52 protein-coding genes and 1 tRNA gene (2 of these 53 running past the window's edge) are annotated in these 57523 nt (G+C 71.4%); 31 read left to right on the top strand and 22 right to left on the bottom strand.

Features of this window, described 5'->3' with window-relative positions; translation table 11 throughout:
- The 3 genes from M1L60_RS19650 to M1L60_RS19640 all read left to right on the top strand — a co-directional run.
- Positions 1-1061, top strand: partial view of an RICIN domain-containing protein gene (locus M1L60_RS19650; RefSeq protein WP_253238903.1) — the 3' portion only. It extends 379 nt beyond the left edge of the window; only the last 1061 of its 1440 coding nucleotides appear in the window; the start codon falls outside the window, past its left edge; it ends in the stop codon at positions 1059-1061.
- Positions 1062-1253: 192 nt separating this feature from the next.
- Positions 1254-3860 (top strand): CLIPPER-2 domain-containing protein, encoded by a 2607-nt coding sequence (locus M1L60_RS47880; RefSeq protein WP_253238902.1) that lies wholly within the window; start codon positions 1254-1256, stop codon positions 3858-3860.
- Entirely contained in the window at positions 3854-5425 is a 1572-nt protein-coding gene (locus M1L60_RS19640; protein ID WP_253238901.1) for a CLIPPER-2 domain-containing protein, read from the top strand. The genes M1L60_RS47880 and M1L60_RS19640 overlap by 7 nt, the downstream gene beginning before the upstream one ends.
- Before the next feature lie 6 nt (positions 5426-5431).
- On the opposite strand, the gene M1L60_RS19635 is transcribed toward M1L60_RS19640, so the two are convergent.
- From M1L60_RS19635 to M1L60_RS19620, 4 genes are all read right to left on the bottom strand, one after another.
- Positions 5432-6925: a hybrid sensor histidine kinase/response regulator gene (locus M1L60_RS19635; RefSeq protein WP_253238900.1), complete on the bottom strand. Its 1494-nt coding sequence runs from the start codon at positions 6923-6925 to the stop codon at positions 5432-5434.
- The gene (locus M1L60_RS19630) at positions 6922-7659 is read right to left on the bottom strand and encodes a sensor histidine kinase (protein ID WP_253238899.1); all 738 of its coding nucleotides are present in this window, start codon (positions 7657-7659) and stop codon (positions 6922-6924) included. Before M1L60_RS19630 ends, M1L60_RS19635 begins: the two co-directional genes overlap by 4 nt.
- An 83-nt stretch (positions 7660-7742) precedes the next feature.
- Positions 7743-9581: a CHAT domain-containing protein gene (locus M1L60_RS19625; protein ID WP_253238898.1), complete on the bottom strand. Its 1839-nt coding sequence runs from the start codon at positions 9579-9581 to the stop codon at positions 7743-7745.
- Position 9582: 1 nt separating this feature from the next.
- Positions 9583-10299, bottom strand: a complete 717-nt coding sequence (locus M1L60_RS19620) for a hypothetical protein (protein ID WP_253238897.1) — start codon at positions 10297-10299, stop codon at positions 9583-9585.
- Positions 10300-10409: 110 nt separating this feature from the next.
- Between M1L60_RS19620 and M1L60_RS19615 the strand changes: the two genes are divergently transcribed.
- A complete protein-coding gene (locus M1L60_RS19615; RefSeq protein ID WP_253238896.1) occupies positions 10410-11234 on the top strand; it encodes a S1 family peptidase in 825 nt (274 codons plus the stop codon).
- Between the two features lie 309 nt (positions 11235-11543).
- Here the strand turns inward: M1L60_RS19615 and M1L60_RS19610 are convergent, their stop codons facing one another.
- Positions 11544-11729: a hypothetical protein gene (locus tag M1L60_RS19610; RefSeq protein WP_253238895.1), complete on the bottom strand. Its 186-nt coding sequence runs from the start codon at positions 11727-11729 to the stop codon at positions 11544-11546.
- A 206-nt stretch (positions 11730-11935) separates the two neighbouring features.
- Here M1L60_RS19610 and M1L60_RS19605 point away from each other — a divergent pair, with 206 nt between their 5' ends.
- On the top strand, positions 11936-12787 hold the full coding sequence (locus M1L60_RS19605; protein ID WP_253238894.1) for a hypothetical protein: 852 nt from the start codon (positions 11936-11938) through the stop codon (positions 12785-12787).
- Here M1L60_RS19605 and M1L60_RS19600 read toward each other — a convergent pair.
- From M1L60_RS19600 to M1L60_RS19580, 5 genes are all read right to left on the bottom strand, one after another.
- The gene (locus M1L60_RS19600) at positions 12784-13167 is read right to left on the bottom strand and encodes a VOC family protein (RefSeq protein ID WP_253238893.1); all 384 of its coding nucleotides are present in this window, start codon (positions 13165-13167) and stop codon (positions 12784-12786) included. The two genes, M1L60_RS19605 and M1L60_RS19600, sit on opposite strands and share 4 nt — an antisense overlap.
- A 60-nt stretch (positions 13168-13227) precedes the next feature.
- A complete protein-coding gene (locus M1L60_RS19595) occupies positions 13228-14070 on the bottom strand; it encodes a hypothetical protein (protein WP_253238892.1) in 843 nt (280 codons plus the stop codon).
- Positions 14071-14174: 104 nt separating this feature from the next.
- Entirely contained in the window at positions 14175-14429 is a 255-nt protein-coding gene (locus M1L60_RS19590) for a hypothetical protein (protein WP_253238891.1), read from the bottom strand.
- Positions 14430-14527: 98 nt separating this feature from the next.
- Entirely contained in the window at positions 14528-15511 is a 984-nt protein-coding gene (locus M1L60_RS19585; protein ID WP_253238890.1) for a polysaccharide deacetylase family protein, read from the bottom strand.
- A gap of 176 nt (positions 15512-15687) precedes the next feature.
- A complete protein-coding gene (locus tag M1L60_RS19580) occupies positions 15688-16353 on the bottom strand; it encodes a YncE family protein (RefSeq protein ID WP_253238889.1) in 666 nt (221 codons plus the stop codon).
- A 71-nt stretch (positions 16354-16424) separates the two neighbouring features.
- Between M1L60_RS19580 and M1L60_RS19575 the strand changes: the two genes are divergently transcribed.
- The 4 genes from M1L60_RS19575 (at position 16425) to M1L60_RS19560 (ending at position 21976) form a co-directional block, all read left to right on the top strand.
- Positions 16425-16904: a hypothetical protein gene (locus M1L60_RS19575; protein ID WP_253238888.1), complete on the top strand. Its 480-nt coding sequence runs from the start codon at positions 16425-16427 to the stop codon at positions 16902-16904.
- A gap of 125 nt (positions 16905-17029) precedes the next feature.
- Positions 17030-17563 (top strand): RNA polymerase sigma factor, encoded by a 534-nt coding sequence (locus tag M1L60_RS19570; protein WP_253238887.1) that lies wholly within the window; start codon positions 17030-17032, stop codon positions 17561-17563.
- The gene (locus tag M1L60_RS19565) at positions 17556-18278 is read left to right on the top strand and encodes a hypothetical protein (protein ID WP_253238886.1); all 723 of its coding nucleotides are present in this window, start codon (positions 17556-17558) and stop codon (positions 18276-18278) included. The genes M1L60_RS19570 and M1L60_RS19565 overlap by 8 nt, the downstream gene beginning before the upstream one ends.
- Before the next feature lie 122 nt (positions 18279-18400).
- Positions 18401-21976, top strand: a complete 3576-nt coding sequence (locus tag M1L60_RS19560; protein ID WP_253238885.1) for a S8 family peptidase — start codon at positions 18401-18403, stop codon at positions 21974-21976.
- A gap of 28 nt (positions 21977-22004) precedes the next feature.
- Here the strand turns inward: M1L60_RS19560 and M1L60_RS19555 are convergent, their stop codons facing one another.
- Positions 22005-22943 carry a helix-turn-helix domain-containing protein gene (locus M1L60_RS19555; RefSeq protein ID WP_253238884.1) on the bottom strand — a complete coding sequence of 313 codons (939 nt, stop codon included), beginning with the start codon at positions 22941-22943 and terminating at the stop codon, positions 22005-22007.
- A 123-nt stretch (positions 22944-23066) separates the two neighbouring features.
- Here M1L60_RS19555 and M1L60_RS19550 point away from each other — a divergent pair, with 123 nt between their 5' ends.
- The 5 genes from M1L60_RS19550 to M1L60_RS19530 all read left to right on the top strand — a co-directional run bounded on the left by M1L60_RS19550 (position 23067) and on the right by M1L60_RS19530 (position 28939).
- Complete coding sequence (locus M1L60_RS19550; protein ID WP_253238883.1) at positions 23067-24206, top strand: type III PLP-dependent enzyme; 1140 nt, start codon at positions 23067-23069, stop codon at positions 24204-24206.
- A 40-nt stretch (positions 24207-24246) separates the two neighbouring features.
- On the top strand, positions 24247-25590 hold the full coding sequence (locus tag M1L60_RS19545; protein ID WP_253238882.1) for a DUF4832 domain-containing protein: 1344 nt from the start codon (positions 24247-24249) through the stop codon (positions 25588-25590).
- Positions 25591-25753: 163 nt separating this feature from the next.
- Positions 25754-26104 (top strand): nucleotide pyrophosphohydrolase, encoded by a 351-nt coding sequence (locus M1L60_RS19540; RefSeq protein ID WP_253238881.1) that lies wholly within the window; start codon positions 25754-25756, stop codon positions 26102-26104.
- A gap of 274 nt (positions 26105-26378) precedes the next feature.
- Positions 26379-27788 carry a polyprenol phosphomannose-dependent alpha 1,6 mannosyltransferase MptB gene (gene mptB / locus M1L60_RS19535; RefSeq protein ID WP_253238880.1) on the top strand — a complete coding sequence of 470 codons (1410 nt, stop codon included), beginning with the start codon at positions 26379-26381 and terminating at the stop codon, positions 27786-27788.
- On the top strand, positions 27785-28939 hold the full coding sequence (locus M1L60_RS19530; RefSeq protein ID WP_253238879.1) for a glycosyltransferase 87 family protein: 1155 nt from the start codon (positions 27785-27787) through the stop codon (positions 28937-28939). Before mptB ends, M1L60_RS19530 begins: the two co-directional genes overlap by 4 nt.
- A gap of 59 nt (positions 28940-28998) precedes the next feature.
- On the opposite strand, the gene M1L60_RS19525 is transcribed toward M1L60_RS19530, so the two are convergent.
- Positions 28999-29565 (bottom strand): SGNH/GDSL hydrolase family protein, encoded by a 567-nt coding sequence (locus M1L60_RS19525; RefSeq protein ID WP_253238878.1) that lies wholly within the window; start codon positions 29563-29565, stop codon positions 28999-29001.
- A 149-nt stretch (positions 29566-29714) separates the two neighbouring features.
- Here M1L60_RS19525 and M1L60_RS19520 point away from each other — a divergent pair, with 149 nt between their 5' ends.
- Positions 29715-30443, top strand: coding sequence for an ABC transporter ATP-binding protein (locus M1L60_RS19520; protein ID WP_253238877.1), 729 nt, complete (start codon positions 29715-29717; stop codon positions 30441-30443).
- 1 nt (position 30444) lies between these two features.
- Positions 30445-31755: an FtsX-like permease family protein gene (locus M1L60_RS19515; protein WP_253238876.1), complete on the top strand. Its 1311-nt coding sequence runs from the start codon at positions 30445-30447 to the stop codon at positions 31753-31755.
- Here M1L60_RS19515 and M1L60_RS19510 read toward each other — a convergent pair.
- Genes M1L60_RS19510 through M1L60_RS19490 form a run of 5 tightly spaced genes read right to left on the bottom strand, consistent with a single transcriptional unit; the run spans position 31722 to position 36435 of the window.
- A complete protein-coding gene (locus tag M1L60_RS19510; protein ID WP_253238875.1) occupies positions 31722-32795 on the bottom strand; it encodes a vWA domain-containing protein in 1074 nt (357 codons plus the stop codon). The two genes, M1L60_RS19515 and M1L60_RS19510, sit on opposite strands and share 34 nt — an antisense overlap.
- A complete protein-coding gene (locus M1L60_RS19505; RefSeq protein ID WP_253238874.1) occupies positions 32795-33751 on the bottom strand; it encodes a VWA domain-containing protein in 957 nt (318 codons plus the stop codon). The genes M1L60_RS19510 and M1L60_RS19505 overlap by 1 nt, the downstream gene beginning before the upstream one ends.
- Positions 33748-34635 carry a DUF58 domain-containing protein gene (locus tag M1L60_RS19500; RefSeq protein ID WP_253238873.1) on the bottom strand — a complete coding sequence of 296 codons (888 nt, stop codon included), beginning with the start codon at positions 34633-34635 and terminating at the stop codon, positions 33748-33750. The genes M1L60_RS19505 and M1L60_RS19500 overlap by 4 nt, the downstream gene beginning before the upstream one ends.
- A gap of 2 nt (positions 34636-34637) precedes the next feature.
- Positions 34638-35648: an AAA family ATPase gene (locus M1L60_RS19495; protein ID WP_253239076.1), complete on the bottom strand. Its 1011-nt coding sequence runs from the start codon at positions 35646-35648 to the stop codon at positions 34638-34640.
- A gap of 34 nt (positions 35649-35682) precedes the next feature.
- Complete coding sequence (locus M1L60_RS19490; protein ID WP_253238872.1) at positions 35683-36435, bottom strand: S1C family serine protease; 753 nt, start codon at positions 36433-36435, stop codon at positions 35683-35685.
- Positions 36436-36610: 175 nt separating this feature from the next.
- Here M1L60_RS19490 and M1L60_RS19485 point away from each other — a divergent pair, with 175 nt between their 5' ends.
- The 7 genes from M1L60_RS19485 to lpdA all read left to right on the top strand — a co-directional run bounded on the left by M1L60_RS19485 (position 36611) and on the right by lpdA (position 43683).
- Positions 36611-37105 carry a TspO/MBR family protein gene (locus M1L60_RS19485; protein ID WP_253238871.1) on the top strand — a complete coding sequence of 165 codons (495 nt, stop codon included), beginning with the start codon at positions 36611-36613 and terminating at the stop codon, positions 37103-37105.
- Positions 37106-37175: 70 nt separating this feature from the next.
- Entirely contained in the window at positions 37176-38942 is a 1767-nt protein-coding gene (locus M1L60_RS19480) for a YncE family protein (protein ID WP_253238870.1), read from the top strand.
- On the top strand, positions 38939-39382 hold the full coding sequence (locus tag M1L60_RS19475; RefSeq protein ID WP_253238869.1) for a sigma factor-like helix-turn-helix DNA-binding protein: 444 nt from the start codon (positions 38939-38941) through the stop codon (positions 39380-39382). Before M1L60_RS19480 ends, M1L60_RS19475 begins: the two co-directional genes overlap by 4 nt.
- The gene (locus M1L60_RS19470) at positions 39379-40053 is read left to right on the top strand and encodes a zf-HC2 domain-containing protein (RefSeq protein WP_253238868.1); all 675 of its coding nucleotides are present in this window, start codon (positions 39379-39381) and stop codon (positions 40051-40053) included. The genes M1L60_RS19475 and M1L60_RS19470 overlap by 4 nt, the downstream gene beginning before the upstream one ends.
- 73 nt (positions 40054-40126) lie before the next feature.
- Positions 40127-41215, top strand: a complete 1089-nt coding sequence (locus tag M1L60_RS19465) for a hypothetical protein (RefSeq protein WP_253239088.1) — start codon at positions 40127-40129, stop codon at positions 41213-41215.
- 198 nt (positions 41216-41413) lie between these two features.
- A complete protein-coding gene (locus tag M1L60_RS19460; protein WP_253238867.1) occupies positions 41414-42304 on the top strand; it encodes a hypothetical protein in 891 nt (296 codons plus the stop codon).
- On the top strand, positions 42301-43683 hold the full coding sequence (gene lpdA / locus M1L60_RS19455; protein ID WP_253238866.1) for a dihydrolipoyl dehydrogenase: 1383 nt from the start codon (positions 42301-42303) through the stop codon (positions 43681-43683). Before M1L60_RS19460 ends, lpdA begins: the two co-directional genes overlap by 4 nt.
- A 13-nt stretch (positions 43684-43696) precedes the next feature.
- Here the strand turns inward: lpdA and M1L60_RS19450 are convergent, their stop codons facing one another.
- Entirely contained in the window at positions 43697-44545 is an 849-nt protein-coding gene (locus tag M1L60_RS19450; protein WP_253239075.1) for a GDSL-type esterase/lipase family protein, read from the bottom strand.
- Positions 44546-44716: 171 nt separating this feature from the next.
- Positions 44717-48058 carry a CARDB domain-containing protein gene (locus M1L60_RS19445; protein ID WP_253238865.1) on the bottom strand — a complete coding sequence of 1114 codons (3342 nt, stop codon included), beginning with the start codon at positions 48056-48058 and terminating at the stop codon, positions 44717-44719.
- A gap of 210 nt (positions 48059-48268) precedes the next feature.
- Between M1L60_RS19445 and M1L60_RS19440 the strand changes: the two genes are divergently transcribed.
- On the top strand, positions 48269-49591 hold the full coding sequence (locus M1L60_RS19440; RefSeq protein WP_253238864.1) for an MFS transporter: 1323 nt from the start codon (positions 48269-48271) through the stop codon (positions 49589-49591).
- On the opposite strand, the gene M1L60_RS19435 is transcribed toward M1L60_RS19440, so the two are convergent.
- Positions 49542-50612 (bottom strand): sensor histidine kinase, encoded by a 1071-nt coding sequence (locus M1L60_RS19435; protein WP_253238863.1) that lies wholly within the window; start codon positions 50610-50612, stop codon positions 49542-49544. The genes M1L60_RS19440 and M1L60_RS19435 overlap by 50 nt on opposite strands.
- 86 nt (positions 50613-50698) lie before the next feature.
- On the opposite strand from M1L60_RS19435, the gene M1L60_RS19430 reads away from it, so the two are divergent.
- Both M1L60_RS19430 and M1L60_RS19425 read left to right on the top strand, forming a co-directional pair.
- Positions 50699-51604, top strand: a complete 906-nt coding sequence (locus M1L60_RS19430; RefSeq protein WP_253238862.1) for a S1 family peptidase — start codon at positions 50699-50701, stop codon at positions 51602-51604.
- Positions 51531-52256, top strand: a complete 726-nt coding sequence (locus M1L60_RS19425) for a DUF429 domain-containing protein (protein ID WP_253238861.1) — start codon at positions 51531-51533, stop codon at positions 52254-52256. The genes M1L60_RS19430 and M1L60_RS19425 overlap by 74 nt, the downstream gene beginning before the upstream one ends.
- Positions 52257-52274: 18 nt before the next feature.
- Here the strand turns inward: M1L60_RS19425 and M1L60_RS19420 are convergent, their stop codons facing one another.
- Entirely contained in the window at positions 52275-52802 is a 528-nt protein-coding gene (locus tag M1L60_RS19420) for a hypothetical protein (protein ID WP_253238860.1), read from the bottom strand.
- 299 nt (positions 52803-53101) lie between these two features.
- Here M1L60_RS19420 and M1L60_RS19415 point away from each other — a divergent pair, with 299 nt between their 5' ends.
- Complete coding sequence (locus M1L60_RS19415) at positions 53102-53614, top strand: hypothetical protein (protein ID WP_253238859.1); 513 nt, start codon at positions 53102-53104, stop codon at positions 53612-53614.
- 407 nt (positions 53615-54021) lie between these two features.
- Here M1L60_RS19415 and M1L60_RS19410 read toward each other — a convergent pair.
- Positions 54022-54094: transfer RNA gene (locus tag M1L60_RS19410), tRNA-Lys, on the bottom strand.
- Positions 54095-54263: 169 nt separating this feature from the next.
- On the opposite strand from M1L60_RS19410, the gene M1L60_RS19405 reads away from it, so the two are divergent.
- From M1L60_RS19405 to M1L60_RS19390, 4 genes are all read left to right on the top strand, one after another.
- Complete coding sequence (locus M1L60_RS19405) at positions 54264-55505, top strand: L,D-transpeptidase (protein WP_253238858.1); 1242 nt, start codon at positions 54264-54266, stop codon at positions 55503-55505.
- Between the two features lie 134 nt (positions 55506-55639).
- On the top strand, positions 55640-56857 hold the full coding sequence (locus M1L60_RS19400) for a L,D-transpeptidase (protein ID WP_253238857.1): 1218 nt from the start codon (positions 55640-55642) through the stop codon (positions 56855-56857).
- Between the two features lie 76 nt (positions 56858-56933).
- On the top strand, positions 56934-57338 hold the full coding sequence (locus M1L60_RS19395) for a hypothetical protein (RefSeq protein ID WP_253238856.1): 405 nt from the start codon (positions 56934-56936) through the stop codon (positions 57336-57338).
- A 162-nt stretch (positions 57339-57500) separates the two neighbouring features.
- Positions 57501-57523, top strand: partial view of an MHYT domain-containing protein gene (locus M1L60_RS19390; RefSeq protein ID WP_253238855.1) — the 5' portion only. 847 nt of this gene lie beyond the right edge of the window; only the first 23 of its 870 coding nucleotides appear in the window; its start codon is at positions 57501-57503; its stop codon lies beyond the right edge, outside the window.

The following is a 57523-nucleotide window of genomic DNA, read 5'->3' as shown; positions in this document are numbered from 1 at the left end:
GTGGGTCGGGCACCTTCCAGATCATCAATGTCGGCAACGGCCTGTGCATCAGCGACAAGGACGCGTCCACCGCGTCCGGCGCCGCGATCATCCAGGAGACGTGCAGCGCGAACAGCAACAAGCAGTGGGCGTTCAATGCGGTCAGCAGCACGCCCGGCGGACGCACCTGGCCATCCACACCGGACGGTTTTGCCGCCACCGGGGGCGGCACGACGGGTGGTGCCGCGGGCACGACGGTCACCGTGAGCAATCTGGCCGACCTGACGAAGTACGTCACGGCCACCGAGCCGTACGTCATCCGGGTCAACGGCGCCGTCACCGTGACCCCCAAGGGCACCGAGCTCAAGGTCAAGTCGAACAAGACGATCGTGGGCGTCGGCACCAGCGGTCACATCGTCGGCGGCGGGTTCTTCCTGGGCGAAGGCGTGCGCAACGTCATCATCCGGAACCTGACCATCCGGGACACCGCGATGGCCGACGACGACCCGGACGACAAGGTGTACGACTACGACGGCATCCAGATGGACACGGCCGACCACATCTGGATCGATCACAACACGATCACGCGGATGAACGACGGCTCGATCGACAGCCGCAAGGACACGTCGTACCTGACCGTGTCGTGGAACGTGCTGGCCAACAACAACAAGTCGTTCGGCATCGGCTGGACCGAGAACGTGACGGCGCGCATGACGATCCACCACAACTGGATCCACGACACGAACCAGCGCAACCCGAGCGTCGACAACGTCGCCTACGCCCACCTCTACAACAACTACCTGCAGAACATCACGTCGTACGGCAACCTCTCGCGCGGCAGCACGAAGCTGGTGCTCGAGAACAGCTACTTCGACAACGTGAAGAACCCGTACTACAACGACACCTCAGCCGCCCAGCTCAAGCAGAGCGGCAGCATCGTCGTCAACAGTTCGGGCAAGCAGCAGACGAACGGCTCCGCCTTCACACCGAGCAGTTTCTACTCGTACGCCGTGGACCCGGCGGCCAATGTGCCGAGCTTGCTCAAGACGTACGCCGGACCGCAGACCAACATCGGCCAGTAGCCCCGAGTCAGCCGGCCGGGGTTGGGGAGCCTCGGCCGGCCAGGGCTCGGTGAAGCGGGCAAGGGTGGTGGCAATCGGCCACCAAGTGAGCATCCGGCTCAGTAATACCCGCAAAAGTGACGTAAGCTCGACCCGGCGGGCACGGGCGCGATCAACAATGCGGTCTCGGTCAGCGCGGCCACCCCGGACCCGGTGATCGGCAACAACAACTACTCGGTGCAGTCGGCCGGCACCTCGGTGGCCGACGTGGGGGTGGCCCTGAGCCTGGCCGCGAACACGGCCGCGCCGGGGGACACCGTGCCGTTCACGCTGACCGTGACCAACAACGGCCCGTCGGCGGCGACCAACGTCTCGTTCAACACGGTGGTGCCGCCCGGCTTCACCATCGTGCGGCCGAGCAATCCGTACTGCACGCCGACCGCCTGCACGCTGCCGTCCCTGCCGGCCGGGGCGGTGATCAAGATCCAGGGCGACGCGGTGGTCGGGGCCGACGCGGCGGCCGGGGTGCAGCAGGCCGGCACGACGGTGATCTCGCCGACCACCGACAACCAGCCCGCCAACGACACCGACACGGTCACCTTCACGATCGTGCTCAACGCCGATCTGGCCGTCGCCCAGACTCTGACCAATGCCGGTGGCGGCGCCGTCCTGGTCGCCGGCCGGCCCGTACGCGGCACCGTGACCGTCACCAACGCCGGGCCGACCCGGGCCGACGGTGTCGCGCTGCGCCAGCCCGTCCCGGCCGGCCGGCGGATCCCGGTCGCCACCGCCTCGGCCGGCGGGTCGTGCGCGTTCCAGGGCGCGGGCAGCCCCGGCGGCACGACCCCGGACGGTGGCCTCTACCTGTGCACGCTGGCCTCGCTGGCCCGTTCGGCGACCTGGACCGTCACCTTCGGCGACGCGTTGTTGCCGCCGGACCACGCGGGCGCGAGCTTCGCCCGTACGGCCTCGGTGTCCTCGTCGGCGCCGGACCCGGCCACCGCCGACAACAGCGTGACCACCACCGCGACGGTCGAGCACCGGGCCGACCTGAAGGTCACCAAGACGACCTCGACGCCCACGGTCGTGCAGACCGACCCGGTCGCGTTCCGGGTGACCGTCGAGAACCTCGGCCCGTCCGACGCCGACACCGTCGTGCTGCACGAGGAGCCTTCGGCCGGGCTGATCCTGACCGCGGGCACGGCCACCTCGGGCTCGTACGACCCCGGGGCGACGACGTGGCGTCTCGGGACGCTCGCGGCCGGCGCCACCGAGCGGCTCGACCTGACCGGCGAGGCCGACGGGCCCGGCGCCCTGACCAACACCACCCGGATCCTGTCGTCGGCCAGCATCGACCCGGAACCGGCCAATGACAGCGACACGGCCACGGTCACCGCCGCCCCGGCCGCGCCCGCGCTCGACCTCGAGGTCACCACCACGGTCGCCCCCGGTCCGGCCTCGGGCGCCGGGGCGGGCGACACCATCACGTACGCCTACCGCGTCACCAACACCGGCAACCTGCCCATGACCGGCCTCGCCGTCACCGGCACCCGCGGCGGTCCCGGCGCGTGCGGCGCGACCAGCCTGGCTCCGGGGGCGGCCACCATCTGCCCGGCCGGTTCGTACGTGGTGACCTCCGCCGACGTGACCGCCGGACAGCCGATCGCCGACGTCGTGACCGCCACCGCCGAGAACGCGGCCACGACCGGCCCCACGCAGTACGCCGAGGAGACCACCGCGGTGCCGCTCGCCCTGGCCTGGCCGTCGCTGGTCGTCCTGGTGGCCCCCGTCGTCAGCGCCCCGGGCCGGCAGAACGCGGCCGCGGTCGGCGACACCATCGACTACCGGTACACGGTCGTCAACAACGGCAACGTGGCCATGGAGTTCCTCACGCTGACCGACACCCGGGGCGCCGGCGTCTCCTGCCCGGCGACCGTGCTGGCCATCGGCGACTCGATGACCTGCACGTCGGCGTCGGGTTACGTCGTCCGGCAGGCCGACCTCGACGCCGGCGGGGTGGTGTCCGACGCGGCCACCGTCACCGCGCGCCCGGCCGGGTCGCCGACACCCCGGTCGTACGGGCCGTTCGGCGCCGACGTCAAGGTGGCCGCGCCCGCCCCCGCCCTGAGCCTGCGGGTCACCGCGGCGCCGGCCGGGCCGGTCGTGGTCGGCGACCGCATCGCGTACCGGTACGAGATCACCAACCGTGGCAACGTCACGGTCGGCCACCTGGCCGTGACCGACGAGATGATCACGACCGTCACCTGCCCGGCGACCACGCTGGCGGTCGGCGCGACGGTGGTCTGCACCTCGGCCGGCGACTACGAGGTGACCCAGGACGACCTCGACGCGGGCGTGCTGATCATCAACGACGTGCTGGTCGAGGGGCAGGGCGTCGCGCCCGGCAGCCCCCTGGCCAAGGCCGAGCACTCCGCGCGGGTGCCGGTGGCGGCGGCCGTCACCGCCCTGACCGTGACGATCACCCCGTCCGGGCCGTCGGGCGCGCTCACGCTGGGCGACCGGGTCACGTACGCCTACGCGGTGCGCAACACCGGCAACGTGACCATGAGCCAGGTGACGGTGACCGATTCGCGGCTCGGCGGGGCGACCTGCCCGGCCGCGACCGTCGCGCCCGCGACCACCATGACGTGCGCGGGCGCCGCCGTGTACGCGGTCAGCCAGGCCGACGTGGACACCGGCGGCACGATCGACTCGACGGCCCGGGTGCTGGGGCGCGCGCCGGGGGAGGCCACGGCCCGGGCCTACGACACGGCGACCGCGAGCCTGGCGCTGGCCCCGCCGGCGGGTCGCTGGTGCTGACGGTGACGCCGGTGGTGGCGCCGGCCGCGCACGCCGCCGCGGTCGAGGCGGGTGACCGGATCGGCTGGTCCTACCGGGTCCGCAACACCGGCCGGGTCACCATGCGCGACATCACCGTCGACGACGACACTCTCGGCGCGGCCGACTGCGCCGCGAGCACCCTGGCCCCCGGCGCCGCGGCCACCTGCACCTCCCCGAGCAGCTACGAGGTGCGCCAGGAGGACGTCGACGCGGGTGAGGCGATCACCACCGAGGCGTCTGTGTCCGGTCGCCTGCCCGGCGGGGCCGAGGTCACCTTCGGCCCGGCCACGGCGGCGGTCGCCGTGCGGGCCGCGACCCTGTCCGTGTCCGCGCGGGGCATCGCGAAGGTCAGCCCGGCCTCCCGGCAGTTCGCGGCCCGCGCCGGCGACACCGTGGCGTACACGTTCGAGGTGGTGAACAACGGCACCCGCACGGTCACCGGCGTCGTGGTGACGGCGCCCCGCTCCGGGACGGCCCGTTGCCCGCAGACCACCCTGGCCGTGCGGGCCGCGATGACGTGCGCCGGTGGAGCCGAAGTCACCGTCAGCCAGTCCGATGTGGATAGGGGCGGGCCGCTGGTCGAGTCCGTGTCGGTCACCGGCAGCGGCAGCGGCTTCGGGCCGTTCACCGTCGCGGTGCCGCTCGCGGCGACGACACCTGATCTGCGGATCGTCGCCGCCGCAACGGTTTCCCCGCCCGGCCACCGTTCCGGAGTCGGGGCGGGGGACACCATCACCCCGTCCTACCGGCTGACCAACACCGGCAACGTGACCCTCACGGCGCTGACCGTCCCGTCGGCCACCTGCCCGGTCACGGCCCTGGTGCCCGGCGCCGGCACGACCTGCCCGGCCGCCGCCCGCGCCGTGACCCAGGCCGACGTCGACAAAGCCAAGCCCTTGACCTTCAGCGCCACGGCCACGGCGACGGCCGCCGGGCAGCGCCTGTCGTTCGGCCCGGCCTCGGTCTCCGTGCCGCCGGTGGCCCTGCGCCCGCGGGTGGCCGCGGTCCAGACGGCCACCTGGACCGACCGGGACGGCAACGGCGTCCTGAGCATCCGCGACGACGTCGTGTCGAAGTTCCGGGTCACCAACACCGGCAACGCCACCCTGGTCAACCTGCGGGTGTCCGGGATACCGGCCCGGGTCACCTGCACGCCGACCCGGCTGACCCCGGGCGCGCAGGCGACCTGTGTGTCCGAGCCGTACCACCTGACCGCCGAGGACATCGCCGAAGGTCAGCGCACGTACGACGGCCGGGTCAGCGGCGATGTCGAGTCGCGGTCCCGGCCCGCACAGACCCGTGCGTCGTCCACAGTGGTCATCCCGGCCGACGACGAGGCCGGCGCGCCCGGCCGGGTCCCGGTGACCGGCCCCGCCGCGGCCCGGCTGGCCCTGGCCGGGGCCGCGGTGCTGACCCTGGGCACGGCCCTCATGCTGCTGATGACCTACAACCCGCCGCCGGAGCGCACGTCGGTGCCGCTGTTCCGCGACACCAGCGGCCGCTGGTACCCGGCTGGGCGGGGGCGGCACCGGGCCGCGACCTGACCGGCGTCAGGGCAGCACGGCGTGCACGGCGTTGAGCAGGTTCTCGCTCTGGAACGGCTTGTGCAGCAACGGCGCGTCGGCCGGCAGCTCCTGGCCACCGGGCGCGGGACCGCTGGTGTAGCCGGACATGAACAGGACGGGCAGCGCGGGGCGGATCTTCCGCAGCTCGGCCGCCAGCTGGGTGCCCGACATGCCGGGCATGATGATGTCGGTCAGCAGGGCGTCCATCCGCAGACCGTCGTGGACCAGCCGGAGCGCCTCCGCGGGGTCGGCCGCCGCGTGCACCTCGTAACCGGCCCGGCGCAGGATGCGGGCCACGATGTCGCGTACGCCGTCCTCGTCCTCGACCACCAGGATGCTCCCGCTCGCCGCGGCGGGGCGCCGGACCAGTGTCGACACGGGCGCCGCGACCTCGGCCGGGGGCAGGCAGATCCGCAGCGTGGTGCCCTGCCCGGGATGGGAGTCGAGGCTGATCGTGCCGCCGGCGTCGACGATCACGCCGTACGCCGTGGCCAGGCCCAGCCCGGTGCCCCGGCCCCGGCCCTTGGTCGTGAAGAACGGCTCGAAGGCCCGCGCCGCCACCTCGGGCGGCATGCCGTGCCCGGTGTCGGTGACGGCCAGGCAGACGTGGCCGTTCTCGCGCACCACCTCGGTCGTGATCGTGACCCGGCCGCCGGACGGCAGGGCCGCCCGTGCGTTCATGGCCGCGTTCATGATGACCTGCTCCAGCTTGCTGCGGTCGATCGTGATCCGGGGCAGGTTGAGCGACAGCATGGTGCTCAGCTCGACGTCCTCGCCCAGCGTGCGGGACAGGACGCGCTGCATGTCGGTGGCCACGACGTTCAGGTCGAGCAGCTCGGGCCGGGAGGGTTCGAGACCGCTGAAGATGAGCAGCTGACGGGTCAGGCCGCTGCCCCGGGCGGCCGCCTGCTCGATGGCCAGCGCGTCCGCGTGCAGCGCGTGGCCGGGGCCCAGCTCCTCGGTCAGCATCGTGGCGTAGCCGGAGATCACCGCGAGGATGTTGTTGAAGTCGTGGGCGATGCCGCCGGCCAGCTGGCCCAGCGAGTCGAGCCGCTCGGACTGGCGCAGCTGCTCCTCGAGGCGGCGGTGGCGGCGGCGCTCGGCGGCCTCGTGCAGTTCCCGTTGCACGGCCGGGGCGAGCCGGGTCAGGCGGTCCTTGAGCACGAAGTCGCGGGCGCCGGCGCGCATCAGGTCGGCCGCCGTCTCCTCGCCGACCTGACCCGAGACGAGCACGAAAGGCAGGTCCGCGTCGTGCTCCCGGACCTGGACGAGCACCTCCTCGGCCCGTACGCCGGGAAGGTTGTAGTCACAGATGACCACGTCGACCCGGCGGCCGGTGAGCGCGGCCGTCACCTCGTCGGCGGTCTCGGCCCGGGTCACCCGCACCGGCAGACCGGCCCGCGTCAGCGAATGGCCGATCAGCACGGCGTCGTCGTCGTTGTCATCGACGACCAGCACGCCGATCTGATCCACGGTCACCGCAACTCCCAACCGGCCGGGCCGGGGGCCAGAGTGAAGCGCACCACCGCGCCCTCGTCCGGCGCGCCCGCGGCGGTGATCTGACCGCCGTGCCGGGTCACGACGCGCCGCACGATGGCCAGCCCGACCCCGGTGCCCTCGAACTCGCTGGCCAGGTGCAGGCGCTGGAACGGGTCGAACATGCGGTCGGCGTGCCCGGGCTCGAAGCCGGCGCCGTTGTCGCGCACGGTGTAGACGTCGACGCCGTCCTGCCGCTCGGTGTCGAACTCGATGAGCGCGTCGGCCCGTCTGCCGGTGAACTTGAACGCGTTGCCGAGCAGGTTCTGCAGCACCATCCGGATCAGGTGCGGGTCGCCCGGCGCGGACAGCCCGTCGGCGATGGCGAATCGTACCGAGCGGCCCGGATCGGTCGCGGTCAGCTCGGCCGCCACGTCGCGGGCGAGGGCGCTGAGGTCCGTCCGCTCCCGGTGCAACTGCGAGCGCGCGGCGCTCGACAGCTCCAGCAGGGCGTCCATCATCTCGGTCATCCGCTCGACGTTGGCCCGGATGCGCTCGAGGTAGCGGCGGCCCTCGTCGTCGAGGCCGGCCGCGTGCTCCTCGAGCAGGATCTGACTGAACCCGTCGAGGCTGCGCAGCGGGGCGCGCAGGTCGTGCGAGATCGAATACGCGAACGCGTCGAGCTCGTGTATCTGTTCCTCCAGCTCGTGGTGGAGGTCGCGGTGCCCGGTGGTCATCGTCGTCTCACCGCCCGTCTCGCCCGCCAGACCGGTTCTTCGACGATACTTCCGTCTTGACCGGAAAGTGAGCTATTTCCGCATCACGAGCTCGGCCGGCCCCGGAGCGTCTCCAGCAGCCGGGAGGCCTCGGCGGCCAGGTCGCCCCCGGCGTACCCGGGGAAGTAGCCGTGGCCACTGGTCCACCAGCGGACGTACCGGGTGAGCTGGCGGCGGGTGGAGTCGACCGGGACCGGACCGGCCAGGCCGGCCAGCTCGACCAGGTGCCGCTCGGCCTGGTCCAGGGCCGGGGGCAGGCCGGCCAGCGGGGCCAGCAGGTAGAGCTCGGCCAGCGAGCCGGGCGCGTAGACGTCGTCGTCATCGACCTCGGCCGCCTCGACCGCGGCGTACCACTGGCCCGGCCGTTCGATGCGGCCGGTGAGCGCCGCCTCGATCGACAGCGCCTGCACGCCGTGCCAGTGGAACGACAGGTTGCGGGTGAAACCCTGCCGATACCAGCGACGGGCCGCGCGCAACGCCTTCCGCGCCTCCTCGGGGTCGGCCCGGTGGAAACAGAGTTCGGCGTACCGCTTCTGGGCGCTCCCGAGCAGGCCGAGGTTCTCGAGCCGGGCCGCCTCGGCCGGTTCGGCGATCGGACCCTCCACGTACCGGGTCAGCGAGGCTATCCGCGACCGCAGCTGCTCGGCCACCGTCTCGAAGGCGGCCGCGTCGGTGATGCCCTCGTTGACCAGCCTGTCCGACCAGAGCTGGGCGGTGCGCAGCGAGGCCATCTCGGCCTGCATGGCCACCTCGTACAGCCTGTCCTGATAGTCCTCGGGCAATTGCACGTACGCGACCAGGCTGGCCCAGTCGTGCATGGTGTCCGCGCCCTCGGTGTGCAGGCGGCGGCGGGTCCCGTGCAGCGCGGCCCGCACGTCCCGGCCGGCCAGCAGCTCGCCGTAGAACTGCCGGGCGAACGTCGTCGAGCCGGCGAAGGTCAGCGGGAACTGCGAGGCCAGCACCACCGGTACGCCGGACTCGTGCAACTCGTGGGCCAGGCTCCCGCCCCCGGTCACGCTGTTGGACTCGTTGCCGCCGTCGCACACGGCCAGCGTCACCACGACCGGGCCCGGCTCGATCGACTGGATCACGGCCCGCAACTGGTCCGGCGTGACCTCGGCCGCGGACTTGTCGTCCTCGGCGAACAGGGCGACCCCGAACTCGGGCTCGAACTTGTCGCCGACGTTGCAGCCGTGGGCCAGCACGTGCAGATGGGTGTACGGCCGGCCCTCGGCCGCGGCGGTCAGCGCGGCCGCCCGGATCCGGCTCAGGCTGGCCCGCTCGATGGTGGTCAGCACCCGGCGGTTGTCCCGGACGGCGTCCTGCATGCCCTCGATCGGCAGCGGCTCGCTCCACGGCTTGAGCGCCTCGCGCAGCGCGGCCCGGTGCTCGTCGACCGGCACCGGCGGGCCCACCCCGGGCAGGGAGGCCGCGGCGAACAGCACCCGCGGCGTGGACCACCAGACGTGGCGGGCGCCGTGCGTGCCCGTGCGCACCCGGCGGGTCAGCACCAGCGGCGGGTCGGACACCGCGAACACCGGGCGGCCGTCACCGTCCTGGGCCAGCTCGAACGGCAGCGCGCTGAGCTCGGCGGCGTTGGTCACCAGGTCGATCTGCACCGGCTCGTCGGACGCGGTGCAGACCCCGAGCACCTGGGTCACCACCTCGGCCAGGTCTCGCAGGGCCTCGTTGCGGCGCTCGGGGTCGTTCTCGACCTCGTAGCGCAGATGGTCGAGCCGGCGCAGGAAGTCGCTGTGCTTGATCGGGACCGGCACCGCGGTGACCGGCTCGTTGCCCCGGGCGCGCAGATACCGGTCGCCCATCCGCAGCAGGCCCGAGTCCTGATTGTCGAAGCGGAAGAACTCGATCAGCTCGGACCGCATGTCAGAGGTCGTCCTCCGGGTCGCCCGCGGTCTCGTACTCGATCTCGTCGTCCGGCTCGTCGGTGCGCAGGATGTCGGTGCCCCCGGTGAACAGCCGCAGCTTGAACAGCCGCAACCCGACGACCCCGGTCGCGCCGATCACCTCGAGGCCGGCCGCCGACTCGCCGGACAGCGTGATGCCGCCGTTGGCCTGGCCCAGTTCGAGCAGGCGCAGCACGTCGGCGGTGGCGCTGAGCTCGAACGTCGAGTTGGCCTTGCGCGACGAGATGACCGTGCACCCCTGACCCGTGTACGTCGAGAACACCACCTTGTACTTGCGGCGCCACCCCTCGGCCTTGCGCAGGGCGGCGCCGACCCGGGCCACATCCTCGATCGACGCGACGGTCAGCACGGGGGCATCGACATAGAACGAATCCGACGTGGAGAACTCGATGCGGATCGAAGCCTCCAGGTCGACCTGCGGGATATTGGGCACCTCGGCCCCGGCGACGAACTTCGTCACGCGTACGCCGTCGGACCGGAACCGCAACCGGGCCGGCGCGCCCGCGGCGGTGGCGAACGTGACCCCGAACTCCGCGATGTTGCCCATCTTGACGAAGACGCCGTCGCTGAAGACGCCGTAGTCACCGAGCCCGAACGTATTGGTCACCGGCACCCACGCGGCGTGCACGTCGAGTTCCGAATGCAGGATCTTGTTGAACTTCCTGGCCGTCCCCATGGCGCTCATAGTGGCCCGCCCGCCGGGTGTGCACAACGGACTGAGCGGCGCGATATGACCCGAGCGCAATAGATTGACAGGTTTAAATGGGTGGTGCGAGGGTGCGGGCCATGCGCTTACGACGTGCTCTCGCCCTCGCCGCCGCCACTGCCGCCGCCATCACCGGCGTCGTGGCCGGACCGGCCCCCGCCCAGGCGGTCGCCGCCACCTCATTGGCGTCCACTATCGCGCTGAGCAACTGCTCGGCCTCGCTCGTGCGGTATCCGTCCTCGGTCAGCAGCGACCGGGCCATGATGCTGACCAACGGGCACTGCTACGAGGGCGGTTTCCTCAGTGCCGGTCAGGTGCTGCAGAACCGCACCTCGTCGCGGTCGGGCACGCTGCTCAACAGCGGCGGCGGGTCACTCGGCACGGTCCGGGCCGACCGGGTGCTGTACGCCACGATGACCGGCACCGATGTCGCGCTGTACCGGCTCACCAGCACCTACGCGACCCTCTCGAGCCGGTACGGGGTGACCGCGCTGACCATCGCCGGCAGCCGCCCCGCGGCCGGGGCAAGCATCAGCATCCCGTCCAGCTACTGGAAGCGCATCTGGAACTGCAAGATCGACAACTTCGTCCCCACCCTGCGCGAGGGCGAATGGACATGGCGCGACGCCATCCGCTACGACGTCAACTGCGACACCATCCACGGCACGTCCGGCTCCCCGATCGTCGACGCCACCACCAACCAGGTAGTAGGCATCAACAACACCGGCAACGACGACGGCGAGATGTGCACCCTGAACAACCCGTGCGAGGTAGCCGCGGACGGCACGACGCGGGCCTACCAGGGCCAGAGCTACGGCGAACAGACGTACTGGTTCACCACCTGCCTGACCGCAGCCCGCGTGATCGACCTCAACAAATCCGGCTGCCAACTGACCCGGCCCTGACAAATTGATCCGAGAATGGCCGGGACGTGGGTTCGCCTGCGGCCCGGCCGTTCGGTCAGTAGATTCGGCCTAACCGGTGATATCGCGCGCCCGAGGGCATTCGTTGAGAAGCCGGTAACCTTCCTTGTCGCCCGTGAGCGGTGGGAAGAAATTGAACCGGATCGAGCGAAGGATCTTCGTCATGGTGACCTTGACCGATGTCCGACGGGGCGGCGAAGGCGGCAACTTCCGCTGACCGCGCCCGTCCCCCGCACGTTGTCGAGCCGCCCGGTGGGCGGCTTCGATGCTTTCCGGGGGCGGCTGAAAGCCTTACCTGGCCGTGAATGCGGTCAGCAGGACCACCAGGACCAGCGACAGTGACAACGAGACGGTGAGCAGGCCGGCCGCCGTGAGCCGCTCGGACGTGACGCTCGGGGCGGCGAAGAGATTCTGGAACCGGCTGCCGCCCTCGCCGCCGTGGAACGGTTTGGAACGCCCGTTCGGTGAATGGCGCATGTGGATCTCTGCCCCCTCGATCCCCGCTGCCGGCCAAGTCATTTGGTCCTCGGCAAGGATGCGATGTGGCCGTCCGAGATCGCAACGTTGCGCACGTGAATATCTTGGCTCACCGGGAAGAGCGCCGCACAATCACCATCCCGAGTGATGCCGGCGGATAGCATTTTCGGCACCATGGGTAATTCGGAGACCTGTGGGGGTCGATCTTGAGCAAGAAGCTGTTTCAGGATTTCACCAGCTTCGCCGTGCTCACCATCGGGCTCACGTCCGGCGTCGCCCAGCTCGCCGGGCCGGGCACGGGTTTCGGCCGGATCCTGCTCATGGGCGTCTGCGTCGTCTGCTTCCTCTACCTGATCGTCCGCTACACGCTGCACTTCCTGGTGCGCCGCAACGAGCAGTTGCGCGCGGAGCTCACGACCCAGCAGGTGGCTCACCGCAGCTATGTCGAGGCCATCAACAAGATCATCGATCAAGAGGGTCCCATCTACGCCGAGAACCTCGAGGTGACCGTGGTGATCGGGACCGACGACGACGGCGACACGATCGTCGAGCGGCGGCAGACCAAGCCGCTGCCGCGGGTCACCCAGCGGGCCATCCGGCCGATCGTGCCGGTGGGCAACGACCGGATCGTCGGCCTCGACGACATCGGGCTGCGCTGCACGCTCGAGAAGATCAGCGGGACCATCACGCCGCGGCCCCTGGCCCACAACGGCATGCCCCGGGTCTGGCTGGTCTTCGAACCCGGGCTGACCGAGACCTTCACCTGGCAGATCAACTACTGCTCGCCCGGGCTGTGGGCGCCGCTGCGCAAGCGGGGATCGGATCTGCTCATCTGGACCGACCGGTTGCCGGCGGGCAACGGAGCCACGTCGGTGCTCAACGAATTGTCGGTCCGGTTCGTCTTTCCCGCCAGCGAGAAAGCGCCCACAGTGCATGAGCGCCACGGCTTCGGCCACGTGAAGGCGGCGGTGCCGAGCGAAAGCGGCTGGCTGGTCGTCTACACCGACCCGGCCCCGGCCGGTCGTCGCTACGAATGGGACCTGGCCCAGGCGATCTAGGCGACGCAGAACTCGTTGCCCTCGGGGTCGAGCATCACCACGTGGCCGAGGTGGTCGCCGTAGAACTCGTCCCGTAGTTCGGTGGCGCCGGCTGCGCGCAGTTCCGCGACCTTGGCGCGGATCAGGGTCTCGCGGGCGGGCATGTCCCACGGGGGTTCGCCGGCCACCCGCAGGTCGATGTGGAGGCGGTTCTTGCTGGTCTTGGGCTCGGGCACCCGTAGGAAGCCGACGGCCGGGCCCCGGCCGTCGGGGTCGATCAGGGAGGCGCCGTCGGGGTCGTCGTAGCCGGGCTCGGCGATGTAGCCCAGCGCCGCCGCCCAGAACGCGGCCAGCCGGTGCGGGTCCTCGGCGTCCCCGCCGAGCGTCCAGTGCGTCGCCATGCCCTGCAGGCTAACGGGCCTCAGCGGTCCGTACAGGCCCGAACCGGGCCCGGCCCGGGGTCACTGCCAGGCGGCGGCCAGGGCGACCGGCTGAGCGGTCTCGGTGAGGCCGGCCGGCAGGTGGCGGCGCAGCTCGGCGGCCCGGGCGGTGGCCGACCAGGATTCCTGGCGCAGGCTGTCGCGGGTGCGGCGGGCCAGTTCGGCGTCGTGGGCGGCGGCCTGCTCGGCGGCCACGGCGCGCTCGTAGTGGTCGCGCAGGTGGCCGGCGGCGGCGCGGAGGACGACCAGTTCCTGCTCCAGCGGGTGCAGGCGCGGGTCCCAGCCGGCCCGGCCGGCCAGCGCGTCGGCCACCGCGGCGGCGGGCAGCCAGCCGTTGCCGGCCGCCGTGCGCACGGCCTTGTGCAGGAAGCGCTCGCGGGCCACGTACTCGGTGGGGGTCTGCGCGCTCCACGGGACGCCGAAGGCGGACCCGGCCCGGCGGGTGCGCAGCCGGGCGTCGGCGTCCAGCCAGGCCTGCCAGGCGTCGGTGACCTCGTCCGAGGCCGTCTCCCAGCGCTCCTGCCAGCGGTCGGCGGCCAGCGCGGCCCGGTCGGCGGCGACCCGCACCTCCTCGGCGAACTGGGTCGCGGCCAGGGCTTCGAGGGCCAGTTCGCGGCGCTCCTCGGTGCGGTCGCGCAGCCACGTGAACGTCTCGCACATCGTCTGCCACGGGTTGCGCATGGCCCGCGGGCTGGCCAGCAGCAGCATGGCGGGCAGGGTGAGGATCCACAGGGTGACCCAGATGGCCGCCGGGGCCGGGTTGGTCAGCAGCATTTCCGCAACAACGTTGTTCATCGCCAGGTAGTCCTGTCCGCTCGGGAAGAAGGTCGGGCTGGGCGCCGACGGGAACGCGGAAAGGGCCACGCCGCCGAAGGCTGTTCGGGTCCGCGCGGGCCAGGGTCGCCGAAGGAACCGGGGGCGCGGAAGCAGCGACCACGGGCACGGCCGCGAGGGCCGTCAGCGCGTGATCAGGCGGTGTGGAAAGGCGGGGCGCGGGAGCCGGTGACCCCGGCCGTGCGCTGTGCCCGGAGAGCCCGCGTGCGGTCGGCGACAGGGCCTTCCGGCGTACGGGTCTCTGCCTCAGCCGATTCGGGACCGGCAGTGTCGGCAGTGGATTCGGCCGCGGACGCGCCGTGCGCCACACCCACGAGGGTGAGGGCCAGCGTCAGCAGCAGGAACGGCAACGACCGCAGCAGAGCGCCGCGGAGTGAGTTCGTTGCCATGGGCCCCAGGTTACCCATTCGGACGAGAAAGGACAGATCGCCACTCCGATGATCAAAAGGTGAGTGCGGAGGCCCGGCGGCCCCCGCACCCGACCCGGTCAGCCCACCCGGCAGCTCAGCGACGGCCAGTTCCAGTTACCGCCGTGCTGAATGGTGAGGCCGAACGTGTTGCCGTTCCCGTTGGGCCGTGCCGTCATCACCAGGCCGGTGCTGTCGTAGCTGACCGACGCGTTCCAGGTGGCGATGACCCGCTGCGGCGACCGCAGCGTCACGGTGACGACCCAGTTGTTCGTTCCACTCACGGCGATCGAGCCGTTGAACCGGTCCGACCACTGCTGACCAGCGGTGTACGTGGTGGTGCAGGCCCCGCCCGTGGGCGGGGGAGTGGTGGGGTTGCCGCCGCCGTCGGGGGCCACGGCCCGGCCGGTGGCGGACGAGATGGTGCCCGCGCACAGGCCGCGCTGGGCCAGCCCGGCCGCGATCTGCGGGATGGCGTTGATGGTGGTCTGGTAGTTGTCGTGCATCAGGATCAGCTGGCCGTTGGTCAGTCGTGCGGCGGCCTGCACGATCGCCGCGGTGCTGGCCCCGTTCCAGTCCTGCGAGTCGACGTCCCAGGTCACGGTGCGCAGCCCGAGGGCCGAGGCGGCCGACTGCAGCGTCCCGTTGGTCTCGCCGTACGGGGGCCGGAAGATGGTCGGGGTGCCCCCGCCCGCGTTGCGGATGGCCGTCTGGGTGCGCGACAGCTCCGAGGACATCTGGGCCTGGCTCAGCGTGAGCATGTGCGGGTGGGTGTAGCTGTGGTTGGCCACCCACATGCCGGCCGACACCTGGGCCGCCACGAGGCCGGGGTTGGCCGCCGCGTTCTGGCCGGTGTTGAACATCGTGGCCCGCAATCCGTTGCTGCGTAACGTGTTCAGCAACGTCGTGGTGGTGCCGGGGTTGGGCCCGTCGTCATAGGTGAGGCCGACGTAGCCGTTGGCGCAACCGGCCGCGGCCTGGGCCGGGGGAGTGAGGGCGACCGCGCCGGCGCCGGCCAGCAGCGCCGCCGCGACGGTCAGGATCAGGGATCGAGGACGGATCACGGGGATTCACCTTCGTCGGGGATCGGGGAGGCCCGGCCGGTGGCAGCCGAGCAATCGACGAGTGTCGTTGCGATCCATCTTGGGAGCGCACCCACGATCCGTCAACCATTAACTTCCGACGATCTATCGCCTGGTGGAGTCGATGATTGTCGATCAAGACGAGCCGAAACTTTCGGTCATTTGACGGAAAGCAGATCGGTCAGGCCGCCGACCCGGGCCCGGCCCCGCAGCTCGCCCGAGGCGGCGTCCAGCCAGACCACCTCGTTCTGGCCCCCGGCATAGAGTCGCGCCCCGTCCGTGCTGAGCCGCAATCCGCGTACGGGCGCCGACAACACCCACGTGGCCGCCGTCTGATCGGTGTTGCGGTCGAGCGCGTGCACAGCATTGCCGTCCGCCACGAACAGCCGGGCGTCGGCGCTGTAGGCCAGGCTGCCCGGTCCCCGGCCGGCCGGGATCCGGGCCACCCGCTCGATCTGAAGTGTCTCGGTGTCCGCGTGCGCGATCGAGCCGGACGCCGTGTCCAGCACCGCCAGCCGGTTCCCGTCGACCGCCAGCGCGTGCCCCTCGGCCGGGCCCCGGCCGAACGGGTCGGGCAGGTCGAGGCAGTACGCCCACCGCTCGGCCAGGTGCAGCACGTGGACGAACGCGTGCACGTGGTTGCGGGTGCCGTTGAGCAGGTTGCGGGTGTGCTGATGCTCGGGCTGGTGGGTGTAGAGCGTGTACAACGTCTGCCGGTCCGCGGAGTAGACGGCCTGTCGCCCGCGGCCCTGCATCTGTTCCTCGGCGCCTTCCGGCACGGGCTTCTTGTCCCGCGTGTACAGCGGGTACAGCTTGCCCGTCACTGAAGTCCAGCAGCCGTACGCGGTAATGGTCCGGCCGGTCGGCCGGCTGCCAGTCGAGCACGAACAACCCGGTGCCGTCCGACGTGAAGGCGTCCGGCTCGACGCAGCCCGGCAGGTTGAACTTCTGCCGCCGGCCGGCCCCCACGATCAAGAGCCCTGATTGCGTACGGGCGGCCGGCGGCTCACCCGGCGGTGTGGTCAGCAGCACGCACAGATCCGACGACTCGGCGACCACCCGGGGCATCCATCCACCCCCGATCTCGTGCCTCTGGAGGGATGCCCCGGTCGCCGCGGACACCCGGGCCAGGCCGTCGTCGCCGGCGACGTACGCGATGTCACCGGCCCGGCTCAGCACGGAGCCCGCGCCGATCGGCCGCACCTCACCGCCGCTCAGCCGGACGACCCCATTCGGGCTGCCGGCCAGCACCACGTCCGGCACCGAGGACGACAAGGGAGCAGCGGTGGCGGCGGGCTCGCGGCAGCCGGCCAGGACGGAGGCGGCGAGCACGCCACCGGACAGCGTCAGGAACGAGCGGCGTGTGGTCATGTGAGGGAGACACCACAACTTCGCATCGGGTTCCGGGAACCGTTCCGCCGCGGCCGGTGTCAGTGCAGTGTCGGTGCGAAGAAGGAGCCGAGGCTGAGAGAGGCCATCGAGATCGACGATGCCACGGCGGTGAGCCGGGCGCGGGGTGGCGACCGGGGGGCGTACGAGGTCCTGGTCGCCCGCTACACCGTGCCCGCGCATCGGGCGGCCGTGCTGCTCGGCGCGGGTGACGACGCCGACGACGTGGTGCAGGAGGCGTTGGTGAAGGCGTACCGGCAGTTGTCGCGCTACCGCGGCGAGTCCGGCTTCCGCCCGTGGCTGCTGGCGATCGTGGCCAACGAGACCCGCAACCTGCACCGGTCCCGCCGCCGCCGCGACGGTCTGGCCCTGCGCGCCGCCTCAGCCGCCGAACCCTTGCCCGACGCGCCCGATCCGGCCGACACCGTGCTGGCCCGCGAGCGCCGGGCCCGGCTGGTCGAGCGGCTGCGCGGGCTCGACCGGCGCGACCAGGACGTCCTCGTCTGCCGCTTCCTGCTCGACCTCAGCGAGCAGGAGACGGCGGCCGCCCTCGGACTGCCCAAGGGCACCGTGAAGTCGCGGACGTCGCGGGCCCTGGCCCGGTTGCGCGAGCACCTGCGGACCGAGGAGGTGCCCGGTGCCTGACCACGACGACGACCTGATCGCCGAACTGCGCGACCTGGGCGCCCACCTGGCCGTGCCCGAGGCGGCCGACCAGCGCGTGGCCGTCCGCGAGCGGTTGATCGCCCGCAAGGGCAACCGGTGGCGGGTCTGGCTGGCGGCGGCCGTGGCTGCGGTCGCGGTCACCGTGGTCGCGGTCGAGCCGGCCCGCGCCGCCGTCATCGACGCGGTGGCGTCGGTGCTGCGGATCGCCGGCATCGAGGTGGAGCGGTCGGACCGGGCGGCTCCGGTCAACCCGGATCCCAGCCCGCTGCCCTCGACCGGCCCGGCCGGCCTGGCCGAGGCGAAGCGGAAGGCGCCTTTTGCCGTGCTGATGCCGGCCGCCCTCGGCCCGCCCGAACGCGTGGAACTGGCCGACCCCGACGACAAGGGCGTGCCCAGGGTGGTCAGTGCGCTCTACCGCGGCGGCACGGTGCGGTTCGACCAGTTCGACGGGTCGGCCGGGGCCTTCTTCAAGCAGGCCGGCGAGGCCGAGTGGACCGACGTGGGGGGCAACATGGCGATCTGGCTGCCCGGCCCGCACACGCTCACCTACGTCGACCGCACCGGGGTCGAGCGCAGTGCCACCGCGCGCCTCGCCACGCCCACGCTGATCTGGGAGCAGGGCCAGGTGACGTACCGGCTCGAGGGCTTCACCAGCCTCGACGAGGCCCGGGCCACCGCCACCTCCCTTTCTTGATCGAATTCATTCAGGTCCCTGTCCACATCGCGCCATGTCGTCTGTGCGGCAGCGCGCACACCTCCCGGCGGGACATCGGCCCACTTCAAAATGCGTGACAACCCCACGCTAAGGAGTCGGCCTTGTCACCACACAAGCGCCTCACCGGTGCTCTCGCCGGCATCCTGATCGGAACCGGCAGCGTCGCCGGGTTCGCCCCAGGACCCGCCGTTGCCGCCCCCGCGCCGGCCCGAGCCGCCACCCCGCCCGCCGCGCAGGCGATCACGCTCGTCACCGGCGACGTCGTCCAGCTCGCGCCCACAGGGGACGGCCGGGTCGCCGCGACCGTGCGGCCGGGACCCGGCCGGGCCGGGATGTCGTTCACGACCACCGAGACCGAGGACGGCCTGCGGGTCGTCCCGCGCGACGCCGTGCCGCTGATCGCCGACGGCCGCGTCGACGCCGAGCTGTTCGACGTGCAGCACCTGGTCGACGAGGGCTACGGCGACGCGGCCCGGCCGACGCTGCCCCTGATCGTGCAGTCGGCGCCGGGCGCCCGGGCGCTGAGCGCCACTCCGGGCACCGAGCTGCCCAGCCTCGGGGCCGTGGCCGTGCGCGCGGACAAGAAGCAACTCGCGGACTTCTGGCGTACGCAAGCGGGCGCCGGAACCGGATCCCGCACCGCACCCACCGGCAAGATCTGGCTCGACGGCAAGGTCGAGCCGGTGCTCGACCGCAGCACCGCGCAGATCGGCGCGCCCGACGCGTGGCGGGCCGGCCTGGACGGCGCCGGCGTCAAGGTGGCCGTGCTCGACACCGGGGCCGACCAGAACCACCCCGACCTGGCCGGCCGGGTCCTCGAGGCCCGCGACTTCAGCGGCAGCGAGACCGGGACGACCGACCACTTCGGACACGGAACGCACGTGGCGGCCACGGTCGCCGGCTCGGGCGCGGGATCGAACGGCACCCGTAAGGGCGTGGCGCCCGGCGCGCGGCTGCTGATCGGCAAGGTGCTCGACGACAGCGGCTCCGGCTACGAGTCCGGGATCATCGCCGGCATGGAGTGGGCGGCCGGCGCGGGCGCCAAGGTCGTCAACATGAGTCTGGGCGGCGGCGCCACCGACGGCACCGACCCGATGAGTGCGGCCGTCGACGAGATCAGCGCCTCGACCGGCACCCTGTTCGTGGTGGCGGCGGGCAACGAGGGCGCGGACTACTCGGTCGGCACACCCGGCGCGGCCCCGGCCGCCCTGACCGTCGGCGCGGTCGACCGGGACGACCGGATGGCCGAGTTCTCGAGCCGGGGCCCGCGCTTCGGCGACGAGGGGCTCAAGCCCGAGATCACCGCGCCCGGCGTCGGCATCGTCGCCGCCCGGGCCGCGGGCACCGCGATGGGCAGCCCGGTCGACGAGCTCTACACCGCGGCCAACGGCACCTCGATGGCCACCCCGCACGTGGCCGGCGCGGCCGCCGTCATCGCCCAGCAGCACCCGGGCTGGACCGGCGCGCAGATCAAGGACGAACTGGTCAGCACGGCCAGGACGCAGAGCGAGACCTCGGTCTACGCCCAGGGCGCGGGCCGGGTCGACCTGACCCGGGCCACCAGCCAGACGGTGTCCGCGACCGGCGTGGCCGACTTCGGGCTGCACGCCCTCGACGAGACGCCGGCCCAGGTCGAGCGGACCGTCACCTACACCAACGCGGGCACCGCGCCGGTGACGCTGACCCTGGCCAAGACCGTGGCCGCGGTCAGCCTGTCGGCCGCCACGGTCACCGTGCCCGCCGGCGGCCGCGCCGGCGTCACACTCACCTTCGACCTCGCCACGGCCACGCCCGGCCAGTTCAGCGGCTGGCTCACCGCCACCGGACCGGCCGGGGTCAAGGTCACCACGGCGATCGGCGGCACCCTGGACAAGCAGCGCCACCTGGTCACGTTCAAGGCCGTGAACCGGGCCGGGAAGCCCTCGGCCGTGCCGGTCCTGCAGGTCTTCGGCGACGAGCAGCGCTACGACATCCTCAACTTCCTGATGGAGGGTGAGGAGAAGACGTTCCAGGTCGGCGAGGGGGACTACCTGGTCGACGCCACCATCCAGGACGGCGGGCCGGCCGACGAGCAGGACAACCTGATCACCATCCCCGAGCTGAAGGTCGACCGCGACCTGACCGTGGTGCTCGACGCCCGTACGGCCAAGCCGATCCGGATCGAGACGCCCAGGCCGGCCGAGCAGCAGACGGTCGAGAGCTACTACGTGCACCGGGTCACCGGCACCGGCCGCGGCATCATCAACGGCTTCATGAACTTCAGCACCATCCAGAAGATCAACGTGACGCCGACCGCGAAGCTCCGGAAAGGCAGCTACGAGTTCTCGTCGCGCTGGCAGCTGGTCGCGCCGCTGGCCCAGGCCACCGTGCCCGGCGTCTCCGGGGAACTCGACGTCAACCCGGTCGTGTCCTCCCCGCTGTACGACGGCACTCGCCGGTTCGACCTGGTCAAGGGCCTCGGCGGCAAGGTCCGTGGGAAGGCGGTCGTGGTCGAGGGCGACAACCCGGACGACACGGCTCAGGCCGCCGCCGCAGCCGGTGCGGCTCTGGTCCTGCTGGTGGTGCCGGCTGATCGCAGCGCCTGGCAGCCGTGGGATCCGAGCAGCCCGCGTCTGCCGGTTCCGATCGCCCTGGTGCCGGGCGGCGACGGGCAGCGGATCCTGGCCCGCGCGGCCAAGCCCGGCGCGAGTCTGACGCTGACGCTCACCCCGAACAGCCCCTACCTGTACGACGTGTTCCAGGTGACCAAGAGCCAGGTGCCCGCGGCCGGCATCGTGCACAAGGTCACCGCGGCCAACTCGCACCGGATCACCGCGAGCTACCCGCACAACGGCGGGCTCGACTGGATCAAGGAGCAGCGCTTCGCCTGGCGGCCGTACCAGACCTACTCGTGGAACGACACGTACCGTCAGGTGCGGACGCCGTCCGTGCGCGAGGAGTGGGTGTCGGCCGGTGACAGCGTGTGGCAGCACCAGGTGCACCACGAGTTCTCCTGGGTCAGCTTCGGCGGCAGTCTGCTCGGCGGCATCGAGGAGGACCCGGTGTCGTACCCGAAGGCCGGCGCCTCGACCGAGACCTGGAACAAGCCGGTCGTCCGTCCGGCCACACCCGGCGGGTACGCCAACACCCGCGACGGCAACACGTTGAAGCTGCGAGTCGCGTCCTACGTGGACAGCAGCGACCGGCACCACCTGATCGAGTCGACCCCGACGACGTTGTCCCGCAACGGCGCCGAGATCGCCACGCTCGACAACGGCTGGCAGGACGTGCCCGTGCCGGCCGGGAACGCGACGTACAAGCTGGCCATGACGACCAAGCGGCTCAGCATGGACGCGGCCGACTGGCAGTACGGCACGTCGACCGCGACCGAGTGGACCTTCAAGTCCGGTGCCGCGGGCAAGCTGCCGCTGCTCCAGATCGGCTACGACGCGCCGGTCACCGCGACCGGGGTGACCACCAAGCTTCCGCACCTGCTGGGCGTCGAGGTGCCGAACGCCCGGAAGGTGAGAGTCGAGACCTCGGCCGACGAGGGCAAGACCTGGAAGACCGCCCTGACCATCGGCTCGACCGTGATCGTGCCGGCCGGGAAGGGGACGGTGTCGCTGCGGGTGACCGCTTCGGACCAGGCCGGGAACTCGGTCACGCAGACCGTGATCCGGGCCTACGGCCGGGCATGAAACCGCTCGCGGAGGACCGGTGGCCGGCCTACAGCCAGCCCCGCCGGGCGGCCTGGAAAGCCAGGCCGGCCCGGGTGTCCACGCCGGCCGCCTCCATCAGCCGGTCGAGCCGGCGCTGGACCGTCCGGCGGCTGACCCCGAGCTGGGTCGCGATGGACTTGTCCGGCAATCCCGCGACAAAGAGTGACAGCAGTAGTTTGTCGGGCTCCTCCTCGCTACCGTCCGGCAGCAGCGGAGTGGCGCGTTCCCAATAGCTCTCGAAGAGAGCGACCAGGGCGTCGAGGAGCTCACTGGGGCGGATCAACGCCGCGGTGGGCTCCCCGACACCCCGGGAGGCGTCGGGCACCAGCGGGCAGATCGCGAAAGTACGGTCGGCAATGGCCAGGCGCACAGGCAGGGTGGGCAGGGTCCGGGACTCCTCGCCCAGCCGCATCGCCTCGACGATGCTGTCCAACTCGCCGGGCTTCTCGAGCAGGTCCCGCTCGTAGATGGCCTTGTAGCGGACGCCGCGTTCCAGCGCCCCCGACTCCTCGGCGTTCTCCGGGCCCTGCATCGCGATCGGGTTGGCCCGGCAGAACCAGAAGATCTCGTCGCGGGCCGAGTCCTGCATCTCGCGCAGCCTGTCCCGCAGGGCCTGGGCGCCGACCACGATCTCGACCAGATGGTCGGAGTTCCGCCGCCGGGTGTTGGTGCGGTACTCCTCGCTGAGCGCGGCCACCATCTGCCGCGACGACTCGAGGGCCTGCTGCTCGCGCAGCAGCGTCTCGCCCAGCGCCACGTCGGCCGGCAGGGCGTGGAAGAGCGGACCGGGCGTGGCCAGCCCCTTGCGGTGCAGAGCCTCGAGCAGCGCGGAGGCCTCGACGGGATCGAGGCCGGCCTGCGCCGCCAGATCCGTCGGGGCAGCTCCGGCCATCCGCACGAGCAGGCGGTAGGCGTGCTGCTCCGGTGTGGAGAGCAGGTCGGACACGCCGTAACTGTAATGAGAATTCCAAATCTTTCTCGATGTCGATATCTGGCAAACACGCAGAGCAGTGATGGAAGTACGCTGAGTGTCGTCGTTGCCCCCGTCATCGATGAGGACACCGCAGCCATGACAGTGACCGCAGATGAGACAGCGCAGCCGGCGCTCGCGGCCGGCCCGCACCAGACCCCGTGCCTGGTGATCGACATCGACGTGGCCCGTGAGCAGTACAGACGGATCGCCGAAGCGTTCGCCGGAGCCGACATCCACTACGCCGTGAAGGCCAATCCCGAACTGCCCCTGCTGCGAGCGCTGGTCGCCGCCGGGTGCCGGTTCGACGTCGCCAGCCGGGCCGAGATCGACCTCTGCCTGGCCGCCGGCGCCTCTCCGGGTGACCTCAGTTACGGCCATCCGATCAAGAAGAGCGAGGACATCGCGTACGCGTACGCCCGCGGGGTACGCACGTTCGCCTTCGACAGCGAGGGCGAACTCGACAAGATCGTTCGGCACGCGCCCGGATCCTCGGTGCTGTGCCGGGTGCTCGCCTCCAGCCAGGGGGCGCGCTGGCCGCTCAGCCGCAAGTTCGGGTGCGTGCCCGAGATGGCGGTCGACCTGATGAAAGTGGCGGCGTTGCGCGGGCTCGACCCGGCCGGCATCGCCTTCCACGTCGGGTCGCAGCAGCTGTATCCGGAACGGTGGGAGCCCAGCGTCGCCACCGCCGCCGCGATCTTCGCCGAACTGCGCGAGGCCGGCATCTCGCTGCGCATCCTGAACGCCGGGGGCGGCTTCCCGGTCTCGTACCGTACGCCGGTGGCGCCGATCTCGGCCTACGCGGCGGCCATCGAGACGGCCGTCCGGCGGCACTTCGGGCTGTTCACGCCGTCCCTCATGATCGAACCGGGCCGGTACGTGGCCGCCCCCGCCGGGGTGCTGCACACCCAGGTCGTGCTGGTCGCCCGCAAGTCGTACGACGACGAGCCGCGCTGGGTCTACCTCGACGTGGGCCGGTTCGGCGGGCTGGCCGAGACCGAGGAAGAGGCCATTCAGTACGAACTGTCGACGGCCCGCGCCGGGCCGAGCGGCCCGGTGATCCTGGCCGGGCCGACGTGCGACAGCGTCGACATCCTCTACCAGCACGCACCTTACGATCTCCCGCTGGACCTGGCGGCCGGCGAGGTGATCCGCATTCTGGGGACGGGTGCTTACACGGCGACGTACTCGTCCGTCGGCTTCAACGGGCTGCCGCCCCTGCGGACGGTGGTGCGCTGAGTCTTCTCAGACCGGCCGTGGGCTGGTCGATAACCGAATCATGCGTCTTCTACCCGTCGCGGCCCTGGCTGTCGCCGTGCTGCTGCCCGGCACGGCCTCGGCCGCGACGTCGTCGACGTCCGTCACCCGCTCCTACGCGGCGCCGGCCTCGTCCGTCACCCGCTCCTACGCGGCGCCGGCCTCGTCCGTCACGAAGACGTACGCGGCGACGGCCGAGACCATCGCCAACCCGGGGCGCGGCTTCTTCGCGTACACGGAGACGCAGTTCGGCGCCGGCTTCGAGCCCTTGGCCGCGGACGTCGGCGGCCGCACGCTGGTCTATCGGCACTACTACCTGCGGAAGTACCAGGCCGTGGACCGGATCTCGGCGGCCGACCTCGCGCTGATCGGGGCCGACCTGGCCATCGCCCGCCAGGCCGGCGTGAAGCTGGTGCTGCGGTTCTCGTACAGCTCGGAATCGGACGCCGACGCGCCCCGGGCCCGCGTGCTCGGGCACATCGCCCAGCTCGGACCCGTGCTGAAGGCCAACGCCGACGTGATCTTCGCGCTGCAGGCGGGCTTCATCGGCCAGTGGGGCGAGTGGTACTACAGCGCCCACTTCTCCTCCTCGCCCGGCGTGCTGACCGCGCAGAACTGGTCCGACCGCAAGGCAGTGCTGGCAGCGCTGCTGGCCGCGACCGCCCCGACGACGCTGATCCAGGTGCGCACCCCCGAGTACAAGCGGCGGCTGTTCCCGGCCGTGACCCGCATCGGCCTGCACAACGACTGCTTCCTGGCCGGCACCGACGACTACGGCACGTACACCGCCCCCGACGACACCAAGTGGCTGGCATCCTCGACGACGACCCTGGTCGGGGGCGAGACGTGCGACGTGTCGGCCCGGTCGGGCTGGCCCGACGCCGGGGCCGAGATGGCCCGCTACCACTGGACGTACCTGAACCCGTCCTTCAACGAGCAGGTGCTGGCCTCGTGGGGCGCGGCCGGGCGGGCCGAGGTCGCGCGCAAGCTCGGCTACCGGCTGCGCCTGGTCAAGGCCACCCTGCCGGCCAAGGCGCGCCCCGGCACGCAGGTCACCGCGCGGATCACGCTGGCCAACGACGGCTACGCCGCCCCCGCCGAGAACCGCCCGGTCCAACTGCTGCTCAACGGTGCACCAACCAAGATCAACGCCGACCCTCGCTCGTGGCCGCCGGGCCGCCCGATCACTTTGACGGTGACGTTCAAGGCTCCGCCCAAGGGCACCTACCGCCTGGCCCTCAACCTGCCCGACGCGTCGCCCCGGCTCGCGAAGACCCCCGCCTACTCGATCCACCTGGCCAACCCCGGCGTGTGGAACCCGACCACCGGCTGGAACTCGCTGAACACCACCCTGACCGTCGCCTGATCCCGCTCGCCCGCCCGCCCCGCCCGACCCGCCCCGCCCGCCCGACCCGCCCGGCCCGTCCGACCCGTCCGACCCGTCCGACCCGCCCGGCAGTCCGGCAGTCCGGGGTGCCTCCGCGGGTGGAATTCGCGGAACAGCATCTGACGTCTGGTAGGCATGGCTCGTGTCGTCTGTCAGTGAGTTGACGTTGCTGGTGCGCGAGTTCGCACAGGCCCGGGACTGGGAACGGTTCCACACGCCCAAGAACCTCGCCATGGCCCTGGCCGGGGAAGTAGGCGAACTTCTGGCCGAGTTGCAGTGGCTCACCCCCGAGCAGTCGGCCACGGTGATGAACGACCCCGAGCTGGGCCCACGGGTGCGGGCCGAGATGGGCGACGTGACGATCTACCTGGTCCGGCTGGCCGACGTTCTCGGCATCGACCTCGTCGAGGCGGCCACCGACAAGCTCGAGGACTCCGCCCGCCGCTACACCGTCGAGGCCGCCCGCGGCTCAGCCGCAAAGATCTCCGACTGAGCTGAACCCTCGCAAGACGAAACGTCGCGTCTCGCCAAACGGTCTGTCTCCTCCCGCGCCACCCAAACGAGGCGTCTCGTCCCGTCTCGCGAGACGAAACGTTTCGTCTCGCGCAGCGCGCGCGGAATGGAACAGCTTGTCGCGCGCAACGCAACGTTTCGTCTCGCTCGGCGGGGCGGGGGCGTTCGCGGGCGGGGTGAGGGGACGGCGGCCGGTCACTTGAGGGACGGCGGATGGTCCCCGTAGCGACACCCTTCATTGAGAAGGTGCTGCCGTGTCAAACGATCACGCCCGGAAACTGGCGCGCGTCACCGGCTTCGCGGGAAGCTGCCTGATAGCCGTCGGCGGGCTCGGCGCGGGCGCGTTACCGGTCGGGATCCCGTTCTTCGCGGGACTCAAGCATGTCCGGATCGGCCTGTTCGCGGTCTACGGCGGCCTGCTCCTGCTCCTGTTGGCCTGGTGGTGGCTCGGACGGCTGAGCCGGGCCGGTGACACCCGCGCGATGTGGCGTACGGCCGCTCTCTGGGCCGCACCCCTGCTGATCGCACCGCCGCTGTTCAGCCGCGACGTCTACAGCTACCTCGCCCAGGGCCGGATGCTCGGCGAGGGCTTCGACGTCTACCGGACCGGTCCGTCGGCTCTAGGCGGGTTCTTCGCCGAACAGGTGCCCGCCATCTGGCAGCACACCCCCAGCCCGTACGGCCCGGTCTTCCTGCTGCTGTCCGAACTGGTCGCCGCGCCGATCGGCGGCCACCTGCTGACCGGCGTGATCGCCATGCGGCTCCTGGCCGTCGTGGGTCTCGCGCTTCTGGCGTACGTCATCCCGCCCCTCGCCACCGCGGCCGGAGTTCCGCCCCACCAGGCCCTGTGGCTGGCCGTCCTCAACCCGCTCGTGCTGATCCACTTCGTCGGCGGCGCGCACAACGACGCGCTGATGGTCGGCCTGCTCGCGGCCGGCCTGGCCGCCGCCGTTCGCAACCGCCCCCTGGTGGCGACCGTGTTGGTGGTAGCGGCCGCTTTGATCAAAGCGCCGGCCGTGCTGGGCCTGCTCGCGGTCGCGGTGATCTGGGCGTCCCGGCTCGACGGCCGGCTACCGCGCCTGCGCGCCTCGGCCGGGGTGGGCGCCACCGCGGCGGCGGCGACCGCGGTGCTGACCCAGATCGCGGGCACCGGCTACGGCTGGATCTCGGCCCTGGACACCCCGATCTCGCCCGAGAATCTGTCCCTGACCGGCGTGCTCGGCCGCTGGACGGCGGACCGGCTGCGCGGCGACGGTGTCGGCGAGCTGTTCGTGCTCGACCTGTGGCGCTGGCTCGGCGTGCTGGCCACACTCGTCGTCGTCGGTCTGGTCCGGGCGTATCTCGACCGCCTCGGCCCGGTCTACGGCCTGGGGGTGGTGCTGGCCGCGGTCGTTGCTTTCGGGCCGGCATTACGCCCCTGGTACCTGATCTGGGCGCTGGTGCCGCTGGCCGCCGCGGCCGGGCACCGGTGGGTGCGGCGTGCGCTCGCGGCGAGCTGCGCGGTGATGGCGCTGGTGGTGCTGCCGGACGGATTCGCCGTCGATGCCACCGAGCTGTTGCTCGCGGTGCTGGGCGGGCTGACCGGATGCGCGGTCTTCCTGGCCGTACGCCTGGCCGCCGCGCCCGCCGCCGGCCGGCTCCTCCCGGCGCGGGCCGCCCGATGACGCGCCTCCGGATCCTGATCGTCGTTGCCGCCGCCCTCGCCGTCGGCGTCTTCCTGGTGACCGTGCCGACCTTCCGCGAGTTCTTCGACCTCGGCGTCTACCGCGGCGCGGTCCGCTCGTGGCTGCTCGACGGCAACGAGCTGTACGACTTCCTCTACCAGGACACCGAGTACGGCTTCACCTATCCGCCGTTCGCCGCCCTCGTCCTCAGCCCGCTCGCCCTGACCAGCTGGCCGGTGGCGATCGCGGCGAGCGTCGTCGTCAACGTCGCCGCCGTGGCCCTGCTGCTGCACTGGTTCGTGGCCCCCGTGGTGCGCCGGCACGGCGCTCCGATGTGGTTCGTGTGCGCGCTGGCCTTCCTGGCCGTCCTGGTCTTCGAACCGGCCCGCGACACGTTCAGCTTCGGCCAGGTCAACCTGGTCCTGCTGGTGCTCGTGCTGCTCGACCTACGCGCCCTTTCCACCGGCCGCCGCTGGGCCGGCGTGGGCATCGGCCTGGCCGCCGCGATCAAACTGACCCCCGTCGTCTTCATCGGCTACCTGCTGGTGACCCGCCAGTACCGGGCCGCCGCCACCGCGACCGCCACCGCGGCCGGCGCGACTCTGCTGGCCGTCCTGATCGCCCACACCACCTCAGCCCAGTTCTGGCTGACCACCCTGTGGGACACCGACCGCGTAGGCCGCCTCGAGTACGTCTCCAACCAGTCCCTGCGCGGCGTCGTGGCCCGCCTCGACCTGCCGAGCGCCTGGTGGCTGGCCGCAGTCGCCCTGGTCCTGGCAATGTGGTTCCTACGCGTACGCCTGCTGCGCAGCACCCCCGACCACGCGGCCGGCTTCGCCACGACCGCCGTGGTGGCCTGCCTGATCAGCCCGGTCACCTGGGTCCACCACCTGGTCTGGCTGCTCCCCGCCCTGTTCCTGCTGACCGACGCCGCCCTGCGCGACCGCTCCCGCCCCCGCCTGCTCACGCTGGCCGCCACCTACGTCATCCTGAGCAGCAGCGTCGTCTGGCTCTGGTGGGCCGGCGCCCACGGTTTCCTGGCCGCCCTCGGCAGCAACACCTACGTCTGGATCAGCCTGGCCCTGCTCTTCACCATCCCGTTCCGCGCTCCGGTCTCGGCAACGCCGACCTCCGGCCTGCTGAACCACTGATCGCCCGGCCGGGAAGCCGCGCCGGGGAGCCGCGCCGGGAAAGGCCGGGCAAGCAGGTTTCAGGTGCGGGCGGCCGGCGCCGGCGGCGGCGAGTCCGGGCGGCCGGGCGACGTGCTGAGGCCGGCCGGCCATTCGCGGGCGGCCGGCTGGGCCAGGGTCGGGACCAGGTCGGTGGAGCGGCGCAGCAGCCAGCGGTTGCCCTTGGTGGCCATCCACCAGACGCGCTCGGTCAGGCTGGGTTCCGGGTTGGTGGCGGCCAGCCCGGGCAGGCGGACGACGGGGTGACCGGCCGCGCGCAGGGCCGTGGCGAAGCTGTGGGCCAGCAGCCGGTGGCCGCGTTCGGACGGGTGCAGGCGGTCGACGCTCCAGTTGGTGCGGGCGTAGGCCGCGCCGGCCAGGTCGACGTGGATCCTCCGGTGGCTCACGGCGATCGCGTCGAGGACGTCGTTGAGGGCGGCCCTCCGCCGGCCCAGCGGGCGGGCGATCACGCCGGGCAAGCCGAACATCAGGCCGGGGTCGGGCAGGACGTCGGCCAGCAGAGCCGCCCAGCCTCGCCGGCCACCGCCGGGCATCGGATCGCCGTACCCGCTGGTGACCGAGTCACCGAGGGCCGCAAAGCGGATCATGCGCACACTGCGAACGGCCCGGGAGTGCGCCGGGCCACACATCCGTGTCGGAACGTTGAAGAGATGGCTAAGTCACGCGACGTATGGCTGGGGCCCCGGCAGCGCCTACATTCGGAGGGCAGATGATCATTCGATAAAGGCGGAACCCCTTGGACGCGGTAGTCGAGGTGGAGAACCTCACCAAGTCGTTCCCCATCAGCAAAAATGAGGCGACGTCAGTGCTGCGGGGGATCAGCCTGCGGGTGCCACCCGGGCAGTTCCTGGCCATCGTCGGGCCCAGCGGCTCCGGCAAGTCCACGTTGCTCTACTGCATGTCCGCGCTCGAAGCCGCGACCACCGGCCGGGTCCGCATCCTCGGCCAGGACACGGGCGCGCTGGGCCGGGGCGCGCTGGCCAAGCTGCGCCGCGACCAGGTCGGGTTCGTCTTCCAGTCGTACAACCTGATCCCGTCGCTGACCGCCCGCGAGAACGTCGCCCTGCCGGCCCGGCTGGCCCGCCGCCGGATCTCGGGCGCCGACGTCGACCGCGCGCTGGCCGATGTCGGCCTGGCCGATCGCGGCTCCTACCGTCCGGCCGCTCTCTCGGGCGGGCAGCAGCAGCGCGTGGCCATCGCGCGCGTTCTCGCCGTACGCCCGGATGTCGTTTTTGCCGACGAGCCGACCGGCGCGCTCGACACCGAGGCCGGCGCGCAGGTGCTGGACCTGCTGGCCGGGGTGGCCCGGGCCGGCGAGGGCCGCTCGGTCGTGATGGTGACCCACGATCTCGAGGCGGCGGCCCGGGCCGACCGGGTGCTGGTGCTGCGCGACGGCGTCATCCACCGCGAGCTGCTGGATCCCCGCGCCGACGACGTGTTCGCCGCGGTCGCCGGGGCGTCCTGACATGCTGCGACTGATCTTCAGCGACCTGGTCGCCAACGCCCGCATCTGGCTCGGCGCGCTGCTCATCGCGGCGGCCACGGCAACCGTGGGCGCGGTCGTGGCGAGCGATATCCAGACGGCGGTCGCGGCCGGCGGCAACGAGGCGCTGGCCCTCTACGGCATCAGCGGCACGGTCGCCGTCTTCACCCTGATCACCGCGCTCATCGTCGTCGGCGCGGTCACCGACCTCACGGTGACTCTGCAGCAGCGCGGCTATGCCCTGTGGCAGCTGGTCGGCCTGCGCCCCGGCCTGGTCCGGCTGGTCGTCACGGCCCAGTTGTTCGTCGTGTCGCTTCTCGGCGGCGCCGTTGGCTGCCTGCTCGCCGTCCCCCTCGTGCAACCCCTTTTCCGGTACGCCTTCAGCACCTCACCCGAGCTGGCCGGGCTCACCCCGACGCTGACCCCGGCCGGCGCCGTGCCCGTCGTCCTGTTCGTGGCCGTGGTGGTCACCGTGGGTGGCTTCCGCGGCGCCGGCCGGGCCGCCCGCACCCCGCCCATCCAGTCGCTGCGCGAGGTCGAGCCGCCCGACCGCCGGATGACTGTCGCGCGGTGGCTCGGCGGTGTGGCCACCCTGCTCGTGGTGGCCGCGATCGTGTCCACTCTGCCCGGAACCGGTCTCGACACGATGGCCGTCCCGCTGATGCTGATCAGCCCGCTGCTGGCCGGGGTGCTGGCCGCGTTCGGCCCGCTGTTCCTGGCTCGCCTGGTCCGCGCCTGGACGTCGCTGGTGCCCGTCACTGCGTCCGCCGCCTGGTACCTGGCCCGCAACAGCACGGCCACCAACGCGGCCCGCAGCACCGCCACGATCAGCCCGCTGATGGTCGCGGTGGCCCTGGCCGGCGGCCTGTACGCGGCCAACGGCGCGGTCGGCGTCCCCTCCGGATCGCTCTCCACCGGCTCGGTGGTGCTGCTGCTCGGCGGCCCCCTGCTGCTGGCCGTCCTGGGCGCGGTGGCCACGGTCTTCATGTCGAGCCGCCGCCGCGAACGGGAGCTGGCCCTGATCACTGCGGCCGGCGGCTCGTCGGCGCTGGTCCTCACCGCGGCCGCCGCCGAGGCCGTGATCTATGTGGTGACCGCGCTGCTGCTGGGCGGCTCGGCCGTGGCCGTGACCACGGCGATCGGCGCGTGGGCGGCCGGCGCCTGGACCGCGGCCGGCGCGCTGCCCGCCCTGACCGTGACCGCTCTCGCCCTCGTGCTGCTGCTGGCGGCCACGGTGCTGCCCACGGCGACGGCGCTGCGTCAGGAGGTGCCGCGGGTTCTGGCCCCGGAGTGACCGGGCACCCGGTTCCACCAGAGCGACAAGCCGACACCGCCGATCACGAGCACCGACGCGGCCAGCACGAACCAGAAGGTGATCTCGACCTCTTGCTTGCGCAGGGTGAACTCGCGCGGCAGGTCGGTCAGCACATCCACGAGCTGGTCGGCGTCCTCGGCCCGGAAGTACTTGGCGCCGGTCGTGTCGGCCACCTGGGTCAGCGCCTCTTCGTCGATGTCCATGTTGCGACCGCCCCGGCCCCCACCCCAGCCGCGGCCGCCACCGAACGGGGAGTCGCCGCCGATCTGGTCGGCCGTGCACACCATCGGCGCCGGTTCGGTCGTGCCGAAGCCGATCGTGTAGACCCGCACCTTGCGCGCCGCCGCCTGCTCGGCCGCGGTCACCGGGTCGACGCCGGTGGTGTTGGAGCCGTCGGTCAGCACGACGATGGTGTCCGGTTCGTAGTCACCGAGCTGCCCCGGGTTGTCCAGCTCGACGCCCGTCCTGGCCACCCGCGGGTTGGTCTCGGCGATGGCGTCGATGGACGTGAGGATGGCCTGCCCGATCGCGGTGCCCCGGGCCGTACGCAAGGTTCCGATCGCGTCGATGAGCGCGTCCTTGTCGGTCGTCGGGGCCACCAGCAGCCCCGCGATGCCCGAGAAGGCGACCAGCCCGATCCGTGTCCCGTCCTCTTGCTTCTCGATGAACTGCCGGGCCGCGTCGGTGGCCACGGTGAAGCGGTTGGGCTGGATGTCGGTCGAGCACATCGAGCCCGACACGTCGATCGCCAGCAGCACCGACGTGCTGTTCGAGGGCACCGACACCGAGGCCTGCGGGCGGGCCAGCGCGCCGCCCAGGGCCAGCAGCGCGAGCACGAACAGCAGCGCCGGGACGCGCCGGCGCCAGGACGTACGACCGGGGAGCGCGGCCCGGATCAGCGCGACGCTCGAGACCGTGACCGCCGCCCGCTTGCGCCGCCGGTTGAACCACCAGCGCAGGGCCAGCAGCAGCGGCACCGCCAGCAGCGCGGTCAGGGCCCACGGCCAGCTGAACGACATCAGATGATCCTTCCGTGCCAGCGGGAGCCGAGGACGGCGCCCAGCATGAGCAGCAGCAGGGCGGCGCCGGCGAACGGCGCGGTCAGTTCGAGCGGCTCCTTCTTGGCCGTGAGCCGCAGGTCGATCCCCTTGGTGGTGTCGGTCAGCGTGGCCGCGTCCCCGGCCGGCAGGTACGCGCCGCCGGTGGTCCGGGCGACCGAAGTGAGCAGGGCCGGATCGAGGGCCGTGCCCAGCTGGAAGCCGTCGACCTCGACGGTCGCGCCGCGTTCGGTGCCGACGCCGACGGTCTGGATGCGCACCCCGGCCGCCGCCGCCAGCTCGGCCGCGGCCACCACGTCAGGGCCGCCCGTCTCTTGCCCGTCGCTGAAGACGACGACCGTGGCCGACGGCCAGTAGCCCAGGTCGGGCGGGGCCGCGCCCTCGTCGGGCAGGGCGACCGTCTTGCCGGTGATCGTGCCCAGCGCGACCAGGATGGCCTGGCCCAGCGAGGTGCCGCCGCCGGCCGAGAGCCGGTCGATCGCGGCCAGCGCGGCCTGGTGGTCGTCGGACGGGGCCTGGGTCAGCAGGGCCTGGTCGCCGAAGACGAGCACGCCGACGTCGACCGTGCTGGGCTGGTCGTCGACGAACTCTTTGGCCGCGGCCTGGGCGGCGCCGAGCCGGCTCGGCTGCACGTCGCCGGCCTGCATGCTGTTGGACACGTCGAACGCGAGCAGCACCGTGCCCGAGACCCGGGGCACGGTGACCTCGGCCTGCGGCCGGGCCAGACCGACGAGCAGGATCGGCAGGGCGATGAGGACAAACGCGTACGGCAGATGCCGCCGCACGGCGCCGGCCGGAGCGAACCCGAGCCGGCGCATGGCGGCCGAACGTCTCTTCTGCATGGTCCCGTACGCAAGAACTGCCGCCGCCGTCACGAGCAGGGCGACCACCAGCACGAGCGGGTAGAGGAAGCTCACCGGCGCCCCCGCCCCGACCGCTGCACCAGGTCGATCAGCGCGGCCAGCAGGTCTTGATCCGTGGTGATGCGCTGGGCGCTGACCCCGGCCCGGCGCATGCCCTCGGCCAGTTCCGCCTCGCGGGCCCCGGCCTGGTCGGCCAGCCGGCCCCGCAGCAACGGATCACTGGTGTCGACCAGCAGCTGCTCGCCCGTCTCGGCGTCCTCGACCAGGATCACCCCGAGGTCGGGCAGCTCCACCTCGGCCGGGTCGACGACCCGGATCACCACGACCTCGTGCCGGTGGGTGAGCCGGGCCAGCGGCCGGTCCCAGCCCGGGTCGCCGATGAAGTCGCTCATCACGAAGACCAGGCTGCGGCGGCGCGAGGTGGTGGTCGCGGCCAGCTTGAGCATGGCCCCGAGATCGGTGGTCCTGCCCGGCTTGCCCTTGGGGGCCGGCCGCAGCAGCTCGCGGGTGATGCGGAGCACCTGGTCGCGACCGCCGCGGGGCGGGACGATCCGGTGACCGTCGTTGTCGTAGAGGATCGCGCCGACCCGGTTGCCACCGCGCGAGACGAGCCGCGCGATGCTGACCGCGAGCTCGGTGGCGGTCGACTCCTTGCCCGCGCCCTGGCCGAACCGCATGGACGCCGACCGGTCGATCACCAGCCAAGCCGTGAGCTCGCGGTCCTCGGTGTACTGACGCACGTACGGCTCGTCCAGCCGGGCCGTGACGTTCCAGTCGATGTGGCGGACGTCGTCCTCGGTGGCGTACAGCCGCAGGTCGGTGAAGTCGATGCCGGCGCCGTGCCACACCGTGCGGTAGTTGCCCTGCAGCCGCCCGTCGAGCCGCCGCCCGAGCCGCCATTCGAGGCGCCTGAGCAGACGATCCGGAGCCGACGTCATGATCAGCGTCCCCGCCCCGCGGGCTCCGGGATCGACACGTTGGCCAGCACTTTCTGCAGGATCACGTCGGCCGTGACGTCGTCCGAGAGGGCCTCGTACGAGAGCACCAGCCGATGCCGCAGCACGTCCAGAGCCAGATCGGTCAGATCTTCCGGTACGACGTACTCGCGCCCGCGGATGAAGGCGAGCGCCCGCGCGGCCAGCACGAGGCTGATCGACGACCGCGGGCTCGCGCCGAACGTGACGTACCGGGAAAGGTCGGTCAAACCGATGCGGGCCGGTTCCCGAGTGGCGTGGGCGAGCTGCACGGCGAACTCGATCAGCGACGGGTCGACGTACACCTGATCGGCCTGTTGTTGCAGCCCGACCAGCGTCTCGGGGTCGATGATCTTCTGGATGACCGCGGCCGGGGTGAGCGCGCGCTCGACGACCACGAACTCCTCGGTGACGCTCGGATAGCCGACCAGCACCTTCATCATGAAGCGGTCGACCTGGGCCTCGGGCAGCGGATACGTGCCCTCGGTCTCGATCGGGTTCTGGGTGGCCATGACCAGCATCGGGTTGGGCACCCGGTGGGTCTCGCGCCCGATGGTGACCTGGCGTTCCTGCATCACCTCGAGCAGCGCGCTCTGCACCTTGGCCGGGGCCCGGTTGATCTCGTCGGCCAGCAGCAGGTTGGTGAAGACCGGGCCCAGCTGCACCTGGAACTCGCCGGTGGGCTGGTGATAGACGCGGGTGCCGACGATGTCGGCCGGCACCAGGTCGGGGGTGAACTGCACCCGGTGGAACTCGCCGCCGATCGCCTCGGCCAGCGACTTCACGGCCAGCGTCTTGGCCAGGCCGGGCACGCCCTCGACGAGGATGTGGCCGCGGGCCAGCAGGGCCACCAGCAGCCGTTCGAGCAGGAGGTCCTGGCCGACGATGGTCTTCTTGACCTCGTACAGCACTTTCTCGATCGGCCCGGCCGAAGCCGACGGGGCGTCGTTCCAGTTGTAGGCGCCGCGTGCCGGCATGTTCATGCGTCCGTCCTTCTGGTGGGCCGAGGGTCTACAGCGGTGGGTTCCGGCCGTCGCCCTCCCCGGCGCCGAGCGCGGCGCCGATCGGGACGGCGAAGCCGATGCCGATGAACGTGCCGTCGTCGGTCGGGTTGGCCAGCGCCACCACGATGCCGACCACCTGGCCGCGGTCGTTGAGGAGCGGGCCGCCGGAGCTGCCGGGGTTGACGGCCGCGTCGAACTGGATGAGCCCGGCGATGTCGCCGCCCTTGTCGCGGCTGAGCGTGCGGTCGAGGCCGGAGACGACGCCGCTGGTGGTGGTGGCGGTCAGCCCGAGCGGGTTGCCGATGGCGACCACGTCGTCGCCGATCGCCGCGCCGCCGCCGAGCACCGCCGGCACCAGCGTCTCGGGCAGCTTGCCGGGCTTGAGGGTGGCGATGTCCTGGGCGGCGCTGGAGGTGACCACCTCGGCCGGCGACTCGGTGCCGTCGGCGTACGCGATGGTGATGCTCTTCGCCCCCTCCACCACGTGGAAGGCGGTGAGGATGGTGCCGTCGGCGTTGGCGATCACGCCGGTGCCGGTGTCGGCCCCCGCCCCGCTGCCGGTGGCCTTGATCAGCACCACCGAGGGCCGCAGCGCCTGATAGACCTGGGCCACGGTGAGGGGCTCGTCGGAGGGGGAGGGCGCGGCCGACGGGAGCGCCCGGGCCGGCGATTCCTGGTCGTCACCGCCGGGCAGCAGCACCACAACCGTGATCGCGAGGGCCCACAGCGCGACGGCGCCGATCAGTACCTTCCGGCGCAAGTCCGGTCTTTTCCACCAGGGCGCCGGAGCTTCGGGTGGTGCCTGCTCCGAGCCCGTGGGCCGGAGCACCTCCATCTCCATTCATCGACTGTAGGAGCGTTTTCTCAAAGCCGCCCCAGAGCCGAGGGGCTCAATCGCGAGGTGTGGAATCGCAGATGGTGGGCATTGCCACGCTATGACCCAAGCTGCCCTTCCTGTGAGTTCGCCCCATCGGCACCGCTGGCTCGCGCTGGCCGGGTTCGGCCTGGCGGTCTTCGTGGCGGCCGCGATCGGCGGGCTCGGCGTCAGTGGCACCAGCGCCGAGTACGGCAGTCTCGAGCAGCCCGCCTGGGCCCCGCCCTCGTGGCTGTTCGGCCCGGTCTGGACCGTGCTGTACGTGATGATCGCCGTGTCCGGATGGCTGGTCTGGCAGCGGGTCGGCTTCACCCGGCCGCTGTGGCTGTGGTCGGCCCAACTGGTGCTGAACGCGATCTGGACCCCGCTCTTCTTCGGGGCCGGGCAGTACGGGCTGGCTTTCGCCGAGATCGTGCTGATGTGGCTGCTCATCGGGGCCACCGTGGTCGTCTTCTGGCGGGTGCGCCGGCCCGCGGCAGTGCTGCTCCTGCCGTACTGGGCCTGGGTGACCTTCGCCAGCGCGCTCAACCTGTCGATCTGGCTGATGAACACGTGAGCGTGCCAACTTCACCCACGACACCTTCCTAAGTGGGCCTTCGTCACTGCAAGATGATCGCGGTGACACTATGAGTGAAACTGGGCTACCGCAGAGTGTGCTGACCGAGATCGGCAGTCCGATCCGGGAGTCCCGGCTGACCGGGGTCGACGAGCTGGCCCGGCTGGCCTGGGGCGCCGACCTCGCGCTGGCCGCGGCCGCCCGCCACGCCCTCCAGCAGATGATGGAGGACGACAGCCGCAGCGTCTCGGCCGCGGCCGCCGCCGCCCTGGAACGCACAGCCGTGCGCCTCGACCCCGAACGGATCGACTTCGGCCCGGTCGCCGCCGAGACCCAGCGCCTGGTGGCCGACGTCCGGGTCGACGGCCCGCCGCTGGCTGTCGCCGGGGCCACGGTCAATGTCTCCGGGCCCGGTCTGCGGGCCATGCTGAGCGGTCGCACGCTGCGCATCATGTGGCTGCCGCGCTCCGACTGGCTCGACGGCTCGGTCACCGTGCGCGGCCCGGCCGGCTGGGCCGACGTCCGCGTCACGGGCCAGGTCGCTGCTGCCAACGCTCCCTTCGCCCCGGTCGCCCCGGCCGCCGACTACGGCACCTCCCGGGGGGCCGAGCCCGCGGGCCTGCGCACCTATGACGGGGGCATGGTCGCCAACGGGTACGGCACGCCCCGGGTCACCGTGCTGCCCGCGCCACCCGCCTCCGGCCGCCGCCAGATCGGCACCACCGTGCTCGTCGCCATCCTCACCACGCTGGTCGTGCTGGGCGGGGCCGGCGTCGCGATGGCCCTGCTCAACGACGGCCGGTCCGGCCCGGCGCCCGTGGCCGCCCTGCCCACCCAGCCCCAGCCCGGGCCCGGCGCGGCGCTGGGCTCGGCCCAGCCGGCCACCCCCGATCCCCGAATCACCCGGGTCCCGCTCGCCCAGCGGGTCAAGAGCGTGGCCAAGCCCAAGGTCATCGGCACGGTCCGGGTCGGCGCCGAGCCCGAGGGGGTCGCGGTCGCCCCCGACGGCCGCACGGTCTTCGTGGCCAACCAGAACAGCCGCATCCTTTCCCTGGTCGACGTGGCCACCCGCAAGGTCACCCCGATCGCGTTGCGCAACACCCCGCGCTTCGTCGCCGTCTCGCGCGACGGCAACACCGTCTTCGTCTCGATGTACGAGGACGACAAGCACACCGGCAGCGGCGTCGCGGTCGTCGACACCCGCAGCCGCAAGGTGCTCCGCTACCTCGACACCGGCCACATGCCGTACACGCTGGCCGTGGCCCCCGACAACAAGCTCTGGGTGCCGATCCACAGCGACGGCCGCCTCGAGATCTTCAGCTCGGGCACCCTGCGCATGGTCGGTGAGCTGCCGGTCAAGCCCAACCCGCACGCCGTCGGCTTCTCGAGCGACCAGATGCGGGCCTTCACCGCCAACCACGAGTCCAACGCGGTCACGGTGATCGACATGCGGACCAACAAGGTGCTCCAGAGCATCCCGGTCTCCCGCGCGCCGCACAGCATCGCCGTCTCGCCCGACGGGCGGATGACGCTGGTCGCGGGGTACGAGGCCGACGCGGCCAACCTGATCGACACGGTCACCCTCAAGCGCACCGGCCCGTTCAAGGTGGGCCGCGACCCGCAGAGCGTGGCCTTCTCGGCCGACAGCCGTTACGGCTACACGGTCAACGAGGGCGACGGCACGATCTCGGTGCTCAACGGCAAGACCGGGGCCGTGACGGCGACGGTCAAAGTCGGCCGGAGTCCGCGCACGATCGGCGTCTCGCCCGACGGCCGCCTGGCCTACGTCTCCAACGGCGGCGACAACACCATCTCGATCGTGCGGGTGGGGGAGTGAGCCGACGCGATCGGAGCGCCGGTGAGGTGCTGGTGCGTCGGCTCTACGCCGAGCACGGGGCGGCCCTGCTGGCGTACGCGACCAGGTTGAGCGGCGATCGGGCCGCGGCGCAAGAGTTGGTGCGCCGGACGTTGCTGCGTGCGTGGACCGAGCCGTCGGCCCTCAGCGAGGAGCGGGGGGCCGTACGCGCTCGTCTTTTTGTTCTTCTGCGCGAGGCGGCCGGGGCGCCGGCCGATGTGCTCCAGATGCTCGGCGCGGTCGGCACGCTTCCGCCCGAGGAACGCGAGGTGCTGAACCAGTTGTACTTCCAGGGGCGTGACGTCAAAGAGACGGCGGCGTCGCTCGGTCTTCCGGCCGAGACGGTGAAGTCCCGCAGCTACCAGGCCCTGCGCCGGCTGCGGGCGGCGCTGGCGGCCGAGGTCACGACGGGAGCGGCATGAGCGGGCATCAGAGCGAGCAACTCGGGGCGTACGCGCTGGGTGTTCTCGACGACGACGAGTGGGCCGCCGTCCACGCCCACGTCGAGGACTGCCCGCAGTGCCGGGGCGAGGTCGGTGACCTGCGCGCGATCGAGGAGAGGCTGGGCGAGATCCCGCCCGAGGCCTTCCTCGACGGCCCGCCGCCCGGCAGCGACCTGCTGCTGCAGCGAACCCTTTCCCAGGTACGCGATGAGAGCCGCGGCCACGAAAGGCAGCGCCGCACACTGTGGACCCTCGGGGCGGTCGCGGCTGCCGTCGTCGCCGTGATCGGCGGCCTGGCCATCGGCCGTTCCGGGGTGGCCGCACCCGACGCCGTGACACCGCCCCCGGTGGCCGCGGCACCCCGCACCGTCACCGCCACCGACGAGGCCACCGGCACGTCGATGAACGTCACGATCACTCCCGCCGCGGGCTGGGTGCGGTTGCGGGCCATCGTCGACGGGGTGCCGGCCGGCTCCCAGTGCCGCCTGTTCGTGGTCGCGCGCGACGGCTCCCGCGAGTTCGCCGGCAGCTGGCTGGTCGGCGCGTCCGGCACCACCGTGGACGGCAGCGCGCTGGTCGCCCCGGCCGAAGTGACCGCGGTTCAGGTCGAGACATACGCCGGGCAGGTTCTCGCCACCGCCCCTATCTAGAACACCCGCCCGACGCCTATGCTCAGATCGTGATTGCTCGATCGACTCAGCGTCACCACGTCGGGCCCCGGTCATGACCGGCGCCGGCTGGGTCGCGCTGGCGATCGTCAGCGTCGGCTCGCTCTGCTACGCGACCGCCTCGATCCTGCAGGGCGTCGGCGCCCGCCGCAGCGTCGGCACCGCGCAGACCATGGCCCACCCGCTCTACCTGGCCGGCATCTTCTTCGACATCCTGGCCTGGGTCGGCGCCATGATCGCGCTGCAGACCCTGGCCGTCTACGTGGTCGAGTCGGTGCTGGCCGGCTCGCTCGCCTTCACCGTGCTGGGCGCCCGCATCGTGCTCGGCTCCCGGCTCCGCCGCCGCGACATGGTCGCCGTGGCCGTCACGATCGTCGCGCTGACCTCCCTGGCCTTCTCGGCCGGCCCGCAACACGAGGTCAACACGACGAACGAGCTGCGCTTCGCCCTGTGCGGCGCGGCCGCCGCCATGGTGCTGGTCGGCTATGGCGCAGCCAAGGTCAACGCGCCCGGCGGCATCATCGCCGCCTGCGCCGGTCTCTCGCTGGGCGGCGCGGCCCTGGTCGGCCGTTCCCTGCCGGTCCCCGAGGGCGTCGGCGGGGGCCAGGTCGCCCTGTCCATCCTCACCGAGCCGCTCACCCTGGCCCTGCTGGTCTTCGCCGGCACCGGCATGACCCTGTACGCCCACGCCCTGCAGCACGGCGACGTCGGCCCGGTCACCGCGATCCACTGGACGGCCGAGGTGATGGCCCCGTCCATCGTGGCCGTGGTCTTCCTGGGCGACACGGTCCGCGAGGGCTGGCTGCTCCCCGCCGGCATCGCCTGCGCGTTGACCGTCGGCGCAGCGATAGTGCTGGCCACCGCGCCCGCCACTCACGCCACCCACGTCGAAGAGGCGGTGCCGGTCCCGGTCCCGGCCGGCCCGGCCGCGCTCCCGCCCCAGGCCCCGCGCCACGCTCTGAACGCGCCGCCCCTGCCCGTGCTGCCCCAGCCGACCGGCGAACGGATCATCTGGTGGGGCCCGCCCCCGATCTGGCGCCCGCCGGACCGGGGCCGCCCGGTCGACCCGACCTACCGCATGCTGGCCCTGCCGGCCGCCGCGGCCCCCCGCTTCATCTGGGCCGCACCCCCACGCCGCCGCTGACACCTCTGCTGGCCGGCCGGTCCGAAACCCCCACGCCGCCGCTGACTCCTCTGCTGGCCGGTCCGAACCGCCGCGCCGCCGCTGACTCCTCTGCTGGCCGGTCCGAACCGCCGCGCCGCCGCTGACTCCTCTGCGGGCCGACCGGCCGGTCCGAGGTCCGGGTCAGCGCGGCGGGCTGGGATCGGACATCATCGAAGCGTGGGCGACCTTTTGATCAACCTGCTGGCCAGCGTCATCGCCGGCACGGCGGTCTGGCTGGCCGGGTTCGGGCTGCGCCGGCGCAAGCTGGGCCGGGAACGGGCCTTCTTCGGGCTCACCGACGGCGCGAGCTGCCTGCTGGTGGTGTCCCGGCACGCGTCGTCGACCCGCGAGTCCAGCGTCCACCGGCGTGACGTGGCCGCGTTGGTCGAGCTGGCGACCATCGCCCGCGAGTGCGGCGCCCACGCCGACCGGGTGGGCGAGAACCAGCCGACGGGCGAGATCGGCCGTCTCACCGAGTTCTGCGTCGGCGGTCCCGGCGGCGCCAGCCCCCGCAGCGCCACCCACGTCCGCACCATCCTGCGCGGCGTGACCTACGAGGTCTTCGACGACGAGCAACGCCGCATGTCGTTCACGGTCGGCGCCACCCGGTACGAGGCGGGGCCGGAAGCCAGCCACGTCCTGCTCGCCCGTTTCTGGGGCCCGGGCGGCGGCCGCCCGGTCTTCTTCATCGGCGGCCTGACCGCGGGCAGCAACCTGGCCGGCGCCCGCTATCTCGCGCAGCACCACGTCGAGCTTGCCCGCCAGTACGGCGCCGACCGCCCCTTCGCGCTGGTGCTCCGCATCGTCGAACCCAACGCCTATGGCACCGACTTCACCGAACTGGTCGCCGACGTCAGCACCGCCGCCTTCCGGCCCCTCCCGCAACCGCCCGGTCTCACCACCGGCGAAGTCGGCAGCGAGGACCAGCCCCTCCCGCAACCGCCCGGCCTCACCACCGGCGAAGTCGAGGGCGAGGACCGGCCGGGCCCGCAGCCGCTCGGCCGCACCGCCGGTGAAGTCGGCAACGAGGAGAGGCCGGGCGCGTCCGTGGATAGGCTTGACGGGTGAGTCATTTTGATGTTCTTGTCCTGGGTTCCGGGCCCGGGGGATATGTCGCTGCCATCCGTGCCGCGCAGCTCGGTAAGACGGTTGCTGTGGTCGAGCACAAGTACTGGGGCGGGGTCTGCCTCAACGTGGGCTGCATCCCGTCCAAGGCGCTGCTGCGCAACGCGGAGATCGCGCACATCATCACGCACGAGAAGAAGACGTTCGGGATCGAGGGGGACGCCACCATGTCCTTCGCGCCGACCCACCAGCGCAGCCGCAAGGTGGCCGAGGCGAGCGCCAAGGGCGTCCACTTCCTGATGAAGAAGAACGGGATCACCGAGCTCAACGGTTGGGGCACCCTGACCGGGCCGAAGGCGATCGACGTCGACGGCGAGCAGCACACGTTCGACAACCTGATCATCGCCACCGGCGCCGTCGTGCGGATGCTGCCCGGCATGAAGACCAGCCCGAACGTCGTCACCTACGAGGAGCAGATCCTCGACGACAAGCTGCCCGGCTCGATCATCATCGGCGGTTCGGGCGCCATCGGCGTCGAGTTCGCCTACGTCATGGCCAACTTCGGCGTCGACGTGACGATCGTCGAGTTCCTCGACCGGATGGTGCCCACCGAGGACGCCGACGTGTCCAAGGAACTGCTCAAGCACTACCGCAAGCTGGGCGTCAAGGTGCTGCTGAGCACCAAGGTGGAGCAGGTCGAGGACACCGGCGCCGGCGTCCGCGTCACGGTGAGCCCGGCCGGCGGCGGCGAGCCGAAGGTGCTCGAGGCCGACCGGATGCTGGCCGCGTTCGGTTTCGCCCCGCGCACCGAGGGCTACGGGCTCGAGGCGGCCGGGGTCAAACTCACCGACCGCGGCGCGATCGAGGTCGACGCCCGCGGCCGGACCAACGTCGAGGGCATCTACGCCATCGGCGACGTGACCGCCAAGCTGATGCTCGCGCACACCGCCGAGGCGATGGGCGTCGTGGCGGCCGAGACGATCGCGGACGCCGAGACTCAAGAGATCAACTTCGACATGATCCCGCGGGCCACGTTCTGCCAGCCCCAGATCGCCTCGTTCGGCTACTCCGAAGAGCAGGCCCGCGACAAGGGCTACGACGTGAAGGTGGCCCAGTTCCCGTTCTCGGCCAACGGCAAGGCCCGCGGCATGGCCGAGACCGCCGGCTTCGTCAAGATCGTCGCTGACGCCGAACACAACGAGATCATCGGCGCCCACCTCATCGGCCCCGAGGTCACCGAGCTGCTGCCGGCCCTCACGCTGGCCCAGATGTGGGACCTGACCGCCGACGAGGTCGCCCGCAACGTCTTCGCCCACCCGACCCTGTCCGAGGCGGTCAAGGAGGCCATCGAGGGCATCGCCGGCCACATGATCAACCTCTGACGGCGCCGCGGCGTCAGAAGCGCTGGTAGGTGGCGTCGGCTAGTTGGGCCTGGCCTTCGACGTCGGGGTGGAAGAAGTCGACCTGGTTGACGAGGTCGAGGTTGAAGCTGGTCTCGTGGGAGTCGTTGTCCCAGCGGCAGCGGGCGCCGTACTTGTCGCAGGCCTGGCGCAGCTCGTCGTTGTAGTCGTTGATGCGGGCCTGCACCGTGCGGCGGCGTTCGGCGTCGGACTCGTCGTTCGACCTGGGGTCGGCCAGCATGGACGGGCAGGTGGTGAAGCGCTGCCAGGCCCGTACGGCCCGGTCGTCCTTGCGGCCCAGCTGCCACAGGCGGTAGAGGTCGGGGATGCCGGCCACCAGCACCTCGGCCTTGGGCAGGCCCTTCTTGAGGCGGGTCAGCCCCCGGCCGACGTCGCGGCGGAACGCGGTCACCGAGGTCATGCCGGCCGGGGTGGGGGCGCAGGCGTCGTTGGCTCCGATGAGGATCGTGACGTACTGGGCCTTCATGTCGATGGCCTGGGCGACCTGGCCCGACAGCGCGTCGGCCTCGGCCCCGGGGCGGGCGAAGTTGCGGGCCTTGCCCTTGATCTTCGGGTTCTTGGCCAGGATCCGGCGGTAGTGGCTGTCCACGGCCTCGGCCGAGCCGGTCGACCACGAGTTGCGGCTGCAGGCCAGGAACGACCCGCAGCTGCCGAAGCCGGCGGTGATCGAGTCGCCCAGGGCGGCCATCGAGGACGGATATCCCTTGGGCGGTGGCGAGTCGGGGTCGGCCCCGCCGCCGCCCGCACCCCCGGCGCCCGCCTCGCAGGCCAGCGCGAAGACGGCGAGCGAGCCGAGGACGACCAGGTGCCAGCGGCGGACCATCGTGCCTCCAGAGTGACGGAATGCGACCACTCAGGCACGATATGTCATGCCGACCCTCGCCGGGGTGCCACCTTTCCGGGCGTCAGCCGAATGTCCCCGCGCAATCGGGGTACGCGGCTCGGCGCGGTGCCGCCCCTACCTCCCGGCCGGGGGACGGCACCGCACCCTGGATCAGCCGCCGTTGATGACGAACTGCGAGCCCGGCTGGACGACGATGTTGCCGTCGGCCGAGTTGGTGATGGTCACGTTGGTCAGGTTGGCGTTGCCGCGGGCGCCGCTCATCGCGAGGATGCCCGCCCCGTTGTTGCTCTTGTCGATGCGGACGTTGGTGACCGCTACGTTGGGCATCTCGCCCCCACCGGTCTTGAACTGGATGCCGTCATACGTGGAGTCCACGATGTCGGTGTCCCGGATGGTGACGCCGGGGATCGGCTTGCTCGACGGGAACAGCGTGATCGCGCCGAACTCCTGGTCCTCGTTCCAGAACACCCCACCGGCCCGGTAGAGGCCGTTGTTGGCGAGCAGCGTCGTCCCGCCGAACGGCAGCGGGTCGTGGTCGGTCGCCAGCATGATGCCGGGGTAGTTCATCGTGTCGTAGATCAGGTTGTTCTCGGCCGAGTTGTTCGAGCCGCCGTAGATCGCGATCGCGTTGGCCCGCCACGGCAACTGCACCGTGTTGTTGACGAAGTGGTTGTTGTTGGCCGAGTCGGCCGACGCGTCCTTGACGCGCGGGTTGGACCAGACGGCCAGCGAGTCGTCACCGGTCGTCCGGAAGGTCGAGTTGAACACCCGCGAGTTGCGCGTGCCGTTGCTGAAGTTGATGCCGTCGGCGTACGTGTCCCGGATGCGCATGCCGCTGAACTCGAGCCCGTCACCCGGGTTCCAGTAGGCCGGGGTGTCCGAGTAGTCGCGGCCGACCCAGGCGCCGACGTTGACGTGCTCGATCCACACGTTGCTGATCTTCGTGTTCTTGCCCAGCCGGCCGTTGATGCCGTGCCCGCGGTTGGCCCGGTTCGTCGTCATGCCGAAGATCGCCAGGTCGGAGATCTGCGTGTTGTCGTCGATGTCGAAGCCGACGTTGCCCTCGTGCGGGTGGTTGATGTTGCCGACCACGTTCTGCGGCTCGGTGTTCGTGTAGAGCCGCGTGTGCCACATGCCCGCCCCGCGGACGACCACGTTCCGGATGCCCTTCTGGTTCCACTGGTTGCGGGTCGGGTCGGGCGACAGGATCTTCTGCTCCTGCCGCCACTGACCGGCCGGGATCCAGACGCAGCTGATCACACCGTTCTCATCGTCGGTGACGGCCCGCTGGATGGCCGCCGTGTCGTCCACGCCGTCGTTCGGCACCGCGCCGTAGTTGGTGATCGACACGCAGCCCGCGGGCTGGCTCAGCGCCGGCGCCACCTGCTCCAGGTCGATCATGTCGATGTAGTAGAACGACGCGCTGTCACCGGCGTCCCGCTGCAGCTTGAAGCGGGTGCCGGCCGGGTACGAGGTGGACAGCAGCGCGTTCGACTCGTCGAAGAGCCGCCGCGCGTCGGCCGACGGCGTGTTCGACAGTGACTCGGTGTCGTCGGTCGTGCCGTAGAGCCAGCTGTTGCGTGACGAGAGCGTCAGCTTCTGCACGAACTGGTCGTTGGCGTACAGGCTGATCGTCGCGGTCTGACCGCCCCCGCCCGGCGCGTCCGGGATGGAGTTGCGCACGACGATCGAGTTGGCCTGGTTGACCGAGGTGAACTCGACGAACTGGCCGGTGCTGGTCAGGCGGACCGACTTGCGGCCGGACGATTCGGTGCCGAAGTTCGTGTGCCCGAAGGTCCGCAGCGCGTCCGCCTCGATCAGGGTTCCCGAGTAGCGGGCGGCCTCGGCCTCGTACGAGACATAGGGGGTCGCCGCGCCCCGGCCGACCACGATCGATTGCGTACGGGAGTTGTTGTTCTCGTTCGTCTCCGCGATCACGTTCGTGGCGTCGGCGGTGGCCGTGACGGTCGCGCCGCCACTGGTCGCCGTCCACGTCCCGACGTTGACGGTGACCGTCGCCCCGGCCGCGATCGTGCCGGTGCTGGCGTTGAGCGTGGTGCTACCGGCGACGACCCGGGTGACACTGGCCGCGGCGGCACTGGTGCCCCGGTTGTTGACCTGCACCGCGAACGTCACGGACGAGCCCGCGGCCGGGTTGGCCGGGTTCGGGGTGACGCTCACGACCTGCAGGTCGGGGCCCGGCGCCTGGGCGACGACGAGCGCGGTGGGCGACGTGTAGGTGTTGTTGCTGTTGTCGGTCTCGGGCACGGTGTTGGCCGGGTCGACCACGGCCGAGACCTGGTAGCTGCCCTGCCCCCGTCGTCCGGCGCTGACGCTGACGGTGCTCGAGGCGCCGGCCGCGAGGGCGCCGACGTTCGCGCTGCCGATGACGTTGCCGTTCAGGCGCACGTCGACCGTGGTCGCGGCTGCGGCGACGGTGCCGGCGTTGCGTACGGAAGCCGAGACGTTGATCGTGGACGACTCGTCCGGGGAACTCGGTGTCCACGCCAGACCGGTCACGACGAGATCCGACGCGGGGGCCCACGAGCCGAGAACCTGCAGCTCGGCGACCTGGCCGCCCGGGGCGCCGGTGTTGCTGAAGAACTGCAGCTGCAGATCGGCGACCCGCCCGGTGACCGGGATCGTCACGGTGTTGCCCGAGCCGAACGCGTAGTCGGTGCGGGCCTTGAGCGAGGTGAAGCTCGCGGCCCCCGAGGCCCGGCCGAGCACCTGGATGCCCTGCGTGCGCGCTCCCCAGGCCGGGTCGGGGTTGAGCTTGACCACGACGCCGGTCACGTTCGCGTCCGAGCCGAGCTTGGCCGTCAGCGTGGCCGGGAAGCCGTTGGACTCCCAGTAGCTGGCCAGGTTGTTGTCGTTGGCGTTGGCCGCGACGAAATTGAAGACGTTGTTGGACGCCTCCATCGGCTTGCCGGCCGCGAGGTTGGTGCCCGTCGGCGGGTCGGGGTCGGGATCGGGGCCCGTGCCGGCGACCCCGTAGACCTCCACCTCGGAGAGCTGCGCGGCCGGCCAGCCGGTGTTGGCGGTGACGTTGACGCGGACGTAGCGGACGGTCGCCGCCGCGAAGTCGATGGTGACGGCGTTGCCGCTGGCCGGGTTGAAGGTGCGCCCGGCACTGGCCGAGAGCGTGCTCCAGCTCGAGTTGTTGGTGCTGCCCTGCACGCTCAGCGTCTGGGTGCGGGTGGCCCACTCGGCCGGCGGTGGCAGCTTGAGCTTGACCTGGTCGATCGCCAGGCTGCTGCCGAGGTCGACCTGCACCCACTGCGGGAAGGAATTGTTCGGGCTCTCCCAGTACGAGCCCGCGTTGCCGTCGGTGACGTTGCCGGCGCCGTACGGGCCGTTGACGCCACTGGCAGTGGCGGCCTTGCCTTGCGCGAGGTTGGGGCCGCCCGCGGCCTGAGCCGGGGCGGCCGAGATCCCGGCGGTGACCAGAGCGGTCGCCAGGATGCCGGTAAGGAGTCTTCGTCCTCTCATCGTTCCCTCTTCGTGTGCGCACGTGGCCGCCGGGCGGGGACCCGGCGACCACCGGGGGACGGGGATGCCTGCCACGATTTTTCGCTGTGCTGCTGAGTTTTTTCGTGAACAGGCATTCAAGGTTTCAGATACATCACTAGTTCGTCAACGGGTGATGTCGTGGACACGGCAAAACGTTCATGGTTGGTCCGGAATGGGCACCCGCCGGACATGGGATGGCCGGTGGTCGCGCTGTGTCTGGTCCAGTTCGTCGACGTCCTCGGGGTGACAGTGGTCGTGACGACGCTGCCGGCGATGCTCGGCGATGTCGGCGCCGAACCGGCCGACGGCACGCTCGTCGCCGTCGGCTACGCCATGTTCTTCGGCGGGCTGCTGATGTTCGGCGCGCGGCTGGGCGACCGCTTCGGGCACCGGCGGTGCATTCTCGGCAGCCTGGTCGCCTTCGCCGCCGGGTCGCTGCTCACGGCCACGGCCTCGACGGTGGTGCTGCTGTCGGCCGGGCGGTGCCTGCAGGGTGCGGCCGCGGCGATTGCCGTGCCGTCGGCGTTGCGGCTGCTCACGGCGGTGGCCGCGGACGAGCGGCAGCGGGCCCGGGCGGTGGCGGCGTGGAGCGCGGCCGGGGCGGCGGCGGGCGCGTCCGGCTTCGTCGTGGGTGGACTGGTCACCGCGGCCGGGAGCTGGCGGTTGATCTTCTGGGGGCTGCTGGGCGTCTCGGCCGTGCTGGCGGTCGCGATCGTGCGGTTCGTGCCGGCCCGGGCCGCGGCCCCCGAGGGCGGGTCGCTCAACCTGGCCGGATCGGTGCTGCTGACCGGGGCGGTGATGGCGGCGATCCTGTTCGGCGAGGCGCCCTGGCTGCTGGCCGTCGCGGCGGTGCTGGCCGCGCTGTTCGTGGTGGTCGACCGGCGGTCGCCGGCCCCGCTGCTGCTCTCGGGCGTGCTGCGGCTGCCGCAGGTGCGGCGCGGGGCCGGCGGCGCCTTCTTCAACACGGCCACGACCGGGGTGGTCACGCTGGTCACGCTGCATCTGCAGGGCGCTCTGGGGCGTACGCCGCTGGAGGCCGCGGCCACCCTGCTGCCGCTCAGCCTCGCGGTGATCCCCGGCTCGGCGCTGGCGGCCCGGCTGATCGTGCGCCGGCCCGCGGAACGGGTGGCCGCGGCCGGCCTGCTCACGATCGGCGCCGGCCTCGCCCTGCCCCTGCTCGGCCCCGCCTCACCGGTGCTGATCGGGGCCGGGGTGGCGGCGGCCGGGTTCGGGCTGGGCCTGGCCTCGGTGGCGACCACGTCACTGGCCACCGACGTGCCGGAGCAGGCGCGGGCCACCTCGGCCGGGCTGGCCAACACCAGTGCTCAGCTGGGCACCGCGCTCGGGACGGCGGCGTTGCTGTTGCTGGCGGGGGCGACGACCGGCGTGCCCGGGGCGACCGGCCGTACGCCGTGGGTCGCCTGGGCCGCGGCGGCGATCCTGGCTTTCGTGGCGGCAGTCCTCATCGACCGGCGACTGCCGTCGGGGCGGGGAACGACACCTGCACGCTGAGACCGTCGCGGCCGGTCGAGGAGGCCGCGATGATCCCGTCGTGGGCCCGGGTGATCGACCGGGCGATGGCCAGCCCGAGCCCGGCCCCGCCGCTGTGGTCGATGCGCGAGCCGTGCAGCCGGCGGAACGGCTCGAACAGCGCCGGCACCTCGTCCGGCGGCACGTCGTCGCCCGTGTTGACCACCGACAGCGCGGGGTCGTCGCCGACCCGGACGTCGATCGTCCCGCCGGGCCGGTTGTACTTGATCGCGTTCTGGACCAGGTTGGTGACCAGCCGTTCCAGCAGCACCTGCTCGCCCGCCACGACGCGGGGGGCGAGCTCGCTCGTGATCGTCACGCCCGCTTCGCCGGCCCGGGTGCGGTGCGCGTCGAGGACGCCGGCCGTGATCCGGTCGAGGCGTAACGGCGTACGGGAAACCAGCCCGCGATCGCTCTCACTGAGCACCAGCAGGCCCTCGATCAGGCGTTCGTTGCGTTCGTTGGTCTCGAGCAGCTGCGCCGCGAGCAGCTCCAGCTGGCCCTCCTTGAGGGTGCGGGCCAGACCCACCTCGATCAGCGTCCGCTGCACGGCGAGCGGGGTGCGCAGCTCGTGCGAGGCGTCGGCCGCGAACCGGCGCTGCGCCTCGTAACCGACGGCTATCCGGTCCATCATCCCGTCGATCGACCGGCCCAGGACGGCCAGCTCGTCCCGCCCGTCGCCCGGCCGCAGCCGGTGCCCCAGGTTCTGCGGCCCGACGTTGTCGATCACCGGCACCAGGTCATGCAGCGGGCGCAGGCACCACCGGATCACCGGATAGCTGGCGGCCAGCAGGAACAGCACCACGAAACCCATGGCCAGGATTATTGGGATGCTGGGCCGGCGGAACAGCTGGCGACAGATGATGTTCGTGCTGTCGGGGCCGGGCGTGCACCAGACCGGGCTGATGTCCCACCACACCGACAGCAGGGTCTCGGCCACCGGGCGCACGACGAAGCCGGCGACGAGCAGGGCCGCGCAGAGCAGCAGAATGCGTCGCCTCACGTCCCCCACGCTGACACACCCGCGATAAAGAAGTCATAAGGACGTCGCTGACACCGGCCCGACGGCCGTTTTCGAATGATGTTCGTGTGTTCAAGCTTCTCGCCGCGCTGGCGGCTTCCGCGCTGGTCGTCCTGGGGCTGCCCAGCCCGGCCTCGGCCATCGCGTACGGGGAGAACGCGCGCGACGGCGCCTACCGCTTCTCGGTCCTGCTGACGATGACCGGTCTGCCCACGCCCGACCGCGGCACCCGCGACAGCTCCTGCTCCGGAGCGCTGATCGCCCCGACCTGGGTCGTCACCGCCGGTCACTGCTTCCGCGACGCCGAGGGCCGCAAGGTCAGCCGTACGGTGGCCGAGCGCACGACGGCCACCATCGGGCGCACGAAGGTCAAGGGCACCGGCGGCCACGTCCTCGAAGTGATTTCGGTCAAACAGTCCGAGACGACGGATGTGGCCCTGGCCGAACTGGCCGAACCGGTCACCGGCATCACCCCGCTGCGGGTGGCGACCTACCCACCGTCGCGCGGCGAGTCGCTGCGCCTGACCGGGTTCGGGCTGACCGCCGACCAGAAGCCGGCCCAGCGCATGCAGACCGGCCGGTTCACCGTCGACGCCGTGGGCGACTCCCTGCTCGAGACGTCCGGCGTCGCCCCGCAGAACGACACCAGCCCCTGCCCGCACGACTCGGGCGGCCCCTATTTCCGTACGACCGATGCCGGGCCCGAGCTGGTGGCCGTGGTCAGCGGTGGCCCCGGCTGCCCGCACACCGGCCCCGACTTCAGCGCCCGCACCGACAACATCAGCGACTGGATCACCGCCACCACCTCGGGCTCGCGGTCCTACCAGTGGTGGCCGGCCGCAGTGGCCGCCGTTGGAGTAGGCGCTGTCGGGCTGCTGGTGTGGGCCTATCGTCGTACGCGTGCTGACTCTGGGCGTCGATCTGGCCTCGGCCGACGAGCGTACGGCGACGGCGCTGCTCGCCTGGGCCGGTGACCGGGCCGTCGTCCGGGACCTGCGCCTGGGCGTCTCCGACGAGGAGCTGATCGCCGCGATCCGCGGTGCGGACAAGGCGGGACTGGATTGTCCGCTGGGCTGGCCGTCGCTGTTCGCCGACTTCGTGGCGGCCCAGCGTGCGGGGGAGTGGCAGGCGGTGCCCGCCGATGCGGCCTGGCGACGGGGCTTGGCCTATCGGGTCACCGACCTTTTCGTACGGGAAGAGGCCGGGCTCAATCCGCTCAGTGTCTCCGCCGATCGCATCGCGTATGTGGCTTTTCGCGGCGCCAACCTGCTGGCGGCGCTGGGTGGTCCCATCGACCGCTCGGGCGCGGGCCTGGTGGTCGAGGTCTACCCGGCGGCGACGCTGCGCCGGTGGGGGCTGACGCATCGCGGCTACAAACTGCCCGGCCGCGACTCCCTGGTCGACGAGCTGCTCGCGGCCGCGCCGTGGCTGGACCTGGGGCCGCACGAGGCTCTGTGCCGCCGGAGTCACGACGCTTTCGACGCGGTGATCGCGGCGCTGGCCACCCGGGCGGCCGCCTTGGGCCACACCCAGCCGCCGACGCCCGAGCAGCGGGAGGCCGCGCGGGTCGAGGGTTGGATAGCGCTGCCCACCTGCGAGCTGGCCGACCTGCCCACCGGCCGCTGACGCTCGCCGCGCCCCCGGTCAGTCGGGGCGTCGCTCGCCATTCGCGTCGTTCAGGCCGTCGACGAGCATCTCCGCCTCGCCGGCCGAGATGTTCATCGTGGTGCTGAGCAGCTCGATCGCCTGCTCGCGCTGCCCGGCGTCGACGAGCGCCGCGATCCGGAGCCAGGCGAAGGCGTCGGCCATCGCGTCGTTCTTCCCACCCGGCCACCCGTCCGGCGGGGCAGTGGCGTCCCGAGCCGACGGGCCTTCCGCCGTGGCATCCAGGAATCCCGCGCCGGGCGATTTCGCAGACGCGTCAGAAGTGGCTGCTGTTTCCTGCCGGCGGGCGTCAGCGACCCGGGTGGCTGCATCCCGCAGCCGGGTGTCCGCCCCCGGGGCCGCTGCGGCTGCGGCCCGAGCCTCCATCTCGCGCACCTGATGGCCCAGCAGATCCTGCCGGCCACCGCGACGGCGCAGGATCACCGTGATCACCGAGATGAACGAGGCCGCGATGAAGAAACCCACCACCAACTGCAGCAGGCTCACGTCGGTGCCGCCGGGGCTCATGGGATCAAGTGCTCTCGACCGAGCTGCCCGTCGACCGGGACCCGCGTTGCCGCCGCCGCGATCACTTCGGCCTTCCACCACATGCCGGGCATCGTAGTGCCGAATCGAGCCCAGAGCTCCCGCGTGACCAGGTCGACGACGGCCATGGGGAACCGTCCGGTGATGGCGGCAGCCGCCTGGGCCGCCGGCGCTGCCCCCATGAACGCCGATTTATCGCGTACCGTCCGGATCCGGCCACCGGCTCAGTGATCCATTGCCGGTGACTTCTGTCTGCAAGAACCAATCCAGGAAGGGGCCCGGTGACCAAGAACCGAATCCTGATCAGGGTCGCAGCGGCACTCTCGGCGACGCTGCTGTTCGTGCTTGCCTCCGTCAACCCGGCTCAGGCAGCACCCGGACAGACGGCGCAGCAGTGCGTATTTCTCGCCGGCGGCAACGACAACAACGACGACGAGCTCTTCCTGTGCGCGGGTGTGCGTCGGGTCAACAGCACCACGATCGACGGCATCAGCACCGTCCGGGCCGGCGGCAAGTTCGTGACCAGCGCGAAGCGCTGCCGGGTCACCATGTACCTCGACCTGAAGCGGGCAAGCGTCTGGACGACCACCAAGACCGTTCAGAACTGCGACAACGCGCTGCTGGTCCGTAACCTCGACGTCGAGCGGACACACTGGACCACGGCGACCACGGCCATCGAGTTCCGCGCCCATGTGTGTGTCGACTTCTACTACGGCACCTCGACGAGCTCCGGCTATCAGGGTTGCCGACCGGTCGGCGAAAACTCCGCGTTCATGCTTATTCCGTTCGCCTGAGCCAGGCCGGGCCCGCAGTCTGCGACGAGCAATTCGCGGTGACGTAGCGGCGCTCCGGCCCGAACCACCGCGCCGGACCCGAGCCCCGGCCCCCTGCCCATCGCTCTTCGCGAGCAGGGGGCCGCCGGCTGACCCCTTCGGCCCGGACCACGCCGTGGGTTCGGACCGGGATGCGGACGGCAACCGCCGAAGCCGACGAGGTTCGAGATTTGGTGACACCGGACCCTTCGCCGGCACGCGGCCGGCTGCAAACGGACTGCAGCTACCTGGCGAATCCACGAACTCGCCGGTGGTGAGCACCGGCCATTCGCCGGGTGGCAGCGGGTCGGGATCACGCATTCGTCGACCTGAAACGGAAGATGGCCCTGACCAGATATATAAGACCTGGTCAGGGCCATAATTACCTGTGCGCCGCGTAGGACTTGAACCTACAACCCGCGGATTAAGAGTCCGCTGCTCTGCCAGTTGAGCTAGCGGCGCTCGGTGGCAACGACGAAAACGTTAGCACGGCCCTCCGTGATCTTGGAAATCGGGGGTGGCCGGGGGACCCGCGGACGAGGGTGGCCACCCGGACGGAGGACTCGATCTCTTGCATTCATGAGGCAGGATGTCCTCCGCAACTTCACAACGGGACGGACGGACGATCAGCATGCGGCGCACGCTCGTGGCAGTCATGGCGATGGCGGTGATCACGCCGGTCGCGCTGGCGGCGTGCGGCAAGGACGACGACAAGGGCGCCAATGCCTGGATGAGCACGCCGTCGGCCGGGGCCAGCGCGAGCGCCGGCGCGGACTCCTCGCGGGAGGAGTCGGCCACCGTGCCGATCAGCCTCGCCGTCACCCCGGCCACGGGCAAGACCGACGTGCCGGTCAGTGCCGAGATCGGCTTCAAGCTGGCCGGCGGCAAGGTGACCACCGTCACGATGAAGGATTCCGCGGGGAAGGCCGTTGCCGGCACCCTGCGTGAGGACGGTTCGGCCTGGGTGCCCAGCGCGCCCCTCAAGACCAAGCAGAAGTACACGGCCAGCGTCGTCGCCACCGCCGACGACGGCAGCACCAAGACCGCCGCCACCTCCTTCACCACGATGGGCAAGCCCGGCAAGAAGACCGGCACCGGCCTCTACCTCTTCGACGACCGTACGTACGGGGTGGCCATGCCCGTGGTCGTCGAGTTCAGCCCGGGCGTCAAGAAGGCCGACCGCGCCGCCGTGCAGAAGCGGATGTTCGTCACCACCACGCCGGCTCAGCCCGGTGTGTGGTCGTGGACGCCGAACGGCACCCAGGCCTACTACCGCGGGCCCGAGTTCTGGAAGTCGGGCACCGAGCTCAAGGTCCGCATCGCGGTCGGCGGCCTGCCGACCGGCGGCGGGCGTTACGGCGACCGCGACCGGGCGGCCACCGCGAAGATCGGCCGCAGCTTCGAGATGAAGGTCGACAACCGGACCAAGAAGATGACCGTGCTGCAGGACGGCAAGACGATCAAGACGATGCCGGTGAGCCTGGGCAAGAAGGGCACGCCGTCGTCCAGCGGCGTGATGGTCGTCATGGAGAAGAAGGAGGCGACCGTCTTCGACACCACGGACACCGACGGCGCCGACGGTTACGTCACCGACATCGAGTTCGCCCAGCGGTTGACCTGGAGCGGGCAGTACATCCACTCCGCTCCGTGGTCGGTCGGCGACCAGGGCCGTCGCAATGTGTCCCACGGTTGTGTGAATGTGGCGCCCGGTAACGCGCGCTGGCTGTTCGACCGCACGCTGATCGGCGACCCGGTGACCGTGAAGGGCACCGGGGACAAACTTTCGTACGGCAACGGCTGGACGCCGTGGGACAAGCCCTGGTCGGAGTTCATCAAGGGCAGCGCTCTCCCGGTGCCCGCGAATCTCAAGTGACCAATGTGGCGAATGAGTCCAAATCGTCCTGAAACGCACGACGGAAAAGGCCGAGCGGCACGATTCCGGGATTGGTGCGCGGGAAAGTAAAAGGCAGTATTGGGCGCCGGGACGACCGATGCCGTGAGGGGACCATGAAGACCTGGGGAATCAAGAAGGCCGCGATCGCGCTGGTCGCCGCGAGCGTTCTGCTCGCCTCGGGCTGTGGTGACGGCGACAAGAAGTCGTCCTGGGAGGGCGGCGGTCAGCCGGGCAGCAGTGCCGCGCCGAACGGCGAGGCCACGACGCCCGAGACGCTGCCGAGCACCGTCGCGGTGTCCTCGCCGGCCGCCGAGGCCAAGAACGTGCAGGCGATCGCTCCGATCAAGTACGAGAGCGAGAGCCCGGACGACACTACTGTCAAGGTGACCGACGCCAAGGGCAACGAGGTCGAGGGCACGCTCGACAAGGACGGGAAGACGTTCACCCCGGCCAAGGCGCTCGCGTGGGGCACCAAGTTCACGGTGACCGTCACCGGCCCTGAGGCCGACGGCAAGACCAACACCGCCACCAGCACCTTCACCACGATGGCGAAGCCGGCCAAGTTGATCCGGGTCTCGAGCTTCATGGGTGACGGCCAGACGGTCGGCGTGGGCATGCCGCTGATCATCCGGTTCGGCCGCGCGATCCCCGAGGACTTCCGCGACGACGTCGAGCGCCGCATGAAGGTCACCGCGACCCCGGCCCAGGAGGGCACCTGGCACTGGACCAGCCCGACCGAGGTGCACTACCGCACTAAGGTCTACTGGAAGGCCAACTCCAAGGTCTTCTACAAGGTCGCGCTGGCCGGCGTCCCGCTGGGCAACGGCTACTACGGCCGGTCCGACCTCACCGTCGACCTCAAGATCGGTCGCGAGTTCATCATGACGGTCTCGAACAAGACCAAGCAGATGACGGTCAAGCAGAACGGCAAGGTCATCAAGACCATCCCGGTCAGCCTGGGCAAGAAGAGCACCCCGTCGTCCAGCGGCACGATGGTCGTCATCGAGAAGAAGAAGCACACGATCTTCGACACGACCGACGAGCTGCCCGCGGGCGAGGGTTACAAGACCCCGATCGACTTCGCCCAGCGGATCACCTGGAGCGGCCAGTTCATCCACGCCGCGCCGTGGTCCGAGGGCAAGCAGGGCAAGGTCAACGTCTCGCACGGCTGCGTCAACGTCAGCGAGAAGATGGGCGCCTGGCTTTTCGACCGCACCATGATGGGCGACCCGATCACGGTCTCGGGCACCGAGGAGAAGCTGAAGAACGGCAACGGCTGGACCGACTGGAACATGAGCTGGGAAGAGTACAAAAAGGGCTCTTACCTCTGAGCGTCGGCGAAGGCCCGGTCGGTAACGACCGGGCCTTTTGCGTGCGTACGCAGTGAGCCCCGCCTAGCCTGACCAGGTGTTCCGATTCGTACCTTTGATCCTGGTCTTCTTGGTGTTGTCGGGCTGCAGCGGTGCTGAGGAGCAGCCGGTGCCGCCTCCGCCCGCGCCCCCGACGAGTGCGGCCGCGCCGTCGGAACTGCCGGAGGACGACCCGCCCGGCACCCGCACCTGCGCCGCCCTGGCCGAGGCGATCACCGACTCCTCGCTCATGACGCCGGGGATCGCCGACGGGATCAGGGCCGCCGCCGTGACGGCCGACGCCCCGGTCGCGGACGCCGCCGAGCGCCTGGCCGCCGCGTACGCCTCGGCCGTGGCCGCCGCCGGTGAAGACAATGAGCCGGACGCCGTGGCCGCGGTCGGAGCTGCCGCCTCGGACATGTCGACTGTCTGTTCGGACAGCGGGCTGCAGACCGTCGGATGATCACTTAATCGCCGGCCGGAGTTCTAATCGTGCGGCCAGCCGCTGAACGTCGATGACGCTCAGCGGCCGGATCGTGACACAAGTTGGTCACGATCCGGCCCGCATCCACGTTTGGCAATGCAGGATGCACTACCGGAGCGGGATAGATCTAAGGAGACCGCGATGGCGCAGATCCATCACTTCGA

This window comes from Paractinoplanes aksuensis, from assembly GCF_024137025.1.
GTDB lineage: Bacteria > Actinomycetota > Actinomycetes > Mycobacteriales > Micromonosporaceae > Actinoplanes > Actinoplanes aksuensis.
The sequence above is the reverse complement of the archived record's forward strand: the minus strand, read 5'-3'. Positions and strand labels throughout refer to the sequence as shown.

Excerpts from the sequence above, each read along its gene's own strand:
- M1L60_RS19470 (WP_253238868.1), top strand. The coding sequence starts at position 39,379 with ATGAGCGGGCATCAGAGCGAGCAACTCGGGGCGTACGCGCTGGGTGTT.
- M1L60_RS19620 (WP_253238897.1), bottom strand. The coding sequence starts at position 10,299 with ATGGGGACGGCCAGGAAGTTCAACAAGATCCTGCATTCGGAACTCGAC.
- M1L60_RS19610 (WP_253238895.1), bottom strand. The coding sequence starts at position 11,729 with ATGCGCCATTCACCGAACGGGCGTTCCAAACCGTTCCACGGCGGCGAG.
- M1L60_RS19615 (WP_253238896.1), top strand. The coding sequence starts at position 10,410 with ATGCGCTTACGACGTGCTCTCGCCCTCGCCGCCGCCACTGCCGCCGCC.
- M1L60_RS19450 (WP_253239075.1), bottom strand. The coding sequence starts at position 44,545 with ATGGTCCGCCGCTGGCACCTGGTCGTCCTCGGCTCGCTCGCCGTCTTC.
- M1L60_RS19625 (WP_253238898.1), bottom strand. The coding sequence starts at position 9,581 with ATGCGGTCCGAGCTGATCGAGTTCTTCCGCTTCGACAATCAGGACTCG.
- M1L60_RS19510 (WP_253238875.1), bottom strand. The coding sequence starts at position 32,795 with ATGTCGTTCAGCTGGCCGTGGGCCCTGACCGCGCTGCTGGCGGTGCCG.
- M1L60_RS19400 (WP_253238857.1), top strand. The coding sequence starts at position 55,640 with ATGAAGACCTGGGGAATCAAGAAGGCCGCGATCGCGCTGGTCGCCGCG.
- M1L60_RS19445 (WP_253238865.1), bottom strand. The coding sequence starts at position 48,058 with ATGAGAGGACGAAGACTCCTTACCGGCATCCTGGCGACCGCTCTGGTC.
- M1L60_RS19420 (WP_253238860.1), bottom strand. The coding sequence starts at position 52,802 with ATGAGCCCCGGCGGCACCGACGTGAGCCTGCTGCAGTTGGTGGTGGGT.
- M1L60_RS19550 (WP_253238883.1), top strand. The coding sequence starts at position 23,067 with ATGACAGTGACCGCAGATGAGACAGCGCAGCCGGCGCTCGCGGCCGGC.
- M1L60_RS19545 (WP_253238882.1), top strand. The coding sequence starts at position 24,247 with ATGCGTCTTCTACCCGTCGCGGCCCTGGCTGTCGCCGTGCTGCTGCCC.
- M1L60_RS19600 (WP_253238893.1), bottom strand. The coding sequence starts at position 13,167 with ATGGCGACGCACTGGACGCTCGGCGGGGACGCCGAGGACCCGCACCGG.
- M1L60_RS19465 (WP_253239088.1), top strand. The coding sequence starts at position 40,127 with ATGACCGGCGCCGGCTGGGTCGCGCTGGCGATCGTCAGCGTCGGCTCG.
- M1L60_RS19495 (WP_253239076.1), bottom strand. The coding sequence starts at position 35,648 with ATGCCGGCACGCGGCGCCTACAACTGGAACGACGCCCCGTCGGCTTCG.
- M1L60_RS19480 (WP_253238870.1), top strand. The coding sequence starts at position 37,176 with ATGAGTGAAACTGGGCTACCGCAGAGTGTGCTGACCGAGATCGGCAGT.
- M1L60_RS19405 (WP_253238858.1), top strand. The coding sequence starts at position 54,264 with ATGCGGCGCACGCTCGTGGCAGTCATGGCGATGGCGGTGATCACGCCG.
- M1L60_RS19485 (WP_253238871.1), top strand. The coding sequence starts at position 36,611 with ATGACCCAAGCTGCCCTTCCTGTGAGTTCGCCCCATCGGCACCGCTGG.
- M1L60_RS19440 (WP_253238864.1), top strand. The coding sequence starts at position 48,269 with ATGGGATGGCCGGTGGTCGCGCTGTGTCTGGTCCAGTTCGTCGACGTC.
- M1L60_RS19530 (WP_253238879.1), top strand. The coding sequence starts at position 27,785 with ATGACGCGCCTCCGGATCCTGATCGTCGTTGCCGCCGCCCTCGCCGTC.
- M1L60_RS19590 (WP_253238891.1), bottom strand. The coding sequence starts at position 14,429 with ATGGCAACGAACTCACTCCGCGGCGCTCTGCTGCGGTCGTTGCCGTTC.
- M1L60_RS19525 (WP_253238878.1), bottom strand. The coding sequence starts at position 29,565 with ATGATCCGCTTTGCGGCCCTCGGTGACTCGGTCACCAGCGGGTACGGC.
- M1L60_RS19500 (WP_253238873.1), bottom strand. The coding sequence starts at position 34,635 with ATGACGTCGGCTCCGGATCGTCTGCTCAGGCGCCTCGAATGGCGGCTC.
- M1L60_RS19515 (WP_253238876.1), top strand. The coding sequence starts at position 30,445 with ATGCTGCGACTGATCTTCAGCGACCTGGTCGCCAACGCCCGCATCTGG.
- M1L60_RS19630 (WP_253238899.1), bottom strand. The coding sequence starts at position 7,659 with ATGACCACCGGGCACCGCGACCTCCACCACGAGCTGGAGGAACAGATA.